Raw genomic sequence first — 57,671 nt, 5'->3', positions numbered from 1 at the left:
GCCGATCCTTCTGCAAGACCTGCCACCGCTCAAGGCGGTGATCCTTTCCCACAACCATTACGACCATCTTGATCACATGACCATTCAGGTGCTCAAGGACAAGGCCGAGCATTTCATCACGCCGCTGGGGGTAGGGGACACGCTGATCGAGTGGGGAGTGCCGGCGGCCAAGGTTCAGCAATTGAACTGGTGGCAGTCGACGGATATTCACGGCATTCGCTTTGTAGCGACCCCGGCGCAGCATTTTTCAGGCCGCACGCTGCGGGACGGCAACCAGACCCTGTGGGCGTCGTGGGTCATCCTCGATGGCGAGCAGCGGATCTTCTTCAGCGGCGACACCGGCTATCACGACGGTTTCAAGTTAATCGGTGAGCAGTACGGCCCGTTCGACCTGACCCTGATGGAAACCGGCGCGTACAACGAAGATTGGCCGGACGTGCACATGCAGCCTGAAGAGACGCTGCAAGCGCACATCGACCTGCGCGGCAGGTGGCTGCTGCCCATCCACAACGGCACCTTCGACCTGGCGATGCACGCCTGGCATGAGCCGTTCGACCGGATTCTCGCGCTGGCGTGGGACCGCAGCATCTCCATCACCACGCCAGAAATGGGCCAGCCGTTTTACGTTCAGTACCCCAGCCGAGGCGAGGCGTGGTGGCTGAAAGTGGACAAGGCTGCCGAGCCGGCGGCAGGCCGCTGCGCTAAACAGCGGCACGATCGCCAGCAGGCCACCAGCCAGGGCTAGAGCGGCTGCCTCAAGGCTTGGCGTCCGTAGGGTCTGCCGGGTGCTCGGTTTCCGGTGGTCGCTGTTGTTCACCACTTTGGTTGGCTTGTTTGTGTTCTTCGCCGACCTTGCCTGCGTTTTCAGGCTTGTGGTCGAGGTCTTCGCGGTTGGATTCTTTATCAGGCATGGTGCCCTCCGGTGTGCGGGTGAATAAGGGATTTTCGTCGTGCATCTCAATCGTCGATCTGATTAATCAGCATGAGCGCTTCGTCTTTGAACAGCGGTTGTTTCATGCGTTCGGCGAGCATCGCCATCGGCCTTTCACGTTCACAGCTGACCACGGCCGCGACGACGCCTTGCTTGCAGATGAGCGCCAGGAAATCAAATCGCTCCGGCTCGCCGAGGTAAACGATGTCGTCCCAGTCTTCGGCGTGGCCGAGGTAGTCCAGACGCTTTTCGAAATGGTAGGTCCAGAAATACGGCACGTCGGCGTAGTGCAGGTCATCGCCGAGCATGTTGCCCGCTGCGATGCGTGCTTGCTGTTGGGCAAGGCGCCAGTGCTCGATGCGCCGTGGCTGATGACTGAGGGGGAAGGTGGCAATGTCGCCCGCCGCCCACAGATCCTTGCCCGCGCGCATGCCGTCGTCGACCGCCAGTGAGCCATCGTCTTCCAGCTGAAGGCCGTCGATGAAATGCGTCACCGGGCTCACGCCGACGCCAACCAGGGCCAGGTCCACTTCCACCCGTTCGCCATTGCTGAGTACGGCTGCTCGCAGCACCTGCTGGCCATCTTGTTCATCACCCTCGAACCGGCTGACGTCGAGGTGGGTGCGGAACAGCACGCCGTTTTGCTCATGCAGCGCGCGCAAGGCTTTGCCGACGCGCTCGCCCAACTGGCTGGCAAACGGCACCTCGTGATGGGCCAGAACGGTCACGTCGACACCCTGAGTGCGCAACGCCGACGCCGCTTCCAGCCCGATAAAGCTGTCGCCGACGATCAGCGCGTGGCTGCCGGGATGGACTGCTGCCAAAATTCGGCGCGCGTCATCACGGCTGCGCAGGGTCAGCACTTGCGGCAGATCGGCGCCTTCCAGGGGCAACCCACGCGGCTCGCCGCCGGTGGTCACCAGCGCCGCGTCGTAGTCAAAGCGGCGCCCGTCCGCCAGGGTCACGCGCTTGTTGACCACATCCAGCTTCATCACTTCGCCATGAACCTGATCGATTCGGTTGTTCAGATAGAACCCGTCGTCGCGCAGGGCAGGGATCTCATCGGTTTCCATTTCGGCGGACAGCACAAATTTGCTCAGCGCCGTGCGGTCGTAGCCGGGCGCGACGTCTCTGTCGATCAGCAGCAACCGACCATTGAAGCCTTTTTCCCTGAGCGCGCAAGCGGCAGCCGTGCCCGCCGCGCCGGCGCCAATGACGACGAAGCAGCGGCTGTCTTCGGCCAGGACCGGCGCATGAACGGTGATGGGTTGGTCCTCGACATGCACATGGCCGTCGATGACGTGGACGGGGTAACGAGTCAGGGCATCCAGCGCAGGCGGTTCGCAGAGATGGCCGTCGTCGATGGAAAATTCGGCCTTGTGCCAAGGGCAGATGAGATGACCGTTGCAGATGGCGCCGTCGGCCAATGGCGCGCCGGCATGGGGGCAGAAGGCTTGAAACGCGCGGACTTCGTCGCCGTGCAGAACCAGCAGCGCCTTGGTTTCGCCAAACTCGACCTGGAGACCGCGATCTCGCTGAATGTCGGTCAGGCTGGCGACTCGATGCAGAGGCATGTGCGCTTCCTCGTGGGCTTTTTTATTGGGCTTAGGGGCTTTTAGTTCGGAGTCGGCGCTCAGGGGAGAGGTTCAGGGAATTATCGGGTGGTCGGTTGGGCGGGTGCTCCATCTGCATTAACTGCAGAAGGAACGCCCGGAGGCCGTGGTGACTTGACCCGGCCAGGCTACCGGGTCAAGTTCAGCCGCTCATGCCAGTCGGCGATCGACTCCTCAGGGAATTCCTCGAACTGCTGGTCATTCGGCCCTGCGGCGATTTCAACCCAGGGCGCCTTGGAGTTCAGCAGCAAGTGCGTGTGCTCTGGCGGGACCGGCAACGGAGTGTCGATGGCCGATGCGAAGGGATGAATCAGCTCAGGCCACTCGGGGCTGAACAACCACAGCCCGCTGCCGCACTGTTTGCAGAAATGCCGTTCGGCGCTGCTGATGTGGGTCTGGTGACCCTTATCGTCGCGCATCTTCGCGTGGTAGATGGCGATGCTGTCCTTGCCTTTGACCTTGAGGCTTTTGGCATCGCCGCCCAGGTTGATTGCGTAGCCACCGCCGCCTTGGGTCTTGCGGCAGATCGAGCAGTAGCAGCGTTGATAAGGGTAGGGATGGGCGCTTGTCAGGCTGAATTCGACGGCGCCGCAATGGCAGGAACCTTCCAGATGCATGATTCACCTCCGCTTAAATGTGTGATCGGGCGTAAGGGTCTAGACCGCTCAAGCGGGCGGGGTTCGATGTTTTCTCGAACGGGCGTTCGGATTCTTCACGTGCGGTTGGCTAAAGAAGCCTGCGGCAGCGTCGATAAGCGGTAGTCATATGACGACTTTGCGTCCCGACCCTACAAGAATGAGCCGACCGTTATGAGCCTACGCAACCTGACCATCGCCCGCCGCGCCGGCCTTGGGTTTACCCTGATTTCCCTGTTGGTCGCGTTGCTCGGCTGGTTCGCCCTGAGCCAGATGTCGACGATCCGCCACAGCGAAGTGGCCGTCGAAAGCAACTGGATGCCGAGTATGCGTCTGGTCAACGACATCCGCGAGGCCATGCTGCGCATTCGCACGATCTCGCTGCGGGTTGCTCTTGATGCCGATCCGAAAAACGTCAGCGTCTACAAGGGTCAGATGGACGCGCGCGCCAAGATCCTTGACGAGAAACTTACCAGCCTCGACGCCTTTATCGACACCCCGGAAGAGAAGGCGCTGTACGGCAAATTCCGCGCGACCCTGGTCGACTATCAGCGGGGGTTGACCCAGTCTTTTGTGCTCGCCGAGAGCGGAGACCTCAAGGCGCTTAACAAGCTGTTGCTGGTGGACATGAAGACGGCGGTCGACAACTCCGGCGCGCAATTGGGCGAACTCGGTGACTTCTACTCCCATCAGGTGGAACTCGAAGGCGCCGCCGCAGAAACGCAATACGGCAACTCCCGAAACGTGGTGCTGGTGTTCGTGCTGATCGCGGCACTGGCCACGGTGGTCCTCGCGGTGTGGCTGACCCGCAGCATCGTTCGCCCGCTGCAGGAAGCGGTTGATGCCGCCGAATACGTCGCCAAGGGCGATCTGACCCATGACATTCGCGTCGAGGGCAATGACGAAGTCACTCGCTTGCAGAGCGCGTTGCAGCAGATGCAAGCCAATCTGCGCTCGACCCTGAGCCTGATCGGTAACTCGGCAAGCCAACTGGCGTCGGCCGCCACAGAGCTGAATTCGGTGACCGAAGACAGCCATCGCGGCCTGCATCAGCAGAACGCCGAAATCGAACAGGCCGCCACGGCGGTGAACGAGATGACCTCGGCCGTCGAGGAAGTCGCGCGTAACGCCGTGTCGACGTCCCAGGCGTCCAGCGAATCGAACACCGCGGCGCGCGACGGCCAGAGCCGGGTCATCGACACAGTCAATTCGATCCAGACCCTGTCCGGCAACGTGCAGCACACCTCGGAACTGGTGCAGAACCTCGCCGATCAGTCCCAGGACATCGGCAAGGTGCTGGACGTGATTCGCTCCATCGCCGAGCAGACCAACCTGCTGGCGCTGAACGCCGCCATCGAAGCGGCGCGGGCGGGTGAGTCCGGACGCGGCTTTGCCGTGGTCGCCGATGAAGTGCGCGCACTGGCCCACCGCACCCAGCAGTCGACCCTGGAAATCGACAAGATGGTCACGACCATGCGCAGCGGTTCTACCGAGGCGCTGGAATCGATGTCGATCAGCCGCACTCGCGCGACCGAAACCCTGGGACTGGCCCAGGGCGCCGGCGAGTCGCTGAACCGGATCACCACGTCGATCAACGAGATCTCCGAGCGCAACCTGGTGATCGCCAGCGCGGCTGAAGAGCAGGCCCAGGTGGCGCGGGAAGTGGACCGCAACATCGTCAACATCCGTGACCTGTCGATGCAATCGTCGTCCGGCGCCAACCAGATCAGCGCGTCGAGCAACGAGCTGTCCCGGCTGGCGGCGGAGTTGAACCAGGTGGTCACGCGCTTTCGGGTTTGATTGCAAAACTATGGCTGCTTGCTGCTTGCTGCTTGGCGCTTGCAGCTTGTAGCTGGCCAACCCTTTCACCTCATTCACTTGCCTGTCGCTGCCCTCGGCTTGCATGATTCGCCCCGACTAATAATTCCTGGCGGGCCGAACCTGCCGACGAGATAGGTGAAGGGCAATGGATGACGTGAATCGCGATTTCAGCAGTTGGCTGCGCTCCCCGGGTCACACGGCCTGGCTGATGCAGGAGGGCAATCGGCTGCTGGCGTTTGCCAAGGCCTCGAAACTGCCCCAGGGCTTCGGCAATCTGGATGACCTCGGCCGGCTCCCCGCCGATGCCGTCGCCGAAACCATGAACACCGCACGCATGACCCACAGTTTCGCCATGGCCCACATCAACGGTATTCCCGGTTGCGCCGCGCTGGTTGATCACGGCATCGCGGCGCTGGCCGGGCCGTTGCGCGATGCCGAGCATGGCGGCTGGTTCGCCAGACCGCTGGAGCACAGCGCCGAAACGGGCAAGAACGCCTACCTGCATGCCTTCGTTGCATTGGCGGCCAGCTCGGCAGTCGTCGCTCGACGCCCCGGCGCACAGGCGCTGCTGGAAGACGCGATTCAGGTGATCACCGGGCGTTTCTGGAGCGAGGAAGAAGGCGCCATGCGCGAGTCCTTTGACCGCGACTGGCGTAACGAAGAAAGCTATCGCGGCGCCAACAGCAACATGCACAGCACCGAGACGTTCCTCGCCCTGGCCGACGTCACCGGTGATGCGCACTGGCTGGATCGGGCGCTGAGCATCGTCGAGCGGGTCATCCATCAGCACGCCGCGGGCAATAACCATCAAGTGATCGAGCATTTCACCCTGCAGTGGCAGCCGATTCCCGACTACAACGTCGACAAGCCCGACGACGGCTTCCGCCCCTACGGCACCACGCCTGGCCACGCATTCGAATGGGCGCGGCTGGTCTTGCACCTGGAAGCGGCACGGCGCAAAGCCCGGCTGGAAACGCCCGCCTGGCTGTTGGAAGACGCGCGCGGGCTGTTCGAAAACGCCTGCCGCTATGGCTGGGACGTCGATGGCGCGCCGGGGATCGTTTACACCCTCGACTGGGAAAACAGTCCGGTGGTTCGCCATCGTTTGCACTGGACCCACGCCGAAGCGGCCGCTGCCTCCGCCGCGCTGCTGCAACGCACCCACGAGCAGCAATACGAAGACTGGTACCGGACGTTCTGGGAATTTAGCGAGACGCTGTTCATCGACTACGAAAACGGCAGCTGGCGCCACGAACTCAACCCGCAAAACCAGCCCAGCGCCGATATCTGGGCCGGCAAGCCGGATCTGTACCATGCCTATCAGGCGACGCTGCTGCCGTTGCTACCGCTGGAGCAAAGCCTGGCGACGGCGTTGGCGAGCCGGGCCTAGTCCGCGGGATACTGTGCGGTCTCGAGGTCAACGCGATCTGTGTAGGAGGGACCGGGGTGGCGCTCCACCTTGCTCGCAAAGACGCCAGTACATCCGCTATATCGTTAGCGTCTGAACTGCCGTCTTCGTGAGCAATCTCACTCCCACAGGTTTGTGCGTGTGCCTTCTGTTGTGCGTCCGCCACAAAACCGGTGGTGTGCACCACCGCCGCTACTGGATCAGGCGCAGTTCCATGTGGGAGCCGAGCTTGCTCGCGAAGGCGGTGTCTCAGCCGCTGAAGATGTAGCGCATGTCCCGGCCTCTTCGCGAGCAAGGTGGAGCACCACCCCGGTCACTCCTGCAGGTTATGTGTTATTTGAGGATTTGCGCATCTCGGTCAAACCTTCAACTCAATCCACGTCGGTGCATGGTCGCTGGCGTGGGGCAGGTCCCTGACCCAGCGGTCCACACCCGCGTTTTTAAGCTTGGGCGCCAGGTCCTTGCTCAACAGCAGGTGGTCAATGCGCAGCCCGGAGTTGGTCTTCCAATGGTTGCGGAAGTAATCCCAGAACGTGTAAATCCGCTCGTCCGGGAATTTCGCGCGCAGGGCGTCAGTCCAGCCTTGCTCCAGCAAACGCTCGAAGCATGCGCGGCTTTCCGGTTGCAGCAAGGCGTCCTTTAGCCATGAGCGGGTGTTGTAGATGTCGTTGTCGGTGGGGATGACGTTGTAATCCCCGGCCAGCACCACCGGATGCTCGCTCTTGAGCAGCGAGTCGGCGTGGGTGATGAAGTGCTCGAACCAGTCCAGTTTGTAGTCGAACTTCGGCCCCGGCTGCGGGTTGCCGTTGGGCAGGTACAGGCAACCGACGATCACGCCCTGCACGGCCGCTTCCAAATAGCGGCTGTGTTTGTCCTTCTCATTGCCCGGCAAGCCCCGGCGGATCTCCAGCGGCTCACTGTCCCGGGAGAGAATCGCCACGCCGTTCCATGACGGCTCGCCCTGCCAGATCACGCCGTAGCCGGCACTGCGGATGTCGTCGGCGGGGAAGGCTGTGTCAGCAGCTTTCAGCTCCTGCAGACAGACGATGTCGGGTGCTTCCTTTTCCAGCCATTGCAACAGAATGGGCAAACGCGCGCGGATGCCGTTGATGTTGAACGTGGCGATTTTCAACTTGGCCATGGCGTTCCCCTCCAATGAGTGTGCAGCGTTGGAGGTCGCCGGATCGCCGAAGATTCCATCGGCGTACGTGCCGCTGGATTTGCCTGGGTTCATTCAGGCGAAGCGTTGCGACACACGAATCACTTGCCGGGCGATGTATGCGCCCGTCACGATCACGGCGAACAGCCGCAGGGTCTGCATCGCCAGCACGAAACCGACGTCCGAGTGGGTGTCGATGGCAATGATCGCCATGGCATCAAGGCCGCCGGGGCTGGTGGCGAGATACACCGAGAGAAAGTCCTTGCCCATGATTTCCGCGATGCCCCAAGCCGACAGGGCGCAGAGCAGAATCAGCACCAGCGCGCCGACGATCATCGCCGGCAGCCGCCGCCAGACATAGCTGATGGTCACCCGATCAAAGCGCAAGCCGATGTAACTGCCGATCGCGCCGTAGGCAATCGCCAGTACCCAAGTGGGCAGGGTGATCTGCAGCACGCCGCTCAGCTGCAACGCGCCGCCAAGCAACAAGGGCACCAGCAACGCCCCGGCTGGCAAGCGACTGCCGAGCGTCACGCCGACCCCGATCACCAGCAGGCTCAATCCCAGATTGAGCAGGTTCATCCCGTGCAGCAGTGCGTCCGTGCTGTGAGCCTCCGAACCGCCAGCATCGGCGCCGAGCAGCCGACTGACCAGCGCGCCGACCATTACCACGCAGACCACCCGCACGTATTGCATGGTGGCGACCACCCGCGAATCGGCGCCGTAATCCTCGGACATCGCAACCATCGCCGACGCTGCGCCCGGCGAAGTGCCCCACGCCGCGGTGCTGCTCTGAATGCCGCCCCACCGCGCCATGGCAATCCCGACCACCGCGCTCAGCGCGACGGTGAGCAAGGTGGCGAAGACCATCACATGCCACGACTGCATCGCCGCCAGCAAAACGCCGACCGTCATGGAATGGGCGACCAGCACCCCGACCGTGCCCTGACCGAGACGGAACACGTGCTTGTTCAGGCGAATGCTGGCCCCGGCGACGCCGAAGCCGATCGCCACCAGCATGGGCCCGAGAAACAGCGCGGCGGGTACGTGAAAGTATTTGAACAGTTGGCCGGCGCTACCGGCCATGAGGATGAGCAGCAACCATTGGATAAGCGGGTGCTGGTGGGCGAGGGCGAACGAGGTGGGGCGTGGCAACGCGGATCTCCAGAGCATTGGCGTTTCCTGATAGGTGTTTTCCAATGACGCCCAGTATCGACAGCGCAATCGATCAAGTCTATTTTCTAATAATCATGAATTGATAACTTTGGTTGATATATGGACCTGCGTGACCTGACCTATTTTGAAACCATCGCCGAGCTCGGTCACTTGGGGCGCGCGGCGGAAAAGCTCAATCGCAGCCAGCCGGCCTTGACCAAAAGCATCCAGCGGCTGGAGGAATCTTTCGGTACCAAACTGTTCCAGCGCGACGGCCGCAGAATCAAGCTCACCCCCGTGGGCGAACTGCTGCAGGCGCGGGGCAAGGTGTTGCAGCAAAGCATCGCCCAGACCCAGCGCGAGGTGCGGGATTTTGCCAGTGGCGCGGTAGGGGATATCCGTTTGGGCTGTGCGGCGACCATGGCCGAGTACCTGCTGCCGGAACTGACCAGTGCGCTGCTCAAACGCTCGCCGCAGGTCACGCTCAAGCTGGTGATCGGCCAGGACGACATGCTCCGCGAGCAACTGCGCTCCGGGCACCTGGACATGATCATCTGCGCCCAGCGCAGCGCCGAAGAGGAATTCACCTACTACCCGATCCTCACCGACGAAGCGGTCGTGATCGCCAGCCGCAATCATCCGATCTTCACTGCGCCATTCGAGATGCGCGACTTGAGTCGGTACCGTTGGGTGTTGCCGCCTGCGGGGGTGTCGTCGCGGATCTGGGTCGACGACGCCTTCGCCCGCCACGACCTGCCGCTGCCGGAAGTGCAGATCGAGTCCAACTCGATTTCCCTGCTGCCTCGGCTGATCGCGCAGACCAGCCTGCTGAGTTTCATCGCCCGGGAGACGCTGGAGTTCGGCAAGAACATGCAGGACCTGCGCGAGGTGCCGCTGGAACAGACCACCATGACCCGGACCATTTGCGTGATGCTGCGCCGCGAGGGCTATCTGTCGCCTGCCGCCCACGCCATGGTGCAGATGCTGCGCGATGACGGCGGATCTTTCCTCAATTGGTCCTGAGCTGTGCTTTTACCCCGCCGATTGGGTTAGCCTGCGTGGAGCCATTCACTTTCGGAGCCTCAATGATGCAGGTACAGATGCAGGTACAGACCCTCCAGCCAGACACCCAATCAATGGCCTATCTGGCACACGATGGCGATCATTTCGGCGGTGATCAATCGCCCCTCAACGACGCCGATTCCGATGAAGACCGCGATCCCGAGGGCGAGCTGGATTTAAGCGAACTGGACCTGGACGAGTTTGCGGACACTGACAAGCTGGACATTAGTTCGTCGAATCTGGAATAGGCGAGGGCGTTGGGGCTCGATTGTCGGATATCTCCAGTCGTGAACCGCTCCGCGGTCTCTCAGCAGATGCAAACCTTGTGGGAGCGAGCTTGCTCGCGAAGAGGCCAGTACATCCGCTGGATATTCAGTGGTAAATACGACGCCATCGCGAGCAAGCTCACTCCTACAGGGGTTGGGTTCAGTCAGCGAGATGCGCAGCCAACGACTCAATCGCTTCTTCGGCCGTCTCGCTACTGCCGGCCCAGGTGCAGGCCAGCATCAAGTTGCGCGGCAGACCGAAATCCTCCACCTGAAACCCCTGCGCATCGAAGCCCGCCGCGTCATGTTCGATCTGTTCGCGCAGCGACCCGTCTGCTTCAAAATACGCCCATACCGGCTTGCCCAGCGCAACGGCCATGCCCACTTCGAAGGCGGTGCCTGAATCCGGCTCGGCACCACGAAATGCGTTTAGATTCGCCAGCACCCCGTCGCAGCGTTTGATCATTGCGATATTGGCGTTGCAAATGGCCGCGGCCGCTTCTTCAGGCGTAAGCCCTTCGGGCACGTCGTTATCGAAAGGGTACAACCCCTCCAGACCGTGCTGATCGCACAACGCTTTCAACGCGCGGCCGTGCTCGATGGCATCAGCACGAAACACGTCGAAGCCCGCGAGATAAACAAAGGGTTTGCCGGCGGAAGGCATGGCGATCTCCTGAAAATACGTTGAGGGAGTGTAGCGGGTGGACAGGGCTCTTTGGTCTGCGCCGTTGATCGGGCGGGCGCCATCCTACAGCAGGCAGGGCTGGAATCTGTACGGATAACCAGTATCCTGACGCTCTTCCGTCAGCCTTTACGTGACCTCGCCGTGAGCCTTTCTCCCCTCGACAATCCGTTTTACTACCTGGAAAACTTCCGCCAGGTGCTGAACTGGATCGCCCAGCGTTACGACGACCTGCTCGATGAAGACGAGCGGCGTTTCATCGACGATTTTGCCTTGCTGCCGCAACCGGCACAGGCGTTGCTGGTGCGCATGGTCATGCGCAAAGGCACGCTGTTTCGCGCCAGCAAGCTGGACTACGCAGAAATCGGCGATGTCCGACTGGCCGCCGCGCCGTTGCTGGAAACAGGCTGGGTCGACGGCCAACCCCATTTGGACCTCCAAGCCCTGTTCGCATTGCTGCGCAAAGATGAGCTGGGCGAGTGTTTCAAAGCCCACGGCGTCAAAAGCGCCGAGAAAAAATCCGACCTCTTGCAGCGCCTGTTGCCGATCTACGAAGCTCCCCAACGACTGGAACACTGGTTTGCCGGCTTCGAAGAAGTGATCTTCGCCCTCCAGGTCATGCCCCTGTGCGACCGGCTTCGCCTGCTGTACTTCGGCAATCTGTATCAGGAATGGTCGGAGTTTGTCCTCGCGGACCTGGGCATCTATCGCTACGAGAAAGTCGAATTTTCCGTCGAGTCCCGCGGCATCAATCAACGCGCCGACATCGACATCTGCCTGCACCTGCACACCTGCCGACAGGCGCTGGACGACGGTATGGCACTGGCCGACCTGGCGCCTCAAGCGCTGGCCGTCGAGACCGACAACCCCTGGCTGGCCATGCGTCGCGCCAAGTTGTTGTTCAAGATCGGTCAGCAGGCCGAACGCGAACAGAACTGGCCGCTGGCATTGAGCGTCTACGCGCAGTCCAGCTACCCCGGCGCCCGTGTGCGCAGGATTCGCGTGCTCGAACGTAGCGAGCAATTCCTCGACGCAATGACGTTGCTGCTGCAAGCGCAATCGGCGCCGGAAAACGACGAAGAAACCCAACACCTGCTGCGCATACAGCCGCGTCTCAAGCGCAAGCTGGGCGAAGGCAGTGTGCAGAAAAGATTGAAGCGTACGGTCAGCCGGCTTGATCTGAGCGTGCTGCCGCTGCCCGATCACAGCGTCGAACGGTTGATCCAGCAGCACTTGGCGGAAGAGGGCAGCGAGGTGCATTACGTCGAGAATGCGCTGGTCAATTCGCTGTTCGGTCTGCTCTGTTGGCGGGCAATCTTCGCGCCGCTGCCGGGAGCGTTTTTCCACCCGTTCCACAGCGCCCCCAGCGATCTCTACAGCCCGGACTTCTACCAGCGCCGCGCAACCCTGTTCGACGAATGCCTGGCGCAACTCGACGACCAGCGCTACGAAGCGGTGATCCGCGACACCTACGCCAGCAAGTTTGGCCTGCAATCACCCTTCGTGTTCTGGGGCACCCTGACCCCCGAACTGCTGGACCAGGCGCTGCATTGCCTCCCGGCGCAGCACCTCAAACGCTGGTTCCGCCGCCTGCTGCAAGACATCAAAGCCAACCGCACCGGCATGCCCGACCTCATCCAGTTCTACCCCGAACAACGCCGCTACCGAATGATCGAAGTCAAAGGCCCCGGCGACCGCCTGCAAGACAACCAACTGCGCTGGATCGACTTCTGCGCCGAACACGAGATGCCAGTGGTGGTGTGTTACGTGAAATGGGTGGAAGAAGACGTGCGGGCGGCGGGATGACACCGGTTTCCCCGACCCCGTACATCCGCAACATTTCCAGCACCCACACCGGCCTCTTCCCGGCTAAAGCCGGTCCCACTAAAAGCAACGCGTTCAGCCAGTTGGAATGGCCTCAGCCGGGAAGCCGTTGATCTGCTTTTGATCTTCTTACGCAAATAGCCCAGACGACACAAATCGCGACTTTGGTGCAGGCTGAACGTAGGTCTCGCGGAGTGGGCCGAGCGGCATGGATGCCGCGAGAGCCGCCCCCCGCCATGGATGGCGGATGGCGGCGGGCCCACGGAGCGAGACCGGAGTGAAGGAACCCCGAGGAACGAGGGGCCCAACCAGGAGCAAGCACCCTTGGTTACTTGGGGTGCTTTTCCAAGTAACTCGCCGAAGGCGAAACAGTCTGCCCCCAGGCAGACGCTTGTGATCTTAAGGATCTTGATGTTGATCTTGATCCTAAAAACACCCGCCTTAGCGCTTGAGCTTCTTCGCCACCACCGGCAACGGCGCAAACAACGCCGCAATATCCTCATCCTGCAACTTCCAGTCCCCGGCCTTGCGCCCATCCAGCACACCGGCCGCCAGCGCCGCCTTCTCCTGCTGCAAATGCTGAATCTTCTCCTCCACCGTCCCCCGCGCAATCATCTTGTACACGAACACCGGCTTATCCTGACCAATCCGATACGCCCGATCCGTCGCCTGATTCTCCGCCGCAGGGTTCCACCACGGATCGTAGTGAATCACCGTATCAGCCGCCGTCAGATTCAGCCCCGTGCCGCCTGCCTTCAGACTGATCAGAAAAATCGAATGCTTGCCGCTCTGGAAATCCTGCACCGGCACCCGCCGATCCCTGGTCTTCCCGGTCAATAGCGAATACGCGATCCCGCGTTGCTTTAACTCCGCCTCGATCAACTCCAGCATCGAGGTGAACTGCGAAAACAACAGAATCTTGCGGTTCTCCGCAAACAACTCCTCCAGCATCTCCATCAGGCTATCGAGCTTGCCCGAACTGGACTGCCGCGGATTGACCGGCGCACTGTTCACCAGCCGCAAGTCGCAGCAAACCTGACGCAGCTTGAGCAACGCTTCAAGAATGATGATCTGACTGCGCCCCACGCCTTTACGGGTGATCTCGTCGCGGACTTTCTTGTCCATCGCCAGACGCATGGTCTCGTACACATCGCGCTGGGTGTCATTGAGCTCGACCCAATGCACGATCTCGGTCTTCGGCGGCAATTCGGTCGCCACCTGCTCTTTGGTCCGGCGCAGCAGGAACGGCTTGATCCGCGCGTTGAGGTGCTCCAGGCGCTGCTCGTTGCCCAGCTTCTCGATCGGCGTGCGGTAATTGCTGTTGAACTGCTTGGCATCCCCCAGCCAGCCGGGCATCAGGAAATGGAACAGCGACCACAGCTCGCCTAGGTGATTTTCCAGCGGCGTGCCACTCAGGCACAGACGCTGCCGCGCATTCAACTGCCGCGCCGCCTGGGCCGCTTTGCTGTTGGGGTTCTTGATGTATTGCGCTTCATCGAGCACCAGCACATGCAGCAGTTGCTGGCTGAGCACGTCGACGTCGCGGGGCAGCAGCGCGTAAGTGGTCAGGATCAGGTCGTACTCCTGCAGATGCTTGAAATCCTGATGCCGCTGGGTGCCGAACAGCGCCAGCACGTTGAGTTGCGGCGTGAAGTGCTTCGCCTCGTCCATCCAGTTGGGAATAAGGCTGGTGGGCATCACCACCAGCGCCGGCCGGTCCAGTCGCCCGGCCTGTTTCTCCAGCAGCAGGTGCGCCAGGGTTTGCAGAGTCTTGCCCAGGCCCATGTCATCGGCGAGCACGCCGCCGACTTCCAGCTCGCGCAGTGCCTGCATCCAGCTCAGACCCTCCAGCTGATAAGGCCGCAACGTCGCATTCAAGCCTTCCGGCACCTCGCCGCGCACATCCTTGATGTTCACCAGTCGCTCGGAGAACTGCCGCAGCCGGTCGCCGCCTTGCCACACCAGCGGCAGGTCATCCAGCTGCCGGAGCCGCGTGGCGTCGGCGGTGCTCAGGCGAATGGCGTTGTTGCCGTCCTCCCGCCAATAGAAATCGCCGAGGGTCGCCAGCACCGGTTTCAGCCGGCCATAAGGCAGCGCCACCTGAATCGGCACGCCGCCACGCTGGGTGAAATGGTTGAGCTGAACCAGCAACTGCTCGTCGTCCCGACGCTTGGCAATGCCGCTGGCGGTCATCAACTCGGGGTGGGTGCGCAGCAGGTTTATCAGGATCGGCAGCAGGCTCAGCCGCTCGCCGTTGACGATGATCCCCAGCTCCAGATCGAACCAGTCGCGCTCCGGCTCGTCGTCGACCACGGCGTACCAGTCGTCCACCGGGGTCACGTCGAAGCCGAAGTCTTCGCTCATTTCGATCTGCCAGCCTTCGGCGCGCAGCCGGGGCAACTCGTCGAGAATGAAACTCAGCCAGGCCTTGTCGGTGGGCAGCTCGAACATTTCGCCGGCACTGTCCGGCAGCGCCTTGCTCTGCCGGGTGGCGATGCGAAAGCCCAGTTCCTGAAGCTGCTTGCGGTATTCGCCCTCACGCTCCGGATGGCGGCGCGTGCGCAGAATTTCGTCCGGCAGATGCCAGAGGATGTCGCCGCCACGACCAGGGGCGGGCACGCCGGACACATAGGACTCGCGGTAGCGAAACGCCAGGGCGGCGCGGTGCTGGATGTGCCGCTGCATCTTGCCGTTGCGCGGCTCGTAGGCGCTGTACTCGAAGCTGGCGAGAATCAGCCGCGGCTCGGGCTTGATATTCTTTTCCAGACGCTCGGGCAGCTTGGGTTTTTGCTCGACGACTTTCGGCCTGCGCGCAACCGATTCGCCGTCGACCGCTGCCAGAATCCCGGGGCTGTTTTCCGGGTCCTGCATAAAGAACAGCGCCGCCGCACAATGCTTGCAGTTGTTTCTGACCGGGCAGGTGCATTTCCCGACGATGAAATTGCGCGTGCGCTCCGGGTCCTTGAACAACAGCGTCTGGGTGTAGTTCTCCAGGCTCGAACCTCGGCACACCGTGCGCACGATGTCTGCGCTCAGGTGTTCGAGGATGACGCGCTTCTGCCGCGCGTACTCCAGGCCACGCTCGACCGCCTGGGTTTTGAACAGCGGTTCCCACGGCAGGGCGAGGGCTTTTTCCAGGTTGGACGCCACGTCTAGGCCTGCGTCAACGGGATGGCTGGACAGGAGAAACCTTGATCAGCAGGGCGAGGCTTCCGTTGTCCATATAGGTGAGTTCTCCGTTTCTGACCCGGGTCGCCTGACGCATGCGCTCGCTGGTCACCAGCACGCCGTGGCTGTCCAACTGGTTGACCCAGAAGTTCGCATCGATGTCGGTAAAGCGCGCCAGACCCAGGCTTACGGTGCCCTCAATGGGGAAGTGGCCGAACTGTTCCTGACCGTCGCTGATCGCCACCTTGCTCGGGGTGGCGCTGAGGTCCTGTTGCCAGGCGGTGTGCAGCAGCACTTTATAGCCGTCGCTTGATTCCAGCTTGTTCGCCAGCGTGTCGAGCGCTGTGGGCGTCTGTCTGTCCGCGTCCAGTGGTTGCGCCCCGCCGGCCCAGTCTTCCGGCGCGGGTTGATTGGTCGCCGCCGGTTCGCCGTTCTGGCGGAACAGGATCAGTTCCACCTGATAGGTGCCATCGGCGAAGGCCGCCGGGGCAAACAGCACCAGCAGCAGGGTGAAGGAGCGGATCAAACCCATGGTGAATCCTTAAGCCGATTTTTTGGATGGCGGTGGGGTCAAGCGTTCGAACAGCGCCTCCAGCGTGGCGAAGCGTTCCTCGGGACGCTCCATCGGCACCATGAATTTGAACAGCGTGGCGCCTTCGAACTTGTAGCGTTTGGGCTGGCTCTGGATCAGCTTGATCAGTGTCAGCGGGTCGACCGGGGTTTCCGCCGCGAATTCGATGCGCCCACCCTGTGGCCCGGCGTCGACTTTCTTGATGCCCAGTTGCTCGGCCTTGAGCTTCAGCGACGTCAGGCGCACCAGATTCTTGGTGGGCTCGGGCAACAGACCGAAGCGGTCGATCATCTCGACCTGCAGGTCCTTGAGGCCCTCTTCGTCGGCGGCGTTAGCGATGCGCTTGTACAGAATCAGGCGCGTGTGCACGTCCGGCAGATAGGCTTCCGGAATCAGCCCCGGCACCCGTAGGTTCACCTCGGGACCGCCACCCAGCGGCTGGTCGAGGTTGGGCTGCTCGCCCTTGCGGATCGACTTCACCGCGCGTTCGAGCATTTCCATGTACAGGGTGAAACCCACCGCCTGAATCTGCCCGCTCTGGCCGTCGCCGAGCAGCTCGCCGGCGCCCCGGATTTCCAGGTCGTTGGTGGCGAGCACGAAGCCTGCGCCGAGGTCCTGGGTGTTGGCGATCGCCTCCAGACGCTTCTCGGCATCCGGGGTGATCTGCTTGCGCGGCGGCGTCAGCAGGTAGGCGTACGCCTGGTGGTGACTGCGCCCGACCCGGCCGCGCAGCTGGTGCAGCTGGGCCAGACCGAACTTGTCGGCGCGCTCAATGATGATGGTGTTGGCGCTCGGCACGTCGATGCCGGTCTCGATGATGGTCGAAGCAATCAGCACGTTGAAACGCTTGTGGTAGAAGTCGCTCATCACCTGTTCGAGATCGCGCTCGTGCATCTGCCCGTGGCCGATGCCAATGCGCGCTTCCGGCACCAGTTCGGCCAGGTCCGCCGCGCATTTTTCGATGGTCTTTACGTCGTTGTGCAGGTAGTACACCTGACCGCCGCGCAGCAACTCACGCAGCAACGCCTCTTTGACGGTCGGCTTGTTCTGCTCCATGACGAAGGTGCGCACCGACAGACGACGCGCCGGCGGGGTGGCGATGATCGACAGGTCACGCATGCCGGCCACGGCCATATTCAGAGTGCGCGGGATCGGCGTCGCGGTGAGGGTCAGAATGTCGACCTCGCTGCGCAGGGCCTTGAGCTGTTCCTTCTGACGCACACCGAAGCGGTGCTCTTCGTCGATGATCACCAGCCCCAGGTTTTTGATCTTGACGTCGTCCTGCAGCAACTTGTGGGTGCCGATGACGATGTCAATCTTGCCCTCAGCCAGATCGGCCACGGCCGCATTGATTTCTTTCGCCGATTTGAAGCGGCTCATGACTTCGACCGTCACCGGCCAGTCAGCGAAGCGGTCGCGGAAACTGTTGTAGTGCTGCTGAGCGAGAAGGGTGGTCGGCACCAGAATCGCCACCTGGCGGCCGCCGTGCACGGCGATGAACGCCGCGCGCATGGCCACTTCGGTCTTGCCGAAACCGACGTCGCCGCAGACCAGACGGTCCATGGGCTTGGGCGCGAGCATGTCAGCGCGCACGGCCTCGATGGTGGTCTGCTGATCCGGGGTTTCTTCGAACGGGAAGCCGGCGCTGAAGGTGTCGTAGTCAAGCTTCGGATCGGCGAAGGCATACCCTTCGCGCGCTGCGCGGCGGGCATAGATGTCGAGCAGCTCGGCGGCCACATCGCGCACCTGTTCGGCGGCCTTGCGCTTGGCTTTCTGCCAGGCTTCGGAACCCAGACGGTGCAGGGGCGCAAGCTCGTCATCGCTGCCGGTGTAGCGAGCGATCAGGTGCAGGTTGGCCACCGGCACGTACAGCTTGGCTTCCTCGGCGTAGGCCAGCATGAGGAACTCGGCGACCTGGTTCTCTACCTCCAGCGTTGCCAGCCCCAGGTAACGGCCGACCCCGTGGTCGATGTGCACCACCGGGGCGCCTTCACGCAGCTCGGCCAGGTTCTTGATCACGGCATCGCTGGCGTGACTGTCGGCGCGCTTGTCGCGACGACGACGCTGCATCACCCGCTGGCCGAACAACGGGCTTTCCGCCACCAGCGCCAGCGCCGGCTCTTCCAGCACCAGGCCTTCGTCCAACGGGGCGATGGTGATCGCCAGACGCTCCTTGCTGTCGACGAACTCCTGCCAGCTGTCCAGGGTTTTCGGGCGCAGCTTCAGGCGTTCGAGCAGCTCCAGCAACACTTCACGGCGACCGGCGGATTCGGCAGTAAACAGCACGCGTCCCGGGAACTCGCCGAGGAACTTCGACAGCGCCGCCAGCGGTTGATTTGCTTTGGCTTCGATGGCCAGATCCGGCAGGACCTGCGCCGGAAAACGCTCGCGACCGACACCGCTTTCGACGTCGTCCTGGCTCGCGACCACACGGGGCCAGTTTTTCAGGCGGGCAAAGCAATCGTCTACCGGCAGGAACAGCTCGGCCGGCGGCAGCAACGGCCGCTCGGGATCGACCCGGCGTTCTTCATAGCGGTTGCGCACGTCCTTCCAGAAGGTCTCGGCCGCCGCTTCGATCCCTGGCATCGAGAACACCTGGGTGTCCTGGGGCAGGTAGTCGAACAGCGTCGAGGTTTCTTCGAAGAACAACGGGATGTAGTACTCGATACCCGCGGGCGTGATGCCACTGTTCAAGTCCTGGAAGATCGGGCTGCGCCGGAAGTCCACGTCAAAGCGTTCGCGGAAGCGCGCCTTGAAGCGTGTCACCGCTTCCTTCTGCAGCGGGAATTCCTTCGCCGGTAACAGACGCACCGAATCGACCTTGTCGATGGAGCGCTGGGTTTCTGGCTCGAAGGTGCGCAGGGTTTCGATCTCGTCATCGAACAGGTCGATGCGGTAAGGCAATTTGCTGCCCATCGGAAACAGGTCGATCAGCGCGCCACGGACGGTGAACTCACCGTGCTCGTACACCGTGTCAACGTAACGATAACCGCTGGCTTCAAGGCGGGTGCGCATGGCGTCGACGTCGAGCTTCTGGCCCACGTCGAGGACCAGGCTGCTGCCCAGCAGGAAACTGGTCGGCGCCAGACGGTGCAGGGCGGTAGTGATCGGCACCACCACCACGCCGTGCACCAGCTCCGGCAGCCGGTAAAGGCTGGCGATGCGCTGGGAGATGATGTCCTGATGGGGCGAAAACAGGTCGTAGGGCAGGGTTTCCCAATCGGGGAAATGCAGCACCGGGAGCTCGGGGGCGAAAAACTTCAGTTCCTGTTCCAGGCGCTCGGCGCTCTGGCTGTCTGCGGTGAGCAGCAGAGTGAAGCGTTTCGCGGCGCTGGCAGCCTCGGCAATGGCGAGACTCAGGGCGGCACCGGGGAGGTTACCCCAATGTTGTTTGCCTGCTGCAGCAGGCAGAATCGGTAGGCGCAGAACGGGCACGGAAGTTAAAGCTCCAGGCGTTGCGGCAAAGCCGGGGAGTGTAACTAATCCGCAGAGACGCTGTCAGTTTTGTGCGCTCGCAATTATGTAGTGCTCCAGGTCGTGGAAAGTCTGGATTGCTCATAAACAAAGGCCTGTGCATAATGTAGTCCCTTTTTTCAGCCCCTACATGTGGAAGGTTCCCGTGACTCAGAAGCCCGACCAGTGTCTTGGTGAATGGATCGATCGTGAAGCCCTCGCCGAGGCGATGATCCCGCTTATCGGTCAGCTCTACCGCAATAATAATGTGGTGAGTTCGATCTATGGCCGCAGCCTGATCAACCGTTCAGTCATCGCGATTCTCAAAGCACACCGCTTTGCGCGTCACCGCCAGGCCGACGCCAGCGAGTTGTCCGTACACGAGACATTCCCCCTCGTCAAAGCCATGAGCGAGCTCAAACTGGGCGCCGCTTCGGTGGACCTGGGCAAGCTGGCGGTCAAGTACAAGGCCGAGGCCAATGGCCGCACCCCTGAAGAGTTCGTCCGCGAAGAAATGGCCGAAATCATCGGTCAGCAGAACTCCGGCGAGCGCAAAGGCACTGACGTCGTGCTGTACGGCTTCGGTCGCATCGGTCGTCTGCTGGCACGCATCCTGATCGAAAAAACCGGTGGCGGCGACGGCCTGCGTCTGCGCGCCATCGTGGTCCGCAAGGGCGCTGAAAACGATCTGGTCAAGCGCGCAAGCCTGCTGCGCCGTGACTCGGTCCACGGTCCTTTCGACGGCACCATCACCATCGATGAAGCCAACAACACCATCTGCGCCAACGGCAACCTGATTCAGGTGATCTACGCCAAGAACCCGGCCGAGGTGGATTACACCCAATACGGTATCAAGGACGCGCTGCTGGTTGACAACACCGGCGTATGGCGTGACGCCGACGGCCTGGGCCAGCACCTGCAATGCCCGGGTATCGATCGCGTGGTCCTGACCGCACCGGGCAAGGGCAAGCTGAAGAACATCGTGCACGGCATCAACCACCAGCAAATCACCGCCGATGACAAGATCATCTCCGCGGCATCCTGCACCACCAACGCCATCGTGCCGGTGCTCAAGGCAGTCAACGACAAGTTCGGCATCGTCAACGGTCACGTGGAAACGGTTCACTCGTACACCAACGACCAGAACCTGATCGACAACTTCCACAAGGGCGATCGCCGTGGCCGCAGCGCCGCGCTGAACATGGTTATCACCGAAACCGGCGCGGCGACCGCCGCAGCGAAGGCGCTGCCGGAGCTGGCTGGCAAGTTGACCGGCAACGCGATCCGCGTTCCAACGCCAAACGTCTCGATGGCCATCCTCAACCTGAACCTGGGGACGGCCACCACCCGCGAAGAGATGAACGAGTACCTGCGCCACACCGCGCTGTATTCCGATCTGCACAAACAGATCGACTTCGTGAACTCCCTGGAAGTGGTCTCCACCGACTTCGTCGGCTCGCGTTACGCCGGCGTCGTCGATGCTGAAGCGACTATCGCCATGGATAACCGCGTTGTGCTGTACGTCTGGTACGACAACGAGTTTGGCTACAGCTGCCAGGTGGTCCGCGTGATGGAAGAAATGACCGGGGTCAATCCGCCGGCTTTCCCGAAGTAGGTTGAAAACAGCGGTAAGCGGTAAGCCTCAAGCTGCAAGCTGAACTGCGAAGTTAAAAAACGCCCTGACTGGTTCGGGGCGTTTTTGTTTTTACTTGCTGCTTGAAGCTTGCCGCTTGTCGCTTATAGCCCTCGACGATCAGCCGACCGCTGTCACGCCTTGAATCCGCGTCTGACCCTTGCGGAACAGCACCAGCGTGGCGATCAGGCCCAGCACTGCCGCGCCACTTAGCCAGATGCCCGGTGCGGCTTTGTTGTCCAGCACGTGAATCAGGTAGGTACAGGCCGCCGGCGTGAAACCGCCGAACGTCGCGGTCGCCAGGCTGTAAGCCAGGGAGAAGCCGGTGGTACGCACTTCGACCGGCATGATTTCGGTCAGGGAAACCACCATCGCGCCGTTGTACGAGCCGTACAGGAAGGACAGCCACAGCTCGACCATCAGCAGGTTGCCGAAGCTCGGGTTGGCGGTCAGCCAGGACAGGGCAGGGTACGCCGTGATGATCGCCAGAATGGTCGCCGCCAGCAGCAGAGGCTTGCGGCCGATCCGGTCCGACAGTGCGCCCATCACCGGCAGCCAGATGAAGTTGGAAATACCCACGCAGACCGTTACCAGCAGGCTGTCCAGATCAGACAGGTGCAGCTCGTTTTTGCCGAACGTCGGGGTGTAAGCGGTAATCAGGTAAAACGACACGGTGGTCATGACCACCAGCGCCATGCCGGCGATGACCAGACCGAAGTTCTGACCGATCGACTTGACCACTTCGCCCAGGCTTGGGCGGTGGTGTTGGGCACGAGCTTCGAACTCGGGGGTTTCTTCCAGCGAACGGCGAATCACGAAGATCGCCGGAACGATCAGGCAGCCGATCAGGAACGGCACACGCCAGCCCCATTGACCCATGTCTTCCGGGCTCAGCCAGTGGTTCAGGCCAACACCCAAAAGACCGGCGAAAACCACTGCCGCCTGTTGGCTAGCCGACTGCCAGCTAACGAAGAAGCCCTTGCGGCCCGGCGTGGAAATCTCCGCCAGGTACACCGACACACCGCCCAGCTCAACCCCGGCCGAGAAGCCTTGCAGCAGACGCCCGATCAGCACCAGCAGCGGCGCGGCGACGCCCAAGGTCGCGTAGCCCGGCACGCATGCGATCAATACCGTACCCATGGCCATCATCGCCAAGGTAATCACCAGGCCTTTTTTCCGGCCGTGGTGGTCGATGTATGCACCGAGGAAGATGGCACCCAGCGGGCGCATGAGGAAGCCGGCGCCGAAAGTGGCCAGCGACAGCATCAGCGATGCGAATTCACTGTCAGCGGGGAAGAAGGTTTTGGCGATAGCCGTGGCGTAGAAGCCATAGACCATGAAGTCAAACATTTCAAGGAAGTTGCCGCTGACAACGCGAAATATCGCCTTGCCTTTGCCTGGGGTCGAGGCCATCTGGAATTACTCACTTAAGCTGTCTAGCTGGGGGGATCCGTTGTATTTATGCGTCCTCTGCTGCGGCGCCCGAGCCTGGCCTCGCGTGCCGCAGATTTGTAACGATATGTGTAAAGCTGGCGGTTGGCAATCAGAACGCCCCGCCCATCGACCACGGACCTCCCGCTGAGCCCGTGTGAAAACAATATTTATGTATCCCATCGATGGGCTTATTCCCGGTTTAACTCCTCGCAAATTCTCTCAGTGCCTGACAGGCCCCTGAGCGATCCTCAATCCATTGCACGAGTTAACTGGCCAATGAGCTCAACCCTTCATCTGATCGCTGGGGTTTCCCTGCGACCTACGCTGCATGACGTCGCGATCAAGCAGCTGCGTTCCGCACTGCAGCAACAATTCCCGAACGTTGAAATCGATCCCGAGATTTGCGTCATCACCCGAGCCGCCTCTGACGGCAGTCAGCGCGCGGAAACGCTGTTCAGAAATCTGCAACAGGCATTCCTGACGGGCAAGACGCCACGCTGGCGTTCCGGGGTCAACACACTGGTCATCGATCCCGCCACTCAAGGTTCGACCCCGACGCCGATCGATTTTGATCAGCTGAACATTCTGGTGGATACGGTTGCTCTGGAGCTGAACGAGCAGTTTCGGCAGACGCTGGTGGATTTCTGGGGAACGCCGGCGGCAGAGGGACAAACCCCATGGGCACAGCTTGCCGATGCATTGAAGAAGGGCTATCTGAAGGCGCTGGACGACATACCGGGTTTGCAGGCTGACGAGGACGACTTTCTGCGTCCCATCGCGTCCTTTTCCGACCAGACCCAGCGCAATTTCATGCTGAGTATCGACGGGGCCCATCCGGACCCTGTCATTCGCGCCTGCATCCCTCAGGCGGTGGACGCTTCAAACCCGGTGTCAGTGCTGCCCGTGCTGGCGGCGACCGGTGTCTGGGGCGGCAAGGAGATGTTTTTCACTTGGCAGTCGCCGGGTGTCATCGTCAGGCATGGTTCGCTGGCTGATCTGATGGCCAGCCTCGGTACGTCTCCATCAGCCACCCAAGCCGAGGCCTGGACGCTGCGCGAGGTTGAGGGTGACCTGTTCAATGCGCTGGCCCAGTCGATGCTGGCCCTCCAGCTGCAGCAGGTTGCTCGACTGGACCACGCCGACGCTGAGGATTTTGCCGAGCTCGATCGCCGTATGGCCGCCGCTACCGACATCACGCCTTTTTTGCTCCCCGTCGTTCCGGGCCTGGAAAGCCCCGAAATGCTTCCAGACTGGTTGCGCAAGGCCAGCGTCGCCGACCGCATGGATTTCAGTCGTCGAATGATTGCGTTGGCGAGCGCTCCAGCGGGCGCGGAGAGCACGTTCAGCGAGGACATTCCGCCGTTGCTGGATTACGCCAGTCAGCAACTGCAGCGCGAAATGCTCGCCGATCACCCGGAGGCGGCGGATCTGCTGATCGCCGATCTGGACGTCGTTATCCGTAAAGTGGTCGCCGCCGCGATTCCCGGCGGTGGTCAGGTGTTCGCCTCGGGCCTGGTCGAACCGATACGCATGAGCCTCGCCGAGTTCGCCCTGGAAAACCTGTCCGGCGAGCCTTCCGGTGCGCTGCACATCGTGCACAGGGACGGCACCCCGGCGCCGGCCTGGTTCAGCGCCGATTACCTGCGGCTGCTGGTGTGTCAGGTGGACATCGGGCGCCACTACCCGGCGCTGCTGAAACGGGCGCTACTGACTGACCCCGCAGAGTCAGCCAAGCGTCAGGCGGCGTACATCGACCAGCTTCGCGCTCAACTGCCACTGCAGGCGCTGGTGCTGAAAATGCGTAGCGAGGGGCATTTTTGTGACAGCGCCTATCAGCGTGTTGCCGCCCTTGTTCAGCCGCCGGAGCGGCGCCCTTCAGCGCTGCGCAACACGACCCTTCGTCCGCTGGCCTTCCGGGCCACGGTTGGGGCGCAGGCGGATGAAGTCACCAATATGTTTGTGATCAGTGATCGCGATACCTCCAGGGGGCCGGTGGTGCTGTACCGACCGTTTTCCCTTCAGTCGCTGGTCGAATTTGAATCCTGGGCAGCCCTGCGCGCGGCCATCGTCGAACCCGGTGAGCTTCAGGAGGAAGTGCTGATCTGGATGGCCGACCATGCACGCCAGGTGTATGCCAATGGCGGGTTTGATCAGCCCCATGTCGTGCGCTTCGGCCAGGGTTCTGACTTCGCGCCCCTCGAAATCCCGTCGCCTGCGCAGCTGGCGGTCGATGAAGCAGTGGGTGATCCACTGATTGCGCTGTTCAGGGCCAACGCGTCCGCGCTGATCCAGCTGGCGGAGAGGCAGTCCACCTCCAACGCCGAAAGCCGCTGGGCATTGCTCAAACGCGGCGGCTGGCTGGCGCTGGAGTCGGTCATGCCTTTCATTTCGGGCCCGGTCGGCCACGGGCTGTGGCTGGTGCAATTCCTGAGCGAAGTCCAAGGAGCGCTGGCTGCAGACGGCACCGGCGGTGCACGGGAACGCACTGAATCCATGGGCAATATGCTGCTGACCGTGGCGATGCTGTTGTTGCACAGCTCGCTGGGCGAGGGTGCCCGATCCGGTCGCCAGCACGCTGCCCAGTCCGTGCGCCCCAGTCTGGCGAATCTACTCACGGGGGCATCGACGCCCTCGATCCCTTCCACCCCTATCATTCCAGTCCCTGCGCCTGATCCCGTTGTCATGCCGACCAGCCTGAGGAGCCGGCTGGACTTCACGTGGTCGCGAGCCGATCTGAACCTGACCACCCGGCAGACCCTCGCGTTACGGTCGTTCGAAATCCTCCCGCCGCCCGAGCTGTCTGAGCCTTCGAACGCCTCCGGCACGCAAGGTCTGTACGAGCGGGACGGCGCCTGGTATGCGCGCGTCGACAACGCCGTATTCATGGTTCGTGTCGGCGAGGGTGACGTGCAGATTGTTCATCCCCACAACCTCGATCGCACCGGGCCCTGGCTGACGCGCGAGGGTGAGGTCTGGCGTCTGGACCTCGGTCTGCGGCTGCGAGGCGGAGGCCCCAAGCGCAGCGCCCGGCAACTGGCCCTGGAAAATGCTGCCCGGCTTAAACGCGTCAACGCCGAGAAGTCCGAGCTGCTCAAGCGCCAGAACGATCTGTACATCCGGATAGTGGAAAACGACAACCGTATCGATGCCATGCCGCTCGAACGGCACCATGAGGTCATTGCGCTGCTTGAAACAGATATCCGCGCGGTGATGGAAATCATTGACCGCAGGAACGAACTCGACCAGTCGCTACGTCCTGCCGACCGCACCCCTGACAAAACCTATGCCAGGGACCTGCAAGGCATCGCCCGGCGGATCTGCCTGCTGGAGGGCGTGCTGCTGCGCGACATGCTGATTGTGGCCAGAGAAGAGGCAGCCCGAATGCGTGCGTTGTCCGGGGCGATCGCCGCCGAGAATGTCGGGATCTATCTGGGGGTTTTCGAGAAGTCACTGGTGTTGCAAGAGAGCGGGGTGCAATGGGCCCTGATCAGGGAGGGGCTGTGGCAGAGGCTGCGGGACGTGCCGAAAGTCGGTGAGGCCTACTGGCGCACGGAAGCGCTGGAGTTTTACAAGAGCCGGATGTACTCCCTGGTCGATTGGCGCGCCAGTCGAATGTGGTCGTCCCTGGAATTGTGTTTAAGTGCCGAGAGCATTCTGGATACCCGCAAAGCGGTGACGCTGAAGCGTCTGCTCAATGATGACCCTCTGCATGCCGCGCTGACGTCTCAGGCGGAATTGGAAAAACCGCACGATTACACCATTGCCGAACAGATCGATGTGCTCGAAAGCTCGCTGAGGCAGTATGACCGGGCCTCGATTGTCGCCCTGGCCGCGTTCGAGAGTGAGCCTGAGGTGGTCAATACGCCGCACTTTCACCGATTTTTCGAGGATCTGTCAGCGATTTCCGATCGCGCCGAGCACCGGCTTTCGGACCTGATCCGCGAGAGCGAGGAGCCCGCCGAGACGCCTGCGGAATATGTCCCGAGGCTCAAGCAGACACGCAAGCGGGTAATCAAAACCCGAGGGCACCGCACGTTGATCGGCCGACTGCGTGAAGGCGAGGAGCCTTCACTGGGTGAGGTCGTTGAGGTCAAGGCGGCCACCGGTGATCGGGTGGTCGGCGCGTACCTCCAGCACGCGGAGGGGGAATGGGTCGAAATCGAGGAACAGCCACGCAAGCCGGTCAATCGCGACAGCATCGTCCCACTGGCAGAACTCACGCGTCGCGGCCGCGCCCTGCTGGATCGGGTGGAGCCCGAGATTGCCAGCGCGGTGCGCCAGTCTCGCCGTGCCAATGAGCCCGAGGACATGGAAGACATCCTGGTGCAAAAGGCCGACAAATTAGGTGAGCTGGCGGAGAAGCTGCAGATTCATCTTGAAAATCCCCATGCGGTAGACGGCAAGGGTGAATCAGTACAGCCCCTGCTGGACGAAATGCGTGTCGCCGAACAGCGATTTCGCGAGCAGGGACGTCAGCTGCGTATCGAGATGATAAAGCGCCAGCCGCCGACGGCCAGTCGCGTCAGTTATCTGGATCGACAACATGAGGTGCGCATTGCCCGTGTCGACGGCCGAAAAAACATGTCGGGCAGTCGTCGCAACGATTTCGTGCAGGAATATGCGATCCGAGACAAGGATGACCACCTGCTGTGGTGGGCGCATTTTCACTACGCCAACGAGGACGCGGCCTCGGATGCCTTCACCGCCGCCCACCTTAAACTGCCGGACCAGCGGCTGATGGGTTACAGGGCGATGCTCAAGGCGGCCAAGGACAACAAGGAAGTGGTGAGCATTTATCGCAGCGCCATCGGCAAGGAACTGGCGCAACGTCTGTTTCTGCATCTGGCCGAGTGAATTCCTCGAGCCGCCGTAGGGACAGATGCCTGGGCGTGCGATTTTTTTAGGAATCGTCACGCAAGGGATTTATCATCCGCAGCAATTCTGCAGTCGAGTGAGGTTTCCAGCACTCGACCTGCAGCATCGCAGAGAGGTCTGCCGAGGGACGCGACCAAGGGTTAATGGTCGTTTGCCCTCGGTGAGACTAGACTGCGCCGCGAGTTTCGATCCTTCATGCCGCCCGGGCGGCATGATTCAGCCGGAGGCGCCAGAGTGGTGCCTCGGCCAGTTCTGAGGAGTACGCATGGCTGTCTACAACTATGACGTGGTGGTGTTGGGTTCGGGCCCGGCGGGTGAAGGTGCGGCGATGAACGCCGCCAAGGCCGGGCGCAAGGTGGCAATGGTCGATAGCCGTCGGCAGGTCGGCGGCAACTGCACCCACCTAGGCACGATCCCGTCGAAGGCCCTGCGTCACTCGGTTAAACAGATCATCCAGTTCAACACCAACCCGATGTTCCGCGCCATCGGTGAGCCACGCTGGTTTTCCTTCCCGGACGTCCTGAAGAACGCCGAGAGGGTCATCAACAAGCAAGTCGCATCACGCACCGCTTATTACGCCCGCAACCGTGTCGACGTGTTCTTCGGCACCGGCAGCTTCGCCGACGAGCGCAGCATCGACGTGGTATGCAACACCGGCGTCGTGGAAAAACTGGTCGCCAACCAGATCATCATCGCCACCGGCTCGCGGCCTTATCGCCCAGCCGATATCGACTTCTCCCACAAGCGCATCTACGACAGCGACACCATCCTCAGTCTGGGTCACACCCCGCGCAAATTGATCATCTACGGCGCGGGGGTTATTGGTTGCGAATACGCGTCGATCTTCAGCGGTCTCGGTGTAGAAATCGAACTGATCGACAACCGTGACCAGTTGCTGAGCTTCCTTGACTCGGAAATCTCCCAAGGCCTGAGCTATCACTTCAGCAACAACAACGTGATGGTGCGCCACAACGAGGAATACGAGCGCGTTGAAGGGCTGGACAACGGGGTGATCCTTCACCTCAAGTCCGGCAAAAAGGTCAAGGCCGACGCCTTGCTGTGGTGTAACGGCCGTACCGGCAACACCGACAAGCTGGGTCTGGAAAACGTCGGCATCAAGGCCAACGGTCGCGGGCAGATCGATGTCGACGAAGCCTATCGCACCAGCCAGCCGAACATTTATGGCGCTGGCGACGTGATCGGCTGGCCGAGTCTGGCCAGCGCGGCCTATGACCAGGGTCGTTCGGCGTCGGGCAGTGCGGTCGACAACGGCGCGTGGCGCTTCGTCAACGACGTGCCGACCGGGATCTACACCATCCCCGAGATCAGTTCCATCGGTCAGAACGAGCATGACCTGACCGTGGCCAAAGTCCCGTACGAAGTGGGCAAGGCGTTTTTCAAGAGCATGGCTCGCGCGCAGATTTCCCACGAGCCGGTTGGCATGCTGAAAATCCTGTTTCACCGCGAAACGCTGCAGATCCTCGGCGTGCACTGCTTCGGCGACCAGGCATCGGAGATCGTGCACATCGGTCAGGCGATCATGAACCAGCCCGGCGAGGCGAACACGATCAAGTACTTCGTCAACACCACGTTTAACTACCCGACCATGGCCGAGGCCTATCGGGTAGCGGCATATGACGGCCTGAACCGGCTTTTTTGAGCGGCTCCGGCCGGTGGCCTGAGCCGGCCGGGGAGACCGATTTCAGTACTTCCCAAGGGTGGCGCTGGCCAAACCGGGAAAGTCTGTAATCAGGCTGTCAACGCCGAAGTCGGCGAGTCTGCGCATGAGCGCGGGCTCGTTGACTGTCCACACCGACACATGCAGCCCTTGGTTCTGGGCTTTCTTCAAGCGCTCGGGCGTGCACAGCGTCCAGTTCAGCGCGAGGATCTCGCATCCATACCCTTGAGCCACTTTCAGCGGGTCAAGCCAGGCGTATTCCGCCACCAGCCCGCGCGAAATATCCGGTGTCAGCTCCAGCGCCGCGCGCAGTACTTCCCGGGAACTCGACGTGATTGTCACTTTATCCAGCAGTCCGTGGCGCTGAGCCATTTCACGAATGGCCAGCACGGTGGTTGCCGCGCGGGTGCGTGACGCGCTTTTGACCTCAAGCTGCCAGTGATCGAAGGCGCATTTCTCGAACAGTTCTTCCAGGCGGGGAATGGGGCAGGGCTGCACCCAGCCGGGGCCGCCCTTGCGCGCGTCGTAGGTCATGAGATCGGCGGCGTCGTGCTCGACGACCTTGCCGCGGCGGTCGGTGGTGCGCTTGAGGGTCGGGTCATGGATCACCATCAGCACGCCATCGCGGGACAGGTGCAGATCCAGTTCGCAGCGTTTGACGCCGTGTTTGAGGCATTCCTGAAAGCTGGTCAGGGTGTTTTCCGGTGCTTCGCCCTTGGCGCCGCGGTGGCCGTAAATAATGGTCACAATCACTCCTTGGTACGCATGGCGCTGGAATAGGTCGGGCTGAAATAAGGGGTGCCGGGGTCAGGTTGGCTTGGTGTCGGGGTCTGCCTGCTCACGGGCCAGCCGTCGCTGCGCGGCTTGACGTTGCAGGATGTGTCGGGCGAGCAATTGGCGCTGGGCGTCAGTGAGGTCGATCCACTCCGCGCCGACGTCAAAATCGCCGATGGTCAACGCATGGCACTGCGTCACCCGGGCTCGCAGCATCATCCCCGACGCCTGGGGCATCAGCACCATTTTCACCGACAACAGGGTGCCGGGCTGGAAGGGCTGAGGGGTTTCGAATTGCAGGCCACCCTCGGACATGATCACGCGCTGCGGCGCGCCCAGCTTGCCCAGTGCGGTGTGCGCCACCACTTGGCCGAGCAGATCGATGCGCTTGCTCATCGCTCGAAGGAAGCTGTTGGTAGTGCGGTCTCGATCATCCAGCTGGCGCAGCAAGTGCTGGGATTCGAACTCGGCGACGTGCAATTCGCTCAGCAGATCGAAGAGGGTGGACGTGTCGTGATGGCCAGGTTCCTCTCCCGTGCCAGGCTCGGCGATGCGGTTAATTTCCAGTGCGACGCTGTCCTCGATACGGTAGTATTCGCGGCGTTCTTCTTCATCTAGTGTCGGCATGGCGAACCCATGGTAGCGGCGGTTGTCAGAGTGATTGCTCAAAATCATAGCTCAGCTTTTCGAGCGTGATCCGGTGGTGATCCGAGTGTAAAGCCGCTTGCCCAGGCCCGCCACAAGGACGTTCCCATTCCTCCGAACAAGCCCCTAAATGTTCAGACCTCTTTTTGTATTCATCGGCACGCGCTACACCCGTGCAAAGCGCCGTAATCACTTTGTCTCCTTCATTTCCCTGACGTCGATGATCGGCCTCGCCCTGGGCGTGGTCGTGATGATCGTCGTGCTCTCGGTCATGAACGGCTTCGACCACGAGATGCGCACCCGCGTGCTGGGCATGGTGCCCCACGCTACTATCGAGTCCGGAGAGCCGATCAATGACTGGCAGGCCCTGGCCTCCCGGGTCAAACAGAACAAACAGGTCGAGGCCGTTGCGCCGTTCACTCAGATGCAAGGCCTGCTGACCAACAACGGCAATGTGCAGAAGATCCTGCTCAATGCCATCGACCCGGCGCAGGAGCGCAAGGTGTCGATCATCGACGGTTTCATGAAGCAGGGCAGCCTTGACGACCTGGTCGCGGGCGGCTTTGGCGTGGTGATCGGTGACAAGGCCGCGACCAAGCTCGGTGTCGGCATGGGCGACAAAGTCACGTTCGTGTCCCCCGAAGTCACCGTGACCCCTGCCGGCATGTTCCCGCGCATGAAGCGCTTTACCGTGGTCGGCATCTTTCATGTCGGCGCTGGCGAGCTGGACGGCTACCTGGGCGTCACCAATCTGCAGGACCTGGCGCGGCTGCACCGCTGGAAGCCGGATCAGGTGCAGGGCTTGCGTCTGAAATTCACCGATCTGTTCAAGGCGCCGCGCACGGCGTACGACATCGCCCAGAACCTCGGCGAGCACCAGTATTACTCCCGCGACTGGACCCGCACCCACGGAAACCTGTATCAGGCGATCGGCATGGAGAAATCCATCATCGGTCTGTTGCTGTTGCTGATCGTGGCGGTCGCGGCGTTCAACATCATTTCCACGCTGGTGATGGTGGTCAACGACAAGCGCGGTGACATCGCCATTCTGCGTACCCTGGGCGCGACCCCGGGCCAGATCATGGCGATCTTCATGGTCCAGGGCACGGTCATCGGTGTGGTCGGAACGTTGATCGGCGCCGGTGTCGGCATTCTTGCGGCACTCAACGTCAGTTCGGCGATTTCGGCGCTGGAAGGTCTGATCGGTCACAAGTTTCTCAACGCGGATGTCTACTTCATCGACTATCTGCCTTCGCAATTGATGGCCCAGGACGTGCTGCTCGTATGTGGCGCGGCGCTGGTCCTGAGTTTTCTCGCCACCCTGTATCCAGCCTGGCGTGCTGCGCGCACCCAGCCGGCGGAGGCGCTACGTTATGAGTGAGTCGGGCATGAGTGATAAAGCTGTACTGAGCTGCCGCAACCTGGGCAAATCCTACGAGGAAGGTCCGGAATCCGTGGTCGTCCTGTCGGGCCTGCAACTGGAGTTGCACCCGGGCGAACGCGTAGCGATCGTCGGCAGCTCGGGGTCGGGCAAAAGTACCTTGCTCAACCTGCTTGGCGGCCTCGACACGCCCACCGAAGGCAGTGTCTGGCTGGCGGGCGAAGAGCTTTCGGCGCTCAACGAGAAGGCCCGCGGGCTGCTGCGCAACCGTGCCCTTGGCTTCGTCTATCAGTTCCACCACTTGCTGCCCGAGTTCACCGCGCTGGAAAACGTCTGCATGCCATTGCTGATCGGCAAGACGCCGATTCCGGCAGCCCGTCAGCGTGCAACCGCGCTGCTGGAGCGGGTAGGGCTCAAGCATCGACTGGCGCACAAGCCGTCGGAGCTGTCCGGCGGCGAACGTCAACGGGTGGCGATTGCCCGCGCGCTGGTCAACCAGCCGGGTCTGGTCATGCTCGACGAGCCCACCGGCAACCTTGACTCTCACACGGCGCAAGGGATTCAGGACCTGATGCTCGAGCTGAGCACGTCGTCGCGCACCGCCTTTCTGGTGGTGACCCATGACATGACGCTCGCCCGGCAAATGGACCGCGTGTGGCGTCTTGAAGAAGGCCGTCTGGTCGAAGCCTGACCCGCACAACCGATGCCATTCGGGCATCGGTTTTTTACTTTTAGCTGCTTAGTTACGGTGCTCCACGAATGTTCAGACCGTTATCCATCTTTATCGGTACGCGCTACACGCGGGCCAAGCGTCGCAACCACTTCATCTCGTTCATTTCCATGACCTCGATGATCGGGCTGGCGCTGGGCGTGCTGGCGATGATCGTGGTGCTGTCCGTGATGAACGGTTTCCAGCAGGAAATGAGTTCGCGGATTCTGGGCATGGTCCCCCATGCGGTGATCTCTGGCGTCAAGCCGCTCGACGACTGGCAGCCGGCGGCCAGGGCATCGCTCAAAGACCCACAGGTCACTGCCGCCGTGCCATTCACTGAAATGGACGGCATGCTGTCGTACAAGGGCTCGATGCAGCCGATACAGATCAACGGCGTCGATCCGGCCCTGGAGTCCAAGGTCTCCATCGTCACCCAGCACATCGTGCAGGGCCGCCTGCAGGACTTGAAGGCGGGCGAATTTGGTGTGGTGATCGGCGAAATCACCGCCCGGCGCTTTCGTCTGAACGTCGGCGATAAACTGACGCTGATCGTTCCGGAAATCAGCAGTGCCCCCGGTGGCATCACCCCGCGCCTGCAGCGCTTGACGGTGGTGGGCGTGTTCAAGGTCGGCGCCGAACTGGACGGTTCAATGGCGCTGGTCAACGTCGCCGATGCCGCCGTCATCCAGCGCTGGCAGCCCAATCAGGTGCAGGGCGTGCGCCTGGCGCTGACGGATTTGTACGCTGCGCCGCAGGTTTCAACGGCCATTGCCTCCGGACTCGGTGCGGACTACAAGGCGGATGACTGGACCCACACGCAGGGCAGTCTGTTCAGCGCGATGAAGATGGAAAAAACCATGATCGGCCTTTTGCTGCTGATGATTGTCGCCGTGGCGGCGTTCAACATCATCGCCACGCTGATCATGGTGGTGAATGACAAGGGCGCCGACATCGCGATCTTGCGCACCATCGGCGCCACCCCAAGCCAGATCATGACCATCTTCATGGTGCAGGGCACCGTCATCGGCATCGTGGGCACCGTGATCGGCGGCGTACTGGGGGTGGTCGCAGCGATCAACGTCAGTCAGATCGTCGGCTGGGTCGAGCGCGTGACAGGCCAGCACATTTTCACCTCGGACGTGTATTTCATCAGCAATCTTCCGTCGAAGCTCGAAGGCAGCGATGTGGCGCTGATCTGCAGTGCCGGCTTTATCCTCAGCTTTCTGGCAACGATCTACCCGGCTTACCGCGCCGCGCAGATCCAGCCGGCCCACGCCTTGCGTTACGAATAGCAGATGGATCTGGGGCCGACGCACGGTGGGGGAGCACGGCCCGGAGCACGACACCGCGGCCATGAAGCACGACGCTCCCAATAGCGGGCTGTTCGAGCCGGGCATGGTCGGCAAGGTGGCGATCAGTCAGTAAACGCTGAAAACCCGGAGCGAACCCGATAAACTTCGCGGCCTTGGTTTTTAACAGCCGCTTTTTTCAGGTCCAGGTCCCGCCATGCATCCCGCAGCCGAACACTCGCCGCTGGGCAAGTCCAGCGAATACATCGCCACGTACACCCCGTCTCTGCTGTTCCCGATTCCCCGTGCTGCCAAATGGGCAGAACTGGGCCTGACGGCCGAGACGTTGCCTTATCAGGGTGTCGATTTCTGGAATTGCTATGAGTTGTCCTGGCTGCTGCCATCGGGCAAGCCGGTGGTGGCCATTGGTGAGTTCAGCATTGCGGCGGACTCGGCCAATATCATCGAATCCAAGTCGTTCAAGCTGTACCTGAACTCGCTCAATCAGACCGCCTTTGCGTCTGAAGCCGAGCTGATCGCCACACTGGAGAAGGACCTGTCGGCGGCGGCTGGCAAGCCGGTTGGCGTCCGCATTCGAAGCCTGAAGGACATCGAGGCCGAGGGAATTGTTTCGGTGCCGGGTGTGTGCGTCGATGACCTCGACGTGACTATTTCAAGCTACGACCGCCCTCAACCCGAGCTGCTGCGCTGCGATGAGTCGCGCGTGGTGGACGATGCGCTGCACAGTCATCTGCTCAAATCCAACTGCCCGGTGACGAGCCAGCCGGACTGGGGCAGCGTCGCGGTTGAATACCGTGGCGCAGCGCTGGATCACGCAAGTTTCCTGGCCTACATCGTCAGCTTCCGCCAGCATTCGGATTTCCACGAGCAGTGCGTGGAACGCATATTCATGGACCTGCAGCGTTTGCTGAAGCCGGAGAAGCTGACGGTGTATGCGCGTTACGTGCGCCGCGGCGGGCTGGACATCAACCCATACCGCAGCACGGAAGCGCTGACGCTGGAAAACGGGCGTCTCGCGCGGCAGTAAGGCATTGCTGCCCCATCTGTAGGTGCCGGCTTGCAGGTGAGCCCGAATGTTCAGGCGATAGGAGTGACTGACGCACTCACTGCGTTCGCCAGCAAGCCGGCTCCTGCAGAATCGAGCCGGCCTGCTTCAATCAGGTGGGCCGGCAGACGCCTGAATCAGATCCCCATGCTGCCCAGCGTTACCAGGACATTGCGCAGCGTACCGGCGATGGTCGGGTGATCGACCTCAAAACGCTCGACCGCCAGGTTGACGCCATCGGCAATGCTCGGGTCTTGGGAGACGGTCTCGAGTTCGATCTGCGCCTGGATTTGCTCCATGACCTCGGTCAGGTTCGAGCGATCCTCTGCGGTCAGATCAGGATTATGCTCCAGCTGCTGGTTCAGGCTGTCGAGTTGTAGTTGCAAGTCACTGACGGACATGGGGTCTTCCTTAATCTGATTGGTCTCACGATGGACCGCAATACGCAGGCAAAGGTCCTTTACCGCCCTAGACTAATCCACTCCAGGCCACTGTGCATGACCTCAGTCATCTCAAGGCTTCTCCGACTTCTGTCGGCGCAGGGTGATATCCGCCAGACACGACTCCAGCTCGCCCAAGTGATCGATGACTGAATGTGCGCCGGCCGCATACAGCTCGAGGGTGGCTCGGCCGCGACGGCGCTCGCGATCCAGATCGCTCAATGCCTCCCATTGCTCAGGCGACACACCGCACAGCGGGCCGCAAGACGCCAGCCCGACCGTCCACAGCCCTGCGTTGATGCCCGCCATGATCAGACGCGGATCGCCGCTCACCAATACGCAGCCGTCCAGTTGCTTCACGCCCAGGGTCATCAGCGCTTGCCAGCACGCATCAGGTGCAGGCCAACGGTGGGTCGGCGCGGGAGTGGGCAGAATCAGAGTGCTGAGCGGTGCCGCCAGCTGATCGGTAATCGAGGAGGGGTATTCATCGAGCCAGGCGCAGGGAATGCCGTGCTGTTTAAGATGCTTCAGGGCGTTGATTGCACCTGGCGCGAGCGCTGCGAATGGCTGGGCGTCCCGGGAAGCCAGTGACCTACCATCGCTGCCCAGCAGCGTGCGCGCCTGGGCGCCGAAGTCGACAAGGCAACCGCTCAGTCCGAACAAAACGGCAGTGAACGACGGAGCAGCGACGGCGACCGGGGCGAGCATGGCATTCCCTCTCAAAGCCGTTGACGCTAAGGGATTGCCATGACAAATCGATGACCGAACGATGACAGTGGTTCCAGATGTTTAAGGCCCTACAAAACACCCACCATTTCAGCGACGTAAATAGTCACAGAACGCTTTATACTCCCGCCTTTGGTTTGGGGCGTAGCGCCCGCTTGATTACTTTGACTGGGAGTCTCAGCTATGCCCGAGAACGGTGCTGGCATTATCAATCGTCTGGTTCGAACGTGCGTGTGGGCCAGTCTGGCCGTGGCGCCGATGGCTGCAAATGCGGCGGACGAAGATCCGTGGGAAGGCGTCAACCGTGCGATTTTCCGTTTCAATGACACCGTCGACACCTACGCGCTGAAACCCATCGCCCAGGGCTATGAGTTCATCACGCCGCAGTTCCTTGAAGACGGCATCCACAACATGTTCAAAAACGTCGGCGAAGTCAGCAACCTTGCCAACGATGTGCTTCAGGTCAAACCTGAAGCCGCGGGCGTCGATACCGCACGCCTGATCTTCAACACCACCTTTGGCCTGCTGGGCTTCTTCGATGTCGGCACCAAGATGGGCCTGCAACGCAACGACGAAGATTTCGGCCAGACCCTCGGTCACTGGGGCGTTCCAAGCGGCCCGTTCGTGATGCTGCCGCTATTGGGTCCGAGCACCGTGCGTGACACATTCGCCAAATACCCGGACACCTACACCCAGCCTTGGCGTTACATCGATCACGTCCCGACGCGTAACACTGCGCTGGCCGTGAGCGTTGTCGACACCCGGGCCAGCCTGCTCTCAGCCGAAAAGCTGATCAATGGCGACAAGTACATCTTCATCCGCAATGCTTACCTGCAGAACCGCGAGTTCAAAGTCAAAGACGGCAAGGTCGTCGACGACTTCTGATCCCGCTGCGCTGGAAAGCGATGCAAAAAAAGGCGACCTGAGGGTCGCCTTTTTATTTTCGCTATTTTTCGAAAATGTGATGGAGTTCCGGGCTGACGTCACTTCATCGCCAGGATCGTCAGCCCCAGTTTTTGCTCGCCGCCCTCGATGTCGGCAATCCACACCACCTCGGTGTCCGCCTCCAGGCCCTTGAGCGCGGCGTGCTCGGAATCAATCGTCACGCTGATCTTGTCGCCGACCTGGAACGAGCGGGGCGCTTGTATCTGCATGCCAGAGCTGGATAAATCCACGCAGACGGCCGGGATAATCTGGCCGGCGTAGATCAGGCTGATGTCCGCATCAACCCGCATGCGAATGTAATCTCGTTTTTCTTCGTAATCGCGATCGAGCTGGCCCATGACGCATCCTTCGTTTTGATTGCTGATTTAACGGTTCTTATAACTCCGGGCGATTTGCGATGTAAAGACGCCGTTCGGCAGCGGGGCCGCGCTTGAAACGCCAGGCGGATGGGAGTACCGTCTGCGCCTTGAAGGGCAGCTCTGTCATGTGAAGCGTTTGACCAAAAGTCCGCTACCTGAGCCAGAGAGGCTAGAAGCGAATCCAGTACGCGGGCTGACTGCAACCAGCCGCCTACGCCAACCTAATCTGGCGCCGTTTGCCCACATGCAAAAAACCAGTGCCACGCTGCTGATCATCGATGACGACGAAGTCGTGCGCGCGAGTCTCGCGGCCTATTTGGAAGACAGCGGGTTCAGTGTTCTGCAAGCCGGTAATGGCCTGCAGGGTCTACAGACTTTCGAGCGGGAAAAGCCCGATCTGCTGATCTGCGACCTGCGCATGCCGCAGGTGGGCGGTCTCGAGCTGATCCGTCAGGTCACCAGTCTTGCGCCGGAAACGCCGGTCATCGTGGTGTCTGGCGCGGGTGTGATGAGTGATGCCGTCGAAGCACTGCGCCTTGGCGCTGCCGATTACCTGATCAAACCCCTCGAAGACCTTGCAGTGCTTGAGCACTCGGTCCGACGAGCGCTGGACCGGGCGCGCCTGCTCCACGAAAACCAGGAATACCGGCAGAAGCTGGAGACCGCCAACCGCGAGCTCGAGGCCAGCCTGCACTTGCTGCAGGAAGACCAGGACGCGGGCCGTCAGGTGCAGATGAACATGCTGCCCATCAGCCCCTGGGCCATCGACGCGTTCGAATTCGAACATGAGATCATCCCGTCGCTGTACCTGTCGGGCGATTTCGTTGATTATTTTCGGGTCGATGAGCGACGCGTCGCCTTTTACCTGGCGGACGTGTCCGGTCATGGCGCGTCGTCTGCGTTCATCACCGTGCTGTTGAAATTCATGACCACGCGCCTGCTGTTTGAATCCAAGCGAGGCGGCAGTCTGCCGGAGTTCAAGCCGTCAGATGTGCTGGGCCACATCAATCGCGGGCTGATCAGCTGCAAGCTGGGCAAGCACGTGACCATGGTGGGTGGCGTGATCGACGAGGTCACCGGGCAACTGACGTACAGCGTCGGCGGCCATTTGCCGCTGCCGGTGTTCTACACCCCGGGGGACACGCATTACCTTGAAGGCCGTGGTCTGCCTGTCGGGCTGTTCAATGAAGCGACTTACACGGATCACGTCATCGATCTGCCTGCGTCCTTTAGTCTCACCCTGCTGTCCGACGGCATTCTGGACCTTCTGCCAGGTGATACACTCAAAGAGAAAGAAGCCAACTTGCCCGAACTGGTCAAGGCGGCGGGGGGCAGCCTGGATGGTCTGCGCCAGACGTTTGGATTGGCCACGCTAGGGGAGATGCCGGATGATATCGCCTTGTTAGTGTTGAGCAGGAACCTTTAATGAGTACCGGTAGAATCCAGTTCGCCGAGCAAGACGGCACATTCGTCCTCAAGTTTGTGGGTGAAGTGCGTCTGACGCTGTGCTCGGCGTTGGATGCGACAATTGAGCGGATCTTCACCTCGATGAATTTCTCGACGGTGGTCATCGATCTGACCGAAACCCGCAGCATCGACAGCACGACCCTGGGTCTGCTGGCCAAGCTGTCGATCCTCTCGCGCCAGAAGGCCGGGTTGTTGCCAACGGTCGTCACCACCCATGAAGACATCACGCGGCTGCTGCAGTCCATGGGCTTCGATCAGGTCTTCAACATCGTCGGGCGTCCTGTTCCGCGTCCCGAGGCCTTGAGCGATCTGCCGACCCAGGATCAGTGCGAAGACGTCGTGAAGGCCAAGGTGCTTGAGGCCCACAAGATCCTCATGGGCTTGAACGACTCGAACCGCGAAGCCTTCCGTGACCTGGTCAACGCACTCGAGCACCAGTAGTAGCGTCGGCAATAGCGCCAGTCACACGCTTCGGTCCTGAACCGAGGCATAAAAAAGGGCGGCACCTGTCAGGGTGCCGCCCTTTTTACATGCCTGACGCTTTAGGCTTTGGCCGACAGCATCTTTTCCAGTGCAACCTGGTCACGGGCGAACTGACGAATGCCTTCGGCCAGTTTCTCGGTGGCCATGGCGTCTTCGTTGGAAGCCCAGCGGAACTGGCTTTCGTTGAGGGTCACGCGCGGCTCGCCGCCATTGCCTGGCTTGAGTTTCTGCTCAAGCGTGCCGTTGTCTTCCGACAGCTTATGCAGCAGGTCAGGGCTGATGGTCAGACGGTCGCAGCCGGCCAGTTCTTCGATCTGGCTGAGGTTACGGAAGCTGGCGCCCATGACCACGGTCTTGTAGTCGTTAGCCTTGTAGTAGTTGTAGATGCGGGTCACCGACTGCACGCCCGGATCCTCGGCACCGACGTAGTCTTTGCCTTCGGCTTTCTTGTACCAGTCGTAGATGCGGCCCACGAATGGCGAGATCAGAAACACGCCGGCGTCGGCACAGGCCTGGGCCTGAGCGAAAGAGAACAGCAGGGTCAGGTTGCACTGGATGCCTTTCTTTTCCAGCACTTCAGCGGCCTTGATGCCTTCCCAGGTCGACGCCAGCTTGATCAGGATGCGGTCGCGCCCGATGCCGAAATCTTCGTACAAACCAACAATGCGGTCGGCGCGTTCGATGCAGGCCTGGGTGTCGAACGACAGGCGTGCGTCCACTTCAGTGGAAACGCGGCCCGGGACCACTTTCAGAATTTCACGGCCGATGGCGACGGCGAAACGGTCGCTGGCGACGTTGATGTCGTTGTTGCTGCCGGTGAACGCCTCTTTCAACCGGTCGCTGTTGCTGTCGCTGGAAGCGGCCTTGAGCAAGAGGGAAGGGTTGGTGGTGGCGTCGACGGGCTTGAGTTTTTCGATGGCAGCGAAATCGCCGGTGTCGGCAACGACGGTGGTGAATTGCTTGAGTTGTTCCAGCTTGGAAGTCATGAGCGTGCTCTGTCCTGTGGTTGTGCTGACATTACCCGAGCGCCGCCGGTCACTCAAGGGCGTCAACCGCGACACACGCACCGGTTTAGACGCCTGCGTTTGCGCAAACGGCGTGCCTGCGTGTCAGCCATGATCCGGGCGATGCGTGCTTTTTAAAAAGAGCGGCGCGGGGCATGGTCTGTCGGTTCCCGAGGAAGGCGGATACTCGATCCAGACTGGTTGGAGCCCGGACCGGCCGGGATGTTCCCGGGCGCTGACATCTTATCCGCCGACGGTCTGCGACGGCCCCGCAGGCATGTGCCCGATACGTGAGTCCGCGCGCAGTGGTGTGGCCACAATCAACGAGTGGGCGTCTCGCCGCAGTCGCTGTCGACTGATTTGATCAGCGTGGTCCGATCAAAGACTTCCAGATGAACCTGACACGTCGCTTCGGCCGGCAGGCTCAAGCTCACGCTGTTGGCCGCGACCCCGCTCTGCAGATCGCCCTGTTGGTCGATGGCCGACGTGCCCTGGGCGCTGGTCTGCCTGACGGTCATTCGGTAGTGCAGCGTCAGCGGCGCCGGATTCTCGAGGTGGGGGCGGATCACCACCGTTGAGCCGCTGCGCTGGGCGTCAACCGTCACCACGAGCTGCGTGAAGTCCATCATCGTGATCACCGTTGGGTCGCGCTGGCTTTCATGTTGTCGCCGAACTGCTTGACGGACACGGCACCGCCGAATCCGGCCTGGGTGACGCTGGCCTGATTGGCCTGACCGTATTGCCCGACGAAGGCCTGATTGTAGGTGCCGGTCTGCACCACGCTCGCGGCGTTGTCAGTGCCGTGCTGCGTCACGCCGGTCTGGTTGTTGGTGCCCGATTGGCTGACCTGCGCGGTGTTCGCCGTGCCGTTCTGCTGCGCGGTGACCGCGTTGTTCACCCCGCTCTGGTTGACCACCGCCTGGTTGCGACTGCCGGTCTGACTCACGGCCTGATTCTGTCGCGCACCGCTTTGATCGACGCGCGCATTGTTATAGGCGCCGATCTGCAAAATGGTGGCGACGCTGTTGCCGACAGTGATGTCCGCATAGCGTGCCTCGCGCACCAGATCCTGTGCCTGTGCCTGGGCAAGCGTGCCGGTGAGCAGAAGTGCGGCGGCGACCCAGGCGAATCCTTTAGCGTTGCGTTCCATTCTTTTCTCCTGTCGTGACAATGTCCTGGTCCGCCTCAGCCAGCGGCAAGGTGGTCATTTGTTCGTCGTAGCTCTGCAGATAACTCTGCAGCAGCGGCTTGTTCAGGTCAGCGGGGTTTTTCAGGTTCCAGCTACCGTCCCGGGCGCCTTGGGCAATCATGTGGATCAGCGCCGTTTCGATGGCTTCGCGCACGCATTGCTGAACGGGTTCGTTGCGCGACACGCCGCTCTCGACCTCCAGCAGATGCTTGAGGGAGACGAAGCGGAAGATCCCAAAATCGACCTGAATCGAGAATATGGTCTTGGTGGTGGTGATGCTCTGGATGATGTCACCGGTGCGGATGTCCACCGCCCTCAGGTTGACGGTCACCTGATCCTGGCGGTAAAGCTCGGATGGCCCGACACCGAGATAGCGAACGCCGATGCCGCCGGTGCGCACGTTGCTTTCGTAGGCGACGATGGCGCCTTCGATGATCATGTTCGCCGGCCGCAGCGCAGGCAGTTGCACCTGGGCCTGATCCTGGGGCTGTTCCAGTGCGCGGATGATCTTGCGTTCGGTGAGCAGGTCTTGAAGGTTTTCGCGCTCCACCGGCTTGAACCAGCGTGAGTCGCGCAGGGCGCTGATCAGCAGCGATGCGGCGCCTTGGGTCACCGAGGTGGAAAACGAACTGTCGGGGGACGGTTTGTACTGTCCGGTCTGGTCGCGCAGGCCGTACACCGCGACGCTGATGGGACCCGCGGGCGGCGGCAGGTGGGTCAGGTCACGCAGGCTCTGGGTGGCAGGCGATAGCGTGGCCGGGGACATGGTCGCGGCCGGGCGGGACGTGGTGCAGCCGGCAAGCAGCATGACGGCAGTGAACATCAACATGAGGGGACGGACGCGCATACTTTCTCTTCCCGCAAGAAAACCCCGCCAGACCCTGGCGGGGTACATCATCTTAGTGTTGGTAGATCGTTGCCACGTTGCCGCTGCCGCCAGTCTGGCTGACGTTGGCGACCATGTTGTTGCCGGCCTGGGTCAGGCCGACGATGTTGGAGGATGTGTAAGTGCCGGTGCCGGTCTGGCTAACGACCGCGCGGTTGTTGTTGCCGGTCTGGAGCAGGGTTTCTTCGTTGTTGACGCTGGTCTGGGTGCTGGACGCGTAGTTGTTGTTGCCGACCTGCTGGACGTCTGCGGTCAGTGAAGTGCCGTTCTGGGAAGCGCTGACGGTGTTGAAGTCGCCGCGCTGTTGCACGTTGGCGCTGGTGAAGATGGAGCCGGTCTGCTGTATCGAGCCAAGGTTGTTGTTGCCGTTCTGTTGCAGAGTGGCGATGGTCTGCGCCTGGTTACGCTGTTGCGAAACGGTGCCGGTGTTGCTGCTGCCCGCTTGTATGACTTTACCGCCCACGCTGTTGCTGTTGCCTTGCTGCGAGACGCTCGCCAGGTTGTAGCTGCCGGCCTGGGAAATGGTCCCGCTGGAGCTCGAGTTAGCGGTTTGCGAGACGCTGGCGGTGTTGTTGTTACCGCCGCCCTGGGTGACGTAGGCGCTGGTGCTGTAGTTGCCCTGTTGATCAATGGTCGCTTTGCTGTAGCCGCCGGACTGATTCAGGCTGGCGATCTGCGGTTGAGGGCCGCCGGCATTTTGAGTGATCGAGCCGGTGTTGTTGTTCCCGGCCTGTTTGGCGCCGGCGATGTTGTAGTAGCCGGTCTGATTGATCGTCAGGTTGCTGTAGGTCGCGCTCTGGCTGACAGGGCTGCCATTGAGGCTGGCCCCAGCGGTGTTGCGGCCGCCGTTCTGATTGATCGTGACCGTCGACTGGGTCGCGCCTTGCTGCTCGACGCCCAGTTTGTTGTCAGTACCGGCCTGGGTGGTGTTGACGGTGCTTGAGTCGGCCATGGCCGCACCGGATACCGCAAACAGGATAGCCAGAGACAGTAAGGATTTGCGTGCTTGCATGATGATCTTCCTTATTCAGTGTTGTTGTGGGGTGTTGCAGATATCGGATGCGACGGGTCTTACGGTTGATTCACTTGGAACTGGGTGGTCTGGCCGGTGTTTTTGTCGGTCGTGACGATCTGCAGCAGGCCGCCTTGCAGGTTGGTGATTGCGATGCGGAAATCAGTGGTTTCGACGGTGCCCGGAACCAGTTGGCCGTTGGCACCCACGATGCTGGACGTCACCGCCGACGACACCCGGCTGAGGATGGCGCTCTGCAACATGCTGTTGAACTGGGTCAGCGCGGTCTGCCCGGAGTAGGCGCCGGACGATGAGGACTTTTCGACGTAATGGTTTTGCGCCTGGGCCTGATTCAGCAGCACCGGGCCGTTCGACGGGTTGCCACCAAACGACGGGTTGTTCGGGACATAGGCCAGTTCGCTGGCCTGGACGCCTGAACACATGCCGGCCATCAAGGCGAGGCTGGCGACAACCAACACGCGGCGGTCAATAGTGGGTGCTTTCATAGCTCGTCTCGTCCCATGTCCGGGTCGCCAAAGAATTGTGCCAATTGATAATCAAGAATGGCCTGGTACACCTGACCGGCAGCGTCGGCGGCAATGGCCGGAATAAGCGTGCGGTTGGGCGGGAGGAACATTTGAAACAAACGGCGATTGCCGTAATCCACGAAGACCTGACTGCCTAAACGCGCAGTGGGGCGCTCGGTAATGGTGACGGTAAACGTTTCCGCTTCATCTTTCTCGCGCCAGGTATTGGCGAAACTGTCATAAAACGTCCGGCCTGCCAGGGTCATGGTCTGCCCGATCACAATACCGCCGACGTCACGGTGGTTGAGCGTCCGGTGCTGCTCAACTGTCGCGGAAGTGTTCACGCTGGGCTGAGCAAGCGCCGTGGTTGCGGCGCACAGAGGCAGCAGCCATAGGCCAATAACGTTAAGGGTTTTCATGTGTGTACGATTATGGGTACAGGGTGTTACTTGTTATATCTCATTAAACTTGCTTTGCCAGTGCTTAATTAAAATAAAGTTCATTTATTTTGTTGGCGTCAACTTCCATTCTTATTTAATTAGTCCTGTTTAAAAACTAGTGCCGCAACAAGGCTGCGAATTTATGGCGTCAAATAATCTGTCGGGAAAAGGCTTAATAAAGCCGGCGTCTATGGATATGTGTAAAGCGAGCGTCTTGAAAGAGGGTTGTTAGCTTGCTAATGCTTAGGGTGGTCGTAACGTTATGACCCCGTGGCAGCGATGAAGTTTTTGTAAGTTTCAAGCGACTGCTTCATTACTTATCGTATGAGTTCGGCTCTGCAGAGCGCGCGTGTTTTCAGCAGGACCCGCTTCAGCCGGGCGTGCGAGCTGTTAGAATGCGCGTCCTCTTTGCCCGACCTGCTCATTGCTGCCATGTTGCCTACCACTGAACCCCGTACTGACCGCCTTCCGTTCGAGCCCTCACGGCGTTTTTCCGTGGCCCCGATGATGGACTGGACGGATCGTCACTGCCGTTTTTTCCTGCGGCTGCTGTCGAAAAACGCGCTGCTGTACACCGAGATGGTCACCACCGGCGCGTTGCTGCACGGCGATACTGAGCGCTTTTTGCGCCACGACGAGACGGAGCATCCGCTGGCCCTGCAATTGGGCGGCAGCAATCCGGCTGACCTCGCCGCCAGTGCGCGTCTGGCCCAGGCGGCCGGCTACGATGAAGTCAATCTCAACGTCGGTTGCCCGAGCGATCGCGTGCAGAACAACATGATCGGCGCCGTGTTGATGGGGCATCCGCAACTGGTGGCCGATTGCGTCAAAGCCATGCGCGACGCGGTGACGATTCCGGTGACGGTCAAGCACCGCATCGGCATCAACGGTCGCGACAGTTACGAGCAGCTGTGTGAGTTCGTCGGCACCGTGCGCGACGCCGGCTGCACCAGCTTCACCGTGCATGCCCGCATCGCCATTCTTGAAGGCCTGTCGCCCAAGGAAAACCGTGACATCCCGCCGCTGCGCTATGACATCGCTGCGCAGTTGAAACAGGATTTTCCCGAGCTGGAGATCATCCTCAACGGCGGCATCAAGACCCTGGAGCAGTGCCAGGAGCACCTGAACACTTTCGACGGCGTGATGCTCGGCCGCGAGGCGTACCACAATCCGTACCTGCTGGCAGGCGTGGACCGCGAACTGTTTGGCAGCGACGCCCCGCAGATCACCCGCGACGAAGCCCTCAGGCTGATGCGCCCCTATGTGGAAGCGCACCTTCGCGACGGCGGCTCCATGCACCACATCACCCGCCACGTGCTGGGCCTGGGCACCGGTTTCCCCGGGGCACGGAAGTTTCGGCAGATGCTCTCGGTGGACATCCACAAGACGGACGACCCGCTGGGCTTGCTGGATCGGGCAGGGGAGTTGTTGGAAGGGCGATGATGTTCAGGGAGCCAGTGGGCTCCCTGGTTGCCGGATGATCGGCAGTACCGGTGCGAAAGCGGCCGCTGCGTGTGTTGCAGCGGCCGCCTTCGATTCACACCTTCATCGTCGGCGGCAACTCCATCAATTTGTCCAGGGTGATCGGCAGGTTGCGGATGCGTTTGCCGGTGGCATGCGACACCGCATTGGCCACCGCAGCCGCCAGGCCGGTGATCCCGATTTCTCCGATCCCGCGAGCGCCGAACTCATTGAGCTCAAAATCGGGGTAGTCCAGCAGGATCACGTCGATCTCTGGCTGATCGGCATGCACCGGCACCACGTATTCGGCGTAGTTGTTGTTCACCGGCATGCCGTTGCGCTCGTCGAAATCGGTGGCCTCAAACAGCGCCATGCCGACGCCCATGACGATCGCGCCCTCGACCTGATTGAGGGCGGTTTTCTGGTTGATCACCTTGCCCACGTCAATGGCACTGACCACCCGCGACACCCGCAGCCGCGAGATGCCCGGGTCCCAGCGCACTTCGACAAAGTGCACACCGAAGGAGCGGAACGAGTACTTGCTGGTGTCGTTCATGCCGGTCTTGGCTTCACCGAAAGCACTGGCCTGCTTTTGCGCCTTGAGCACGTCAGCGATGGCGAACGTCGTGTCGCCGCTTTTCAATTGACCCTGCTCGAAGCTCACCTGATCGGCCTTGGCCCCGGCAAACACGCCCTTGGGCGCGGTCGCAAACGCCTTCAACTGATCGACGGCCTGGCGGGTGGCCTCGGCGATGGCGGGCAGTACGCTTGCGGTCGCCCAGGAGCCGCCCGACACCGGCGCCGGGGGGAACGACGAATTGCCCAACTCGACCTCGATCTTGTCCAGCGGGATGCCGGTGATGCTGCTGACCACCTGAGCAACGATGGTGTAGGTGCCGGTGCCGATGTCCTGCACCCCGCAAATGGCCCAGGCCGTGCCGTCGGCGCGCAGCGCAACCTGTGCCTCTGCCGGCGTGCGATAGGCGTCCCAGTTACAGGCGGCCATGCCATAGCCGATGATCTCGGTACCGTCCTTCATCGAGCCCGGCGCCGGGTTGCGTTTGCTCCAGCCGAAGCGCTCGGCGGCCTTGTCGATGCACTCCTGCAGATGATTGCTTGACCACGGCAGGTTCTGGCTTTCGTCGCGCTCGGAGACGTTGAGCTTGCGGAACTCCAGCGGATCCATGCCGACTTTTTCGGCCATTTCATCCATGGCCGATTCCAGGGCGAACAGCCCCGGCGCTGCACCCGGCGCACGCATGGAAGTCGGTGTGCCGCGATTGACCTCGATGATCTTGTGGGTCACCAGCACGTTCGCGCAGCTGTAGAGGCTCTTGGTCGAAGTGCCGCAGTTTTCCTTGTACGGGTCGGTAAACGAGGTGGTGTTGATGGACTCGTGGCTCACCGACACCAGCTTGCCTTTGCCGTCGGTGGCCAGCCGCATGCGCTGACGGGTTTCCGGGCGATGGCCGGTGGTGGTGAACATCTGCTGACGCGGCACCACCAGTTGCACCGGGCGCTTGAGCACCTTGGCAGCGCCGCAGGCGGCGACCGAATGGGGCCAGATCCACAGTTTGCTGCCGAAGCCCGAGCCAATGAACGGCGCGCGCACTTCGACCTTCTCCGGGATCATGCCGAAGATTTTTGCCAGGGAATTGCGGTGGGCGACCACGCCTTGGGTCGCCTCGTAAACGATCAGTCGCCCGTCTTCCCAACTGGCAACGGTGGCGTGCATTTCCATCGGGTTGTGGGTTTCGACCGGCGTCGAATAGGTGGCGTCGATGCTGTGGGCGGCGCCGGCAAAGGCAGCGGCGGCGTCACCCCGGCTGTGGTTCGGGCTGCCATCCTGCAGCGCGCCAGCTTTCAGGCCTTGTTCGAGATCGGCCACGGCGTCGGTTTTGCTATATCTGACTTTGATCTTGTACGCCGCCGCCCGCGCGTGCTCGAAGGTATCGGCCACCACCAAAGCGACGAACTGGCCGGCGTAATGCACGGTGTCGTCTTCGAACGGCAGGCGGCTTTCGTCGGATTTGGCTGCCTTGAGGATCTGTGCGAACGACATCGGCAGTGTCGAGTTGTGGTAGAGCGCCGGGAAGTTGCCGTGGTGCAGAATCTCCAGAACGCCCGGCGATTTGCGCGCGGCGTCCAGTTCCAGGCCGGTGATCTTGCCGCTGGCGACGGTGCTGAACACCCCGTAGCCGTAGGCCATATTCTTCAGGTGGTGGTCGGACGCGTACATCGCGCTGCCGGTGACCTTACGTTGGCCATCGATGCGACGGGGGGCCGAGCCAATCATTGCGTCAGTCATGGTGAATTCTCCGGTCAGGCATTCAAGGTGCCGAGGTTGCGCACGATGGCCTGCTGCCCCAAGGCGATCTTGTAGGCGTTGTGGCGATAGGCTTTGGCGCCCTTGAGGGCGATGGCGGCCACCTTATCGAGGGTCTGCGGGCTCAGGCTCTGGCCCTTCAACGCCTGCTCGGCCTCAAGCGAGCGCCAGGGTTTGGTCCCCACGCCGCCCAAGGCGACCCGCGCGTCACGCACGGTGTTGCCGTCCATCACGACGATCACCGCGCTGGACGCCAGGGCGAACTGGTACGAGGCGCGATCCCGCAGCTTTAGATAAGCGGACTTGTTGCCGGCCAGCGGCGCGGCCAGCACCACATGGGTGATCAGCTCATCGTCCAGCAGCGCGTGTTCTTTCCACGGGGTCGCCCCAGGCAACAGGTGGAAGTCGGCGAAATCGACACTGCGCTTGCCCTTCGGACCCTGCACCTCGACCGTCGCGCCAATGGCGATCATCGCCACGCACATGTCCGAAGGATGGGTGGCGATGCACTGGTCGCTAGTGCCGAGCACCGCATGCACGCTGCGATTATGGCCGTCGATGGCGGCGCAACCCGAACCCGGCTCACGCTTGTTGCAGGGCGAATAACCGTCGCGGAAATAGTTGCAGCGCACCCGTTGCATCACGTTGCCAGCCGTTGTGGCTTTGTTACGCAATTGAGTCGTGGCGCCGGACAGCAGCGCCTGGGACAGCACGGCATAGTGCTCCACGATGTGCGGGTGATGAGCGAGTTCGGTATTGCTGACCAGCGCGCCGATGCGCACGCTGCCATCCTTCTGCACCTCGATCTGCTTGAGGGAGAGGTGGTTGACGTCGATCACTTGATCGGCCGGCATGATGTCGAGCTTGACCAGGTCGAGCAAGGTTGTGCCGCCGGCGAGGAAGAAGGTCGTCGGGCTTTTCGCGTGGGTCGTCACGGCCTGTTCGACGCTGTTGGCGCGCACATAATCAAAGGCTCTCATCAGCTCACCTCCTGGACTTTGATGCGCGCCGACTGGATCGCCGCGAGGATGTTCTTGTACGCGCCGCAACGGCAAATGTTGCCGCTCATGGCTTCGCGCACGCTGTGATCGTCGGTGCCGATGTTTTTGTCTTTCAACAACGCCGCCGCGCTCATGATCTGCCCCGAGGTGCAATAGCCGCACTGGTAGGCATCGTGTTCCCAGAAGGCTTCCTGCACCGGGTGCAATTTGCCGTTCTGCGCCAGACCTTCAATGGTGGTGATGTCGTCGCCTTCGTGCATCGCTGCGAGGGACAGGCACGAATTGATGGCCACGCCGTTGACGTGAACCGTGCAGGCACCGCACTGGCCGTGGTCGCAGCCTTTCTTGGTGCCAGTGAGTTGCAGGCGATCGCGCAGCACGTCCAGCAGCGCGGCGTTGGCCGGCAGGTTCAGGGTGTGGGCCTGGCCGTTGACCTTCAGGGTCATGCGCCGTTCATCAGCGGCGGGCGGGTCGAGGTCATCGGCGACGGCGGCCTGGGCTTCGAGCGCTTGCGTCCAGATCGGCGCCGTCGCGGCAGCGAGGCTGGAGACGCCGATGGACTTCAGGAAATTACGGCGGGAAGGGACGGTGAAGGCCTTGAGGTCACAAGACAGTTCTTCTTTGATGGGGCGATCAGGCTGATCGGTCATGAGCAGGTTCCTCGTCAGCATCGGGTCAGACCTGGCGGCCGACGGTGGGCGGACGCGCGGGCAGGGACGGCAGGTGGAGCGGTATGGCTAGTGGCAACGGCCATTTTCAAAGCGACGGCAGTCTTTAACGATAACCAATGCGCAGGCACTGCATTTCGTTGGATTCGTTCATGCACTTGTGAGTCGTGCTCTCTAATCCGCGGCGCTTGTGTCAGCAGCGAGGGCTGGCGCCTTGTCGGGATCAGCATAAACAGGCAGTGCTGGCCATGGCTCAAGGGTTGTGACCGAGGCACCGGAGGATGGTTGCGGATATTTCTCGAGCGGAAAATTCACAGAATGTTACGAGTGCCGGGGCCGGCGAGACCGGCCCGGAACCCTCAGCGTCACGCAGCCGACGCTTCTTCCTTCAATGTCGCCATGTCGATGACGAATCGGTACTTCACGTCACCCTTGACCATGCGTTCATAGGCTTCGTTGATGTCCTTCATATGGATCATCTCGATGTCCGAGACGATGCCGTGTTTGGCGCAGAAATCCAGCATGTCCTGGGTTTCCTGAATGCCGCCGATAAGCGAGCCGGCGAGGCTGCGGCGTTTGAAGATCAGGTTGAACACGCCTGGCGACGGGTGCGGCTGATCCGGCGCGCCCACCAGGGTCATGGTGCCGTCGCGCTTGAGCAGGTTCAGGAACGGATCAAGGTCGTGCGGCGCCGCCACGGTGTTGAGGATGAAGTCGAGCTGATTGGTCTGGGTGGCCATTTCATCCGGGTTTTTCGAGACGATCACTTCATCGGCGCCGAGGCGCAGGCCGTCTTCCCGCTTGTTTGGCGAAGTGGTGAACAGCACAACATGGGCGCCCATGGCGTGGGCGATCTTGACCGCCATGTGACCGAGGCCGCCCAGCCCGACGACGCCGACTTTCTTGCCCGGGCCGACTTTCCAGTGGTGCAGCGGCGAGTAGGTGGTGATCCCGGCGCAGAGCAGGGGTGCCACGGCGGCCAGGTTGTCACTGTGGGAAATCTTCAGCACGAACTTCTCTTTCACCACGATCTTGTCGGAGTAGCCACCGAAGGTGTTCTCGCCGCCAAACACCGGACCGTTGTAGGTGCCAGTGAAGCCGTTCTCGCAGTATTGCTCTTCGCCTTCCGCGCAGGACGCGCAGTGCTGGCAGCTGTCGACCATGCAGCCGACGCCAGCGAGGTCGCCGACCTTGAAGTGGGTGACGTTGGCACCGACGGCGGTGACCTTGCCGACGATCTCGTGGCCCGGCACCGACGGATACAAGGTGTTGTTCCATTCATTTCGGGCGGTGTGCAGGTCCGAGTGGCAGACGCCGCAGAACAGGATGTCGATCTGCACGTCATCGGCGCCCGGGTCACGGCGCTCGATCTGAAACGGAGCCAGTCTGTCAGTGGGTTTTTGCGCGGCGTAGCTGTAAGTCTTGATCATTGCGTGATCATCTCCAGTGGGGCAAAAAGACGGGTAACAGCAATCAGTGACAGGCGAGGGCGCGCAAAGGTCAATGCCTAAGGATGAAACCTTCCCAGCCGGGCTGTTTGACGCGCTGTGTGAAGCGGGCTGCTTAAACAGAATGCCGGGTTAAATCTTTCGATTTGCAGGCCGTTATAGGGCCGTACGGCGGGTAATTCCAACAAATGTCGTGGAATTCGGATTTTTCGTCGCGAATAGACCGCAAATGCGAATATCCCGCTTGCAACCTTCTGTCACACCCCATGAAGATAGCTCAGTCCGACGCTGGCAATGGAGCGCCTATGAATTCCCCACTTCTTACCCCCAGCGGGTACACGCCGATTGCCGACGAGCGGATCTCTGCACCCGACGATAACAGCGCGCTGGCCATGGGTGGATTGACCGGGGAGAGTTCGCTGGACGCCTTGCTGTGTGCGGCCCGGCAGACCGCACCGACGTTGAGCTGGGCCGCGTACCGTGCCGGCCAGCAAATGCACTTGCTGGGGCAGGGCTGTTCCGCCACGGACTGGCCGACCTTGATACCCCGCGAAGAATTTGATAGCTACTGCCGCCAGCATCATCTGCAGCGCTGGGTGACCGGCCATGGCGAGTCAGCCCTGGGCTGGCTGTTAATGCCGGATGCCTATTCAAACGATCCGTTTTTCGCCGAGCTGGCAGGACGTCTTGGCCTGCGCCTGCAAACCGACGCGCTGGCGCGGGCCCAGGCGACCCAGCGGGTGCTCTATGAAATCACCTACCTGGCCAGCTCGACCCGTGACCGCGCGGCATTTTTACAGGGCGTGCACAAACAGCTCTCGACCCTGATCGACGCAGAAAACTTCTACCTGGCGCTGTACGAAAGCCACAGCGGCAAAATCACTTACCCGTATTACATCGACATCACCGACCTCGACGCCCTTGAAGCGGAAACCTACGAGTTTCTCGATCCCGAGCGGCTGTCCATGACCGGTTATGTGCTGACCACCGAGCAAGCGCTGTTCGTCGATGCCGCCGGGATCGAGCGGGCGCGGGCGCTGGACCGCTTTCATTGCGTGGGTCATCGCCCGGAATTCTGGATGGGGGCGCCGCTGAAAAACGCTTCCGACGACGTGTTCGGCATGCTGGCGATGCAGGTCTATGACGTCGAGCGGGTCTACAGCGTCGAGGATCAAGAGCTGTTTCTGGTGGTGGCCCGTCACGTGGCCATGGCCCTGGACCGCATACTGCACCGCGCCCAACTGGAAGAAACCGTCGCCCGCCGGACCCTTGAGCTGTCTCGCCTCAATGACGCCCTGCGCAATGAAGTGGCCGATCGCGAACGCGCCGAGCACTTGCAGAGTGCGCTGTTCCAGATCACCGAGCTGTCGAGCCAGCCCGGCGACATGGCCGACCTTTTCAAAAGCCTGCACGGCATCGTCGGCGAGCTGCTGTTTGCCCTTAACTTCTACATTGCGCTGTTCGACGATGCCACCGCTGAGGTGACCTTCCCGTACTACGTGGACGAGCGCCTGACCCGACGCCCCGACCCGCGCCGTGGCGAACGCGGCTTTACCGAATACGTCATCCGCCAGCGCCGGCCGTGCCTGATCGACGGTGCCGAGGCGCGCTGGCTGGAAAGCATCGGCGAGATCACCCTGCAGAACGAGGTCAACCGCTCCAGCTCATGGCTGGGCATTCCGTTGTTCGACGGCGACGTGGTGCGCGGTGTACTGGCGGTGCAGAGCTACTCGTCCCACGTCAGCTATTCCCTGCGGGATCAGGAACTGCTGACCTTCGTTTCTCGCCACATCGACACCGCGCTGTCCCGGCGCAGTGCCGCCGAGGCCATTCACACCGCCAATCTGCGCCTGGAAGCGCGGGTTCAGGACCGCACCCGGGAGCTGGACTACGCCAACGCCAAGCTGCAACACGAAAACGCCCACGACGCGCTGACCGGGCTGCCCAACCGCAGCTATCTGCAGCAGCGGCTCAAAGGCGCGTGGCAGGATTTCTGCGAGCGGGGCGAGGATCTGGCGGTGATGTTCATTGACTTGGACCGCTTCAAGATGGTCAACGACAGCCTGGGTCATCACTCTGGGGATCTGTTGCTGGTGCAGGCCGCCGAACGGCTGCGCCATTGCATGCGCGACAACGATTTGCTGGCGCGGCTGGGCGGCGATGAATTCGCGGTGCTGGCCTACGCGGCGCCGCCGGACGTCACCGTGGCCATCGCCGAGCGCATTCTGCTGGCCTTCGACGTGCCGTTCTTCATCGACGGCCACGCAGTATTTTCGTCGTGCAGTATCGGCGTTGTCGGCGCCGACCTGCAGTTTCACAGCGAGCCGGCCGACCTGTTGCGGGATGCCGACACGGCCATGTACCGGGTCAAGAATGCCGGGCGCGACAGTTACGCGGTATTCAACCAGGAAGTGCGCCGCGAGGTGTCCGACCAGATGGAGCAGGAGACCGCACTGCGCAACGCCCTCAAGCGCACCGACGAACTGCTGCCATATTTCCAGCCGATCATCGACGTGGCCAGCGGCCGGATACTGGCCCTTGAAGCGTTGATCCGCTGGCGTCAGGCCGATGGCCGGATCGTCGCGCCGGGGCAGTTTCTGCCGGCGCTGGAAGGCCTGCGCCTGATCGGCCGGCTCGACCTCTACATGCTGCAGCAGGTGGTGGTGATCCTCGCCCATCCCGACCACGCGCACTGGCCGACGGTGCACGTCAATTGCTCCAGCTACAGCATCACCCGCCCGGAATTTTCCAGCGAAGTCCTGGGTTTGCTGAGCCAGCACGGCGTGGCGCCGTCGCGCATTTGCCTGGAACTCACCGAAGGCGCGCTGGTGGCCGAGCCCGAGCTGGCGCGTCAGGCCATGAAGCATCTGGCCGACAACGGCGTGTCGGTGGTCCTGGATGACTTCGGTGCAGGTTTTTCATCCCTCAGTTACGTGCACCAGTACCACTTCAGCGGCCTGAAAATCGACAAGTCGTTCACCCTCGAACTGACCACCAGCTCCCGCAGCCGGGCCATCGTTCGCGCCATTGTGCGCATGGCGGAATCCTTGGGGCTGACGGTGGTGGCGGAGGGCGTGGAAGACGCCGCGACCCTGGAACTGTTGCGGGACATGGGCGCGGGCCAAGCCCAGGGCTACTACTTCTCGATGCCGGTACCCCAGGACAAGCTGGATTTGAGCGCGTTGCTTTAGAAAGCAGCCCCACAGGACGGATCATCGCCCCAGCATTTTCCTCAGCGCGCGCACGACATCCGTCTTGCACTGCTCTGTCACGCCGCCCGGGTGCAGATCGAACATGTGCGGCACGCCGGGATAAACGTGCAGCTCGACGGGCACGCCGCTGCGAGAGAGATGGCCCGCGTAGGCCATGTCTTCATCCACGAACAGGTCCAACGCACCGACAGCGATGAAGCTCGGCGGCAGGTGGCTGAGGTCAGTGGCCAGCGCGGGAGAAAACAGCGCCGCCTGCTCATCGTTGCAGATGTACTCGCCGCGGTAGCACTGCCAGCAGAATTGGTTGGCCTCCCGTGACCAGCTGAACGTACCGGTGCCGGGGTTTTGCACGGGTGCATCGGCGGTGCCGGTGCGAGGGTCGAGCATGGGATAAATGAGTACCGAGCCGGCGACGGAAATCTCGCCACGGTCCCGGGCAAGCAGTGTCAACGCCGCAGCAAGCCCGCCGCCCGCGCTGTGCCCCATTATCACGATGCGTTCGGGGTTCACGCCCAGTGCAGCCTGTTGCCGGAGCAGCCACTCCAGGCCGCGATAGCAGTCCACCAGCGGCGCGGGGAACGAATGCTCGGGCGCGAGCCGATAATCGACGGCGACGATCACAGCGCCCAACTCAATCGCCAGATCCGCCAGGTAGTCGTCGGCCATTTCCGGGCAACCCAGCACAAAACCTCCGCCGTGCACATAGAGGATCGCCGGGAGGTCCTGGGTCTCGGACTCCCGCTCGGGGCGGTAGACACAGAGCCGCAGTTTGTGGGCGGCTGCGGGCTGACTAACCCAGTGCTGTTCACCGCGAGCAAGTCCGGCGGGTTTGAAGGTGGCGTGGATACGTGTGCGAATGTCGGCGAGATGGCTCAGCGTCCATTCGCTGGACGCCTCGTCGCGAAAGAAGTGGTACTCGGAATCCAGCAGTTGGTCGGGGTCCACCCATAATCTCCTCGGCGAAGACGGGAGACTCGGAAGCCCCCCGTTGTTCTGCGCTTACAACCACGCCTTGATACGCGCGCGCACCGCCGGGGTGGAAATCCCGTAGCGATCATGCAGTGTCGGCAGGGCGCCGGCGTCGAGGAAGGCGTCGGGCAGGGCGATCTGCCGGAACGTCGGCGTCACGCCGTTGCGCAAGAGCACCGTCGCCACCGCTTCACCCAGCCCACCGATGATGGAATGGTTTTCCGCCGTCACCACCAACCGCCCGGGTTTGCGCGCTTCGGCGAGAAGGGTCTGCTCGTCCAGCGGCTTGATGGTCGGCACGTGCAGCACTGCCACGTCCACGCCGTCGGCTTGCAGTGCCTTCGCCGCTTCCAGCGCGCGCATGGTCATCAGTCCCGTGGAGATGATCAGCACATCGTTGCCGGTGCGCAGGGTCTTGGCCTTGCCGATCTCGAAGGTGTAGCCGTATTCGTCGAGCACCAGCGGGACATTGCCGCGCAACAGGCGCATGTACACCGGGCCTTGATGGGCGGCGATGGCCGGCACCGCCTGTTCGATTTCCAGCGCGTCGCAAGGGTCGACGATCATCAGGTTGGGCATGGCGCGGAAGATCGCCAGGTCGTCGGTCGCCTGGTGGCTCGGGCCATATCCAGTGGTCAGGCCGGGCAATCCGCAGACGATTTTGACGTTGAGGTTTTCTTCGGCGATGGCCATACAGATAAAGTCATAGGCCCGACGGGACGCGAACACCGCGTAGGTGGTAGCGAAGGGCACGAAGCCTTCGCGGGCCATGCCGGCCGCTGCGCTCATCAGCAACTGCTCGGCCATGCCCATCTGGTAGAAGCGCTCCGGGTGAGCCTTGGCGAAAATGTGCAGATCGGTGTATTTCGACAGGTCGGCGGAGAGCCCGACGATGTCCGCGCGTTGCTCGGCGAGGGCCGCCAGCGCGTGACCGAATGGCGCCGGGCGTGTGGCCTGGCCTTCGGACGCAATGGAAGCAATCATCGCCGACGTCGTCAGACGTTTCTTGCCGGGCTCGTTGTGGGTCAGTGCGCTCATGCCGTTCTCCCGATTTGCAAATTGTCCAGTGCCAGATCCCACTCGTTCTCATCGACGCGAATGAAGTGGGTTTTCTCGCGGGTCTCCAGAAAGTCGACGCCTTTGCCCATTTTGGTGTCGCAGATGATCACCCGAGGTTGCGCCCCGGTGTGGTTGCGCGCGGCGTCAAAGGCGCTGACCAGGGCGTCGATGTCATTGCCGTCGACACGCTGGGTGAACCAGCCGAAGGCCTGCCAGCGGTCAACGATGGGTTCGAACGCCAGCACTTCGCTGGAATGGCCGTCGGCCTGCTGGTTGTTCACGTCGATGATCGCGATGAGGTTGTCCAGCTTCCAGTGGGAAGCCGACATCGCCGCTTCCCAGGTCGAGCCTTCGTTCAGCTCGCCGTCCGAGAGCAGGTTGTAAACGAACGAGGCGGAGTGCTTACGCTTGAGGCCCAGACACGCGCCGACGGCAATGCCCAGTCCGTGTCCCAGCGAGCCGCCGGTGATTTCCATGCCCGGTGTGTAAGCAGCCATGCCCGACATGGGCAGACGGCTGTCATCGGAGCCGTAGGTTTCCAGCTCGTCGAGCGGAATGATCTCGGCTTCGATCAACGCGGCGTAAAGCGCGATGGCGTAGTGACCGATGGACAGGTAGAAACGGTCGCGATCTTCCCATTCGGGGTCCTGCGGCTGATAGCGCAAGGCATGGAAATAGGACACCGCGAGCAGATCGGCCGCGCCCAGCGCCTGACCGACATAACCCTGGCCCTGAACCTGCCCCATGCGCAGGGCGTGGCGGCGAATGTTGAAGGCGCGCTGGGCCAGCGACAAAGCGGCGTGACCTGATGGAC

General features: G+C 61.6%; 47 protein-coding genes and 1 pseudogene (2 of these 48 cut by a window edge). 19 read left to right on the top strand and 29 right to left on the bottom strand.

The annotated features are described in order from the left end of the window. On the top strand, positions 1-745 hold the 3' portion of the coding sequence (locus AC0Z8Z_RS04765) for an MBL fold metallo-hydrolase (RefSeq protein WP_485618110.1). It extends 353 nt beyond the left edge of the window; only the last 745 of its 1,098 coding nucleotides appear in the window; its start codon lies beyond the left edge, outside the window; the stop codon is at positions 743-745. Between the two features lie 10 nt (positions 746-755). Here AC0Z8Z_RS04765 and AC0Z8Z_RS04760 read toward each other — a convergent pair whose 3' ends face one another. The 3 genes from AC0Z8Z_RS04760 to AC0Z8Z_RS04750 all read right to left on the bottom strand — a co-directional run bounded on the left by AC0Z8Z_RS04760 (position 756) and on the right by AC0Z8Z_RS04750 (position 3,161). After that, positions 756-911: a hypothetical protein gene (locus AC0Z8Z_RS04760; RefSeq protein ID WP_163022187.1), complete on the bottom strand. Its 156-nt coding sequence runs from the start codon at positions 909-911 to the stop codon at positions 756-758. A gap of 46 nt (positions 912-957) precedes the next feature. Next, positions 958-2,505 carry an FAD-dependent oxidoreductase gene (locus AC0Z8Z_RS04755; RefSeq protein WP_485618109.1) on the bottom strand — a complete coding sequence of 516 codons (1,548 nt, stop codon included), beginning with the start codon at positions 2,503-2,505 and terminating at the stop codon, positions 958-960. A gap of 167 nt (positions 2,506-2,672) precedes the next feature. Then, positions 2,673-3,161, bottom strand: coding sequence for a GFA family protein (locus AC0Z8Z_RS04750; protein WP_485618107.1), 489 nt, complete (start codon positions 3,159-3,161; stop codon positions 2,673-2,675). Positions 3,162-3,353: 192 nt separating this feature from the next. Here AC0Z8Z_RS04750 and AC0Z8Z_RS04745 point away from each other — a divergent pair. The 3 genes and pseudogenes from AC0Z8Z_RS04745 to AC0Z8Z_RS04735 all read left to right on the top strand — a co-directional run. Next, positions 3,354-4,121, top strand: a pseudogene (locus AC0Z8Z_RS04745) (MCP four helix bundle domain-containing protein); the annotation flags it as partial. Continuing rightward, entirely contained in the window at positions 4,116-4,979 is an 864-nt protein-coding gene (locus tag AC0Z8Z_RS04740) for a methyl-accepting chemotaxis protein (RefSeq protein WP_485618270.1), read from the top strand. The pseudogene AC0Z8Z_RS04745 and the gene AC0Z8Z_RS04740, both read left to right, overlap by 6 nt. 166 nt (positions 4,980-5,145) lie before the next feature. Beyond that, entirely contained in the window at positions 5,146-6,390 is a 1,245-nt protein-coding gene (locus tag AC0Z8Z_RS04735; RefSeq protein WP_485618106.1) for a D-mannose isomerase, read from the top strand. Positions 6,391-6,766: 376 nt separating this feature from the next. Here AC0Z8Z_RS04735 and AC0Z8Z_RS04730 read toward each other — a convergent pair whose 3' ends face one another. Beyond that, entirely contained in the window at positions 6,767-7,549 is a 783-nt protein-coding gene (locus AC0Z8Z_RS04730) for an exodeoxyribonuclease III (protein WP_485618268.1), read from the bottom strand. A gap of 93 nt (positions 7,550-7,642) precedes the next feature. Further along, on the bottom strand, positions 7,643-8,740 hold the full coding sequence (locus AC0Z8Z_RS04725) for an AbrB family transcriptional regulator (RefSeq protein WP_485618105.1): 1,098 nt from the start codon (positions 8,738-8,740) through the stop codon (positions 7,643-7,645). 102 nt (positions 8,741-8,842) lie between these two features. Between AC0Z8Z_RS04725 and AC0Z8Z_RS04720 the strand changes: the two genes are divergently transcribed. Together AC0Z8Z_RS04720 and AC0Z8Z_RS04715 are read left to right on the top strand one after the other, a co-directional pair. Further along, the gene (locus AC0Z8Z_RS04720; RefSeq protein WP_485618103.1) at positions 8,843-9,745 is read left to right on the top strand and encodes a LysR substrate-binding domain-containing protein; all 903 of its coding nucleotides are present in this window, start codon (positions 8,843-8,845) and stop codon (positions 9,743-9,745) included. Between the two features lie 62 nt (positions 9,746-9,807). Continuing rightward, a complete protein-coding gene (locus AC0Z8Z_RS04715; RefSeq protein ID WP_485618101.1) occupies positions 9,808-10,032 on the top strand; it encodes a hypothetical protein in 225 nt (74 codons plus the stop codon). A 178-nt stretch (positions 10,033-10,210) separates the two neighbouring features. On the opposite strand, the gene AC0Z8Z_RS04710 is transcribed toward AC0Z8Z_RS04715, so the two are convergent. Further along, a complete protein-coding gene (locus tag AC0Z8Z_RS04710; protein ID WP_485618099.1) occupies positions 10,211-10,714 on the bottom strand; it encodes a nucleoside 2-deoxyribosyltransferase in 504 nt (167 codons plus the stop codon). Between the two features lie 162 nt (positions 10,715-10,876). Between AC0Z8Z_RS04710 and AC0Z8Z_RS04705 the strand changes: the two genes are divergently transcribed. After that, positions 10,877-12,538 carry a VRR-NUC domain-containing protein gene (locus AC0Z8Z_RS04705; protein ID WP_485618097.1) on the top strand — a complete coding sequence of 554 codons (1,662 nt, stop codon included), beginning with the start codon at positions 10,877-10,879 and terminating at the stop codon, positions 12,536-12,538. Positions 12,539-12,997: 459 nt separating this feature from the next. Here AC0Z8Z_RS04705 and AC0Z8Z_RS04700 read toward each other — a convergent pair whose 3' ends face one another. Genes AC0Z8Z_RS04700 through mfd form a run of 3 tightly spaced genes read right to left on the bottom strand, consistent with a single transcriptional unit; the run spans position 12,998 to position 19,730 of the window. Then, positions 12,998-15,706, bottom strand: a complete 2,709-nt coding sequence (locus tag AC0Z8Z_RS04700; protein WP_485618095.1) for a DEAD/DEAH box helicase — start codon at positions 15,704-15,706, stop codon at positions 12,998-13,000. Between the two features lie 13 nt (positions 15,707-15,719). After that, positions 15,720-16,256 (bottom strand): CsiV family protein, encoded by a 537-nt coding sequence (locus tag AC0Z8Z_RS04695; RefSeq protein ID WP_485618094.1) that lies wholly within the window; start codon positions 16,254-16,256, stop codon positions 15,720-15,722. A gap of 9 nt (positions 16,257-16,265) precedes the next feature. Next, positions 16,266-19,730, bottom strand: a complete 3,465-nt coding sequence (mfd, locus tag AC0Z8Z_RS04690) for a transcription-repair coupling factor (RefSeq protein ID WP_485618092.1) — start codon at positions 19,728-19,730, stop codon at positions 16,266-16,268. A gap of 169 nt (positions 19,731-19,899) precedes the next feature. On the opposite strand from mfd, the gene AC0Z8Z_RS04685 reads away from it, so the two are divergent. Then, complete coding sequence (locus tag AC0Z8Z_RS04685; protein ID WP_172611639.1) at positions 19,900-21,363, top strand: glyceraldehyde-3-phosphate dehydrogenase; 1,464 nt, start codon at positions 19,900-19,902, stop codon at positions 21,361-21,363. A 138-nt stretch (positions 21,364-21,501) separates the two neighbouring features. On the opposite strand, the gene tcuC is transcribed toward AC0Z8Z_RS04685, so the two are convergent. After that, the gene (tcuC, locus tag AC0Z8Z_RS04680; RefSeq protein ID WP_122538025.1) at positions 21,502-22,794 is read right to left on the bottom strand and encodes an MFS transporter; all 1,293 of its coding nucleotides are present in this window, start codon (positions 22,792-22,794) and stop codon (positions 21,502-21,504) included. 297 nt (positions 22,795-23,091) lie between these two features. On the opposite strand from tcuC, the gene AC0Z8Z_RS04675 reads away from it, so the two are divergent. Together AC0Z8Z_RS04675 and sthA are read left to right on the top strand one after the other, a co-directional pair. Beyond that, a complete protein-coding gene (locus AC0Z8Z_RS04675) occupies positions 23,092-27,669 on the top strand; it encodes a dermonecrotic toxin domain-containing protein (RefSeq protein WP_485618090.1) in 4,578 nt (1,525 codons plus the stop codon). 286 nt (positions 27,670-27,955) lie between these two features. Next, positions 27,956-29,350, top strand: a complete 1,395-nt coding sequence (gene sthA / locus AC0Z8Z_RS04670; RefSeq protein ID WP_172611642.1) for a Si-specific NAD(P)(+) transhydrogenase — start codon at positions 27,956-27,958, stop codon at positions 29,348-29,350. A gap of 42 nt (positions 29,351-29,392) precedes the next feature. On the opposite strand, the gene AC0Z8Z_RS04665 is transcribed toward sthA, so the two are convergent. Further along, positions 29,393-30,115, bottom strand: a complete 723-nt coding sequence (locus tag AC0Z8Z_RS04665; RefSeq protein ID WP_485618088.1) for a glycerophosphodiester phosphodiesterase — start codon at positions 30,113-30,115, stop codon at positions 29,393-29,395. Positions 30,116-30,175: 60 nt separating this feature from the next. Then, the gene (locus AC0Z8Z_RS04660) at positions 30,176-30,769 is read right to left on the bottom strand and encodes a PilZ domain-containing protein (protein ID WP_122538661.1); all 594 of its coding nucleotides are present in this window, start codon (positions 30,767-30,769) and stop codon (positions 30,176-30,178) included. Between the two features lie 148 nt (positions 30,770-30,917). On the opposite strand from AC0Z8Z_RS04660, the gene AC0Z8Z_RS04655 reads away from it, so the two are divergent. The 4 genes from AC0Z8Z_RS04655 to queF all read left to right on the top strand — a co-directional run bounded on the left by AC0Z8Z_RS04655 (position 30,918) and on the right by queF (position 35,217). Beyond that, a complete protein-coding gene (locus AC0Z8Z_RS04655; protein ID WP_122538033.1) occupies positions 30,918-32,168 on the top strand; it encodes a lipoprotein-releasing ABC transporter permease subunit in 1,251 nt (416 codons plus the stop codon). A gap of 7 nt (positions 32,169-32,175) precedes the next feature. Further along, positions 32,176-32,859 carry a lipoprotein-releasing ABC transporter ATP-binding protein LolD gene (gene lolD, locus AC0Z8Z_RS04650; protein ID WP_485618085.1) on the top strand — a complete coding sequence of 228 codons (684 nt, stop codon included), beginning with the start codon at positions 32,176-32,178 and terminating at the stop codon, positions 32,857-32,859. 68 nt (positions 32,860-32,927) lie between these two features. Continuing rightward, positions 32,928-34,172 (top strand): lipoprotein-releasing ABC transporter permease subunit, encoded by a 1,245-nt coding sequence (locus AC0Z8Z_RS04645; RefSeq protein WP_485618083.1) that lies wholly within the window; start codon positions 32,928-32,930, stop codon positions 34,170-34,172. Positions 34,173-34,386: 214 nt separating this feature from the next. Beyond that, entirely contained in the window at positions 34,387-35,217 is an 831-nt protein-coding gene (gene queF / locus AC0Z8Z_RS04640; RefSeq protein WP_122624660.1) for an NADPH-dependent 7-cyano-7-deazaguanine reductase QueF, read from the top strand. Positions 35,218-35,372: 155 nt separating this feature from the next. Here queF and AC0Z8Z_RS04635 read toward each other — a convergent pair whose 3' ends face one another. Together AC0Z8Z_RS04635 and pcrP are read right to left on the bottom strand one after the other, a co-directional pair. Continuing rightward, a complete protein-coding gene (locus AC0Z8Z_RS04635) occupies positions 35,373-35,636 on the bottom strand; it encodes a DUF4404 family protein (protein WP_122538041.1) in 264 nt (87 codons plus the stop codon). Positions 35,637-35,747: 111 nt separating this feature from the next. Beyond that, the gene (gene pcrP, locus AC0Z8Z_RS04630; RefSeq protein ID WP_485618081.1) at positions 35,748-36,383 is read right to left on the bottom strand and encodes an HAD superfamily inactivated hydrolase PcrP; all 636 of its coding nucleotides are present in this window, start codon (positions 36,381-36,383) and stop codon (positions 35,748-35,750) included. Between the two features lie 201 nt (positions 36,384-36,584). On the opposite strand from pcrP, the gene AC0Z8Z_RS04625 reads away from it, so the two are divergent. Next, positions 36,585-37,286 carry an MlaA family lipoprotein gene (locus AC0Z8Z_RS04625; RefSeq protein ID WP_485618080.1) on the top strand — a complete coding sequence of 234 codons (702 nt, stop codon included), beginning with the start codon at positions 36,585-36,587 and terminating at the stop codon, positions 37,284-37,286. A 98-nt stretch (positions 37,287-37,384) separates the two neighbouring features. On the opposite strand, the gene AC0Z8Z_RS04620 is transcribed toward AC0Z8Z_RS04625, so the two are convergent. Further along, on the bottom strand, positions 37,385-37,684 hold the full coding sequence (locus AC0Z8Z_RS04620) for a PilZ domain-containing protein (RefSeq protein ID WP_122538047.1): 300 nt from the start codon (positions 37,682-37,684) through the stop codon (positions 37,385-37,387). Positions 37,685-37,949: 265 nt separating this feature from the next. Between AC0Z8Z_RS04620 and rssB the strand changes: the two genes are divergently transcribed. Both rssB and rssC read left to right on the top strand, forming a co-directional pair. Continuing rightward, complete coding sequence (gene rssB, locus AC0Z8Z_RS04615; protein WP_122538049.1) at positions 37,950-39,131, top strand: two-component system response regulator RssB; 1,182 nt, start codon at positions 37,950-37,952, stop codon at positions 39,129-39,131. Continuing rightward, positions 39,131-39,613, top strand: coding sequence for an anti-sigma factor antagonist RssC (gene rssC / locus AC0Z8Z_RS04610; protein ID WP_122538051.1), 483 nt, complete (start codon positions 39,131-39,133; stop codon positions 39,611-39,613). The genes rssB and rssC overlap by 1 nt, the downstream gene beginning before the upstream one ends. A 101-nt stretch (positions 39,614-39,714) precedes the next feature. On the opposite strand, the gene tal is transcribed toward rssC, so the two are convergent. From tal to AC0Z8Z_RS04575, 7 genes are all read right to left on the bottom strand, one after another. Beyond that, entirely contained in the window at positions 39,715-40,641 is a 927-nt protein-coding gene (gene tal / locus AC0Z8Z_RS04605) for a transaldolase (protein WP_122538053.1), read from the bottom strand. Between the two features lie 338 nt (positions 40,642-40,979). Beyond that, a complete protein-coding gene (gene csgH, locus AC0Z8Z_RS04600; RefSeq protein WP_485618076.1) occupies positions 40,980-41,288 on the bottom strand; it encodes a curli-like amyloid fiber formation chaperone CsgH in 309 nt (102 codons plus the stop codon). Between the two features lie 5 nt (positions 41,289-41,293). Next, the gene (locus AC0Z8Z_RS04595; protein WP_485618074.1) at positions 41,294-41,809 is read right to left on the bottom strand and encodes a curlin-associated protein; all 516 of its coding nucleotides are present in this window, start codon (positions 41,807-41,809) and stop codon (positions 41,294-41,296) included. Further along, positions 41,793-42,695, bottom strand: coding sequence for a CsgG/HfaB family protein (locus tag AC0Z8Z_RS04590; RefSeq protein WP_485618073.1), 903 nt, complete (start codon positions 42,693-42,695; stop codon positions 41,793-41,795). Before AC0Z8Z_RS04590 ends, AC0Z8Z_RS04595 begins: the two co-directional genes overlap by 17 nt. A gap of 52 nt (positions 42,696-42,747) precedes the next feature. Further along, a complete protein-coding gene (locus AC0Z8Z_RS04585) occupies positions 42,748-43,746 on the bottom strand; it encodes a hypothetical protein (protein ID WP_485618071.1) in 999 nt (332 codons plus the stop codon). Between the two features lie 59 nt (positions 43,747-43,805). Further along, the gene (locus AC0Z8Z_RS04580) at positions 43,806-44,252 is read right to left on the bottom strand and encodes a curli assembly protein CsgF (protein ID WP_485618070.1); all 447 of its coding nucleotides are present in this window, start codon (positions 44,250-44,252) and stop codon (positions 43,806-43,808) included. Beyond that, entirely contained in the window at positions 44,249-44,692 is a 444-nt protein-coding gene (locus AC0Z8Z_RS04575) for a CsgE family curli-type amyloid fiber assembly protein (protein WP_172611653.1), read from the bottom strand. Before AC0Z8Z_RS04575 ends, AC0Z8Z_RS04580 begins: the two co-directional genes overlap by 4 nt. 453 nt (positions 44,693-45,145) lie before the next feature. Here AC0Z8Z_RS04575 and dusA point away from each other — a divergent pair, with 453 nt between their 5' ends. After that, complete coding sequence (dusA, locus tag AC0Z8Z_RS04570) at positions 45,146-46,156, top strand: tRNA dihydrouridine(20/20a) synthase DusA (RefSeq protein ID WP_485618267.1); 1,011 nt, start codon at positions 45,146-45,148, stop codon at positions 46,154-46,156. Between the two features lie 94 nt (positions 46,157-46,250). Here the strand turns inward: dusA and AC0Z8Z_RS04565 are convergent, their stop codons facing one another. The 4 genes from AC0Z8Z_RS04565 to AC0Z8Z_RS04550 form a co-directional block, all read right to left on the bottom strand. Further along, positions 46,251-48,482 carry a xanthine dehydrogenase family protein molybdopterin-binding subunit gene (locus tag AC0Z8Z_RS04565; RefSeq protein WP_485618068.1) on the bottom strand — a complete coding sequence of 744 codons (2,232 nt, stop codon included), beginning with the start codon at positions 48,480-48,482 and terminating at the stop codon, positions 46,251-46,253. Between the two features lie 14 nt (positions 48,483-48,496). After that, a complete protein-coding gene (locus AC0Z8Z_RS04560) occupies positions 48,497-49,480 on the bottom strand; it encodes an FAD binding domain-containing protein (protein WP_272634083.1) in 984 nt (327 codons plus the stop codon). Further along, positions 49,480-50,151 (bottom strand): (2Fe-2S)-binding protein, encoded by a 672-nt coding sequence (locus tag AC0Z8Z_RS04555; protein ID WP_485618067.1) that lies wholly within the window; start codon positions 50,149-50,151, stop codon positions 49,480-49,482. Before AC0Z8Z_RS04555 ends, AC0Z8Z_RS04560 begins: the two co-directional genes overlap by 1 nt. Positions 50,152-50,534: 383 nt before the next feature. Further along, the gene (locus tag AC0Z8Z_RS04550; RefSeq protein ID WP_485618065.1) at positions 50,535-51,599 is read right to left on the bottom strand and encodes an NAD(P)-dependent alcohol dehydrogenase; all 1,065 of its coding nucleotides are present in this window, start codon (positions 51,597-51,599) and stop codon (positions 50,535-50,537) included. Between the two features lie 323 nt (positions 51,600-51,922). On the opposite strand from AC0Z8Z_RS04550, the gene AC0Z8Z_RS04545 reads away from it, so the two are divergent. Further along, positions 51,923-54,808, top strand: a complete 2,886-nt coding sequence (locus AC0Z8Z_RS04545) for a sensor domain-containing phosphodiesterase (RefSeq protein ID WP_485618063.1) — start codon at positions 51,923-51,925, stop codon at positions 54,806-54,808. 21 nt (positions 54,809-54,829) lie between these two features. On the opposite strand, the gene AC0Z8Z_RS04540 is transcribed toward AC0Z8Z_RS04545, so the two are convergent. The 3 genes in view from AC0Z8Z_RS04540 to AC0Z8Z_RS04530 are tightly spaced (at most 54 nt apart) and all read right to left on the bottom strand, a layout consistent with a single transcriptional unit that may run on beyond the window. Then, positions 54,830-55,774 carry an alpha/beta hydrolase gene (locus AC0Z8Z_RS04540; RefSeq protein ID WP_485618062.1) on the bottom strand — a complete coding sequence of 315 codons (945 nt, stop codon included), beginning with the start codon at positions 55,772-55,774 and terminating at the stop codon, positions 54,830-54,832. A 54-nt stretch (positions 55,775-55,828) separates the two neighbouring features. After that, positions 55,829-56,836, bottom strand: coding sequence for a transketolase family protein (locus AC0Z8Z_RS04535; protein WP_485618061.1), 1,008 nt, complete (start codon positions 56,834-56,836; stop codon positions 55,829-55,831). After that, positions 56,833-57,671: the 3' portion of a transketolase gene (locus tag AC0Z8Z_RS04530; RefSeq protein WP_272634095.1), read on the bottom strand. It continues 10 nt past the right edge of the window; the window shows 839 of its 849 coding nt (coding positions 11-849); its start codon lies off the right edge, out of view; its stop codon occupies positions 56,833-56,835. Before AC0Z8Z_RS04530 ends, AC0Z8Z_RS04535 begins: the two co-directional genes overlap by 4 nt.

This window comes from Pseudomonas sp. 1L-C-7-B-C1 (genome assembly GCF_057291635.1).
This window is presented reverse-complemented; position numbering and strand designations above follow the sequence as displayed.

Bases quoted from the DNA above. Each gene is read 5' to 3' on its own strand.
- AC0Z8Z_RS04760 (WP_163022187.1), bottom strand. From the start codon at position 911: ATGCCTGATAAAGAATCCAACCGCGAAGACCTCGACCACAAGCCTGAA.
- AC0Z8Z_RS04755 (WP_485618109.1), bottom strand. From the start codon at position 2,505: ATGCCTCTGCATCGAGTCGCCAGCCTGACCGACATTCAGCGAGATCGC.
- AC0Z8Z_RS04750 (WP_485618107.1), bottom strand. From the start codon at position 3,161: ATGCATCTGGAAGGTTCCTGCCATTGCGGCGCCGTCGAATTCAGCCTG.
- AC0Z8Z_RS04740 (WP_485618270.1), top strand. From the start codon at position 4,116: ATGCAAGCCAATCTGCGCTCGACCCTGAGCCTGATCGGTAACTCGGCA.
- AC0Z8Z_RS04735 (WP_485618106.1), top strand. From the start codon at position 5,146: ATGGATGACGTGAATCGCGATTTCAGCAGTTGGCTGCGCTCCCCGGGT.
- AC0Z8Z_RS04730 (WP_485618268.1), bottom strand. From the start codon at position 7,549: ATGGCCAAGTTGAAAATCGCCACGTTCAACATCAACGGCATCCGCGCG.
- AC0Z8Z_RS04725 (WP_485618105.1), bottom strand. From the start codon at position 8,740: ATGCTCTGGAGATCCGCGTTGCCACGCCCCACCTCGTTCGCCCTCGCC.
- AC0Z8Z_RS04720 (WP_485618103.1), top strand. From the start codon at position 8,843: ATGGACCTGCGTGACCTGACCTATTTTGAAACCATCGCCGAGCTCGGT.
- AC0Z8Z_RS04715 (WP_485618101.1), top strand. From the start codon at position 9,808: ATGATGCAGGTACAGATGCAGGTACAGACCCTCCAGCCAGACACCCAA.
- AC0Z8Z_RS04710 (WP_485618099.1), bottom strand. From the start codon at position 10,714: ATGCCTTCCGCCGGCAAACCCTTTGTTTATCTCGCGGGCTTCGACGTG.
- AC0Z8Z_RS04695 (WP_485618094.1), bottom strand. From the start codon at position 16,256: ATGGGTTTGATCCGCTCCTTCACCCTGCTGCTGGTGCTGTTTGCCCCG.
- AC0Z8Z_RS04685 (WP_172611639.1), top strand. From the start codon at position 19,900: ATGTGGAAGGTTCCCGTGACTCAGAAGCCCGACCAGTGTCTTGGTGAA.
- tcuC (WP_122538025.1), bottom strand. From the start codon at position 22,794: ATGGCCTCGACCCCAGGCAAAGGCAAGGCGATATTTCGCGTTGTCAGC.
- AC0Z8Z_RS04675 (WP_485618090.1), top strand. From the start codon at position 23,092: ATGAGCTCAACCCTTCATCTGATCGCTGGGGTTTCCCTGCGACCTACG.
- sthA (WP_172611642.1), top strand. From the start codon at position 27,956: ATGGCTGTCTACAACTATGACGTGGTGGTGTTGGGTTCGGGCCCGGCG.
- AC0Z8Z_RS04660 (WP_122538661.1), bottom strand. From the start codon at position 30,769: ATGCCGACACTAGATGAAGAAGAACGCCGCGAATACTACCGTATCGAG.
- AC0Z8Z_RS04655 (WP_122538033.1), top strand. From the start codon at position 30,918: ATGTTCAGACCTCTTTTTGTATTCATCGGCACGCGCTACACCCGTGCA.
- lolD (WP_485618085.1), top strand. From the start codon at position 32,176: ATGAGTGATAAAGCTGTACTGAGCTGCCGCAACCTGGGCAAATCCTAC.
- AC0Z8Z_RS04645 (WP_485618083.1), top strand. From the start codon at position 32,928: ATGTTCAGACCGTTATCCATCTTTATCGGTACGCGCTACACGCGGGCC.
- queF (WP_122624660.1), top strand. From the start codon at position 34,387: ATGCATCCCGCAGCCGAACACTCGCCGCTGGGCAAGTCCAGCGAATAC.
- AC0Z8Z_RS04635 (WP_122538041.1), bottom strand. From the start codon at position 35,636: ATGTCCGTCAGTGACTTGCAACTACAACTCGACAGCCTGAACCAGCAG.
- pcrP (WP_485618081.1), bottom strand. From the start codon at position 36,383: ATGCTCGCCCCGGTCGCCGTCGCTGCTCCGTCGTTCACTGCCGTTTTG.
- AC0Z8Z_RS04625 (WP_485618080.1), top strand. From the start codon at position 36,585: ATGCCCGAGAACGGTGCTGGCATTATCAATCGTCTGGTTCGAACGTGC.
- AC0Z8Z_RS04620 (WP_122538047.1), bottom strand. From the start codon at position 37,684: ATGGGCCAGCTCGATCGCGATTACGAAGAAAAACGAGATTACATTCGC.
- rssB (WP_122538049.1), top strand. From the start codon at position 37,950: ATGCAAAAAACCAGTGCCACGCTGCTGATCATCGATGACGACGAAGTC.
- rssC (WP_122538051.1), top strand. From the start codon at position 39,131: ATGAGTACCGGTAGAATCCAGTTCGCCGAGCAAGACGGCACATTCGTC.
- tal (WP_122538053.1), bottom strand. From the start codon at position 40,641: ATGACTTCCAAGCTGGAACAACTCAAGCAATTCACCACCGTCGTTGCC.
- csgH (WP_485618076.1), bottom strand. From the start codon at position 41,288: ATGATGGACTTCACGCAGCTCGTGGTGACGGTTGACGCCCAGCGCAGC.
- AC0Z8Z_RS04595 (WP_485618074.1), bottom strand. From the start codon at position 41,809: ATGGAACGCAACGCTAAAGGATTCGCCTGGGTCGCCGCCGCACTTCTG.
- AC0Z8Z_RS04590 (WP_485618073.1), bottom strand. From the start codon at position 42,695: ATGCGCGTCCGTCCCCTCATGTTGATGTTCACTGCCGTCATGCTGCTT.
- AC0Z8Z_RS04585 (WP_485618071.1), bottom strand. From the start codon at position 43,746: ATGCAAGCACGCAAATCCTTACTGTCTCTGGCTATCCTGTTTGCGGTA.
- AC0Z8Z_RS04580 (WP_485618070.1), bottom strand. From the start codon at position 44,252: ATGAAAGCACCCACTATTGACCGCCGCGTGTTGGTTGTCGCCAGCCTC.
- AC0Z8Z_RS04575 (WP_172611653.1), bottom strand. From the start codon at position 44,692: ATGAAAACCCTTAACGTTATTGGCCTATGGCTGCTGCCTCTGTGCGCC.
- dusA (WP_485618267.1), top strand. From the start codon at position 45,146: ATGTTGCCTACCACTGAACCCCGTACTGACCGCCTTCCGTTCGAGCCC.
- AC0Z8Z_RS04565 (WP_485618068.1), bottom strand. From the start codon at position 48,482: ATGACTGACGCAATGATTGGCTCGGCCCCCCGTCGCATCGATGGCCAA.
- AC0Z8Z_RS04560 (WP_272634083.1), bottom strand. From the start codon at position 49,480: ATGAGAGCCTTTGATTATGTGCGCGCCAACAGCGTCGAACAGGCCGTG.
- AC0Z8Z_RS04555 (WP_485618067.1), bottom strand. From the start codon at position 50,151: ATGACCGATCAGCCTGATCGCCCCATCAAAGAAGAACTGTCTTGTGAC.
- AC0Z8Z_RS04550 (WP_485618065.1), bottom strand. From the start codon at position 51,599: ATGATCAAGACTTACAGCTACGCCGCGCAAAAACCCACTGACAGACTG.
- AC0Z8Z_RS04545 (WP_485618063.1), top strand. From the start codon at position 51,923: ATGAATTCCCCACTTCTTACCCCCAGCGGGTACACGCCGATTGCCGAC.
- AC0Z8Z_RS04535 (WP_485618061.1), bottom strand. From the start codon at position 56,836: ATGAGCGCACTGACCCACAACGAGCCCGGCAAGAAACGTCTGACGACG.